Annotated in this window: 54 protein-coding genes and 1 other RNA gene (2 of these 55 cut by a window edge); 33 read left to right on the forward strand and 22 right to left on the reverse strand. The window is 67.6% G+C overall.

The window, feature by feature from the left end; genetic code table 11:
• On the reverse strand, positions 1 to 895 hold the 5' portion of the coding sequence (locus tag OEJ36_RS03260; protein ID WP_263400360.1) for a PQQ-dependent sugar dehydrogenase. It extends 182 nt beyond the left edge of the window; 895 of the gene's 1077 nt are visible here — the first part of the coding sequence; its start codon is at positions 893 to 895; its stop codon lies beyond the left edge, outside the window.
• 105 nt (positions 896 to 1000) lie between these two features.
• On the opposite strand from OEJ36_RS03260, the gene OEJ36_RS03265 reads away from it, so the two are divergent.
• A complete protein-coding gene (locus OEJ36_RS03265) occupies positions 1001 to 1492 on the forward strand; it encodes a disulfide bond formation protein B (RefSeq protein ID WP_021218982.1) in 492 nt (163 codons plus the stop codon).
• 284 nt (positions 1493 to 1776) lie between these two features.
• Positions 1777 to 2241, forward strand: a complete 465-nt coding sequence (gene rsd, locus OEJ36_RS03270) for a sigma D regulator (RefSeq protein WP_263400361.1) — start codon at positions 1777 to 1779, stop codon at positions 2239 to 2241.
• A gap of 1 nt (position 2242) precedes the next feature.
• On the opposite strand, the gene OEJ36_RS03275 is transcribed toward rsd, so the two are convergent.
• The gene (locus OEJ36_RS03275; RefSeq protein WP_263400362.1) at positions 2243 to 2884 is read right to left on the reverse strand and encodes an FKBP-type peptidyl-prolyl cis-trans isomerase; all 642 of its coding nucleotides are present in this window, start codon (positions 2882 to 2884) and stop codon (positions 2243 to 2245) included.
• Between the two features lie 126 nt (positions 2885 to 3010).
• Here OEJ36_RS03275 and OEJ36_RS03280 point away from each other — a divergent pair, with 126 nt between their 5' ends.
• A complete protein-coding gene (locus OEJ36_RS03280) occupies positions 3011 to 4117 on the forward strand; it encodes an AlgP family protein (RefSeq protein WP_263400363.1) in 1107 nt (368 codons plus the stop codon).
• Here OEJ36_RS03280 and OEJ36_RS03285 read toward each other — a convergent pair.
• Positions 4114 to 4572 (reverse strand): TIGR02444 family protein, encoded by a 459-nt coding sequence (locus OEJ36_RS03285; RefSeq protein ID WP_263400364.1) that lies wholly within the window; start codon positions 4570 to 4572, stop codon positions 4114 to 4116. The genes OEJ36_RS03280 and OEJ36_RS03285 overlap by 4 nt on opposite strands.
• Positions 4573 to 4622: 50 nt before the next feature.
• On the opposite strand from OEJ36_RS03285, the gene OEJ36_RS03290 reads away from it, so the two are divergent.
• The 4 genes from OEJ36_RS03290 to OEJ36_RS03305 all read left to right on the forward strand — a co-directional run bounded on the left by OEJ36_RS03290 (position 4623) and on the right by OEJ36_RS03305 (position 8214).
• Positions 4623 to 6536: an ATP-binding cassette domain-containing protein gene (locus OEJ36_RS03290; protein WP_263400439.1), complete on the forward strand. Its 1914-nt coding sequence runs from the start codon at positions 4623 to 4625 to the stop codon at positions 6534 to 6536.
• Positions 6536 to 7075: a mechanosensitive ion channel family protein gene (locus OEJ36_RS03295; protein WP_263400365.1), complete on the forward strand. Its 540-nt coding sequence runs from the start codon at positions 6536 to 6538 to the stop codon at positions 7073 to 7075. Before OEJ36_RS03290 ends, OEJ36_RS03295 begins: the two co-directional genes overlap by 1 nt.
• A 79-nt stretch (positions 7076 to 7154) precedes the next feature.
• Positions 7155 to 7787 carry a homoserine/homoserine lactone efflux protein gene (gene rhtB / locus OEJ36_RS03300; RefSeq protein WP_043244249.1) on the forward strand — a complete coding sequence of 211 codons (633 nt, stop codon included), beginning with the start codon at positions 7155 to 7157 and terminating at the stop codon, positions 7785 to 7787.
• Between the two features lie 88 nt (positions 7788 to 7875).
• On the forward strand, positions 7876 to 8214 hold the full coding sequence (locus tag OEJ36_RS03305) for an enhanced serine sensitivity protein SseB C-terminal domain-containing protein (RefSeq protein ID WP_263400366.1): 339 nt from the start codon (positions 7876 to 7878) through the stop codon (positions 8212 to 8214).
• Between the two features lie 44 nt (positions 8215 to 8258).
• On the opposite strand, the gene OEJ36_RS03310 is transcribed toward OEJ36_RS03305, so the two are convergent.
• From OEJ36_RS03310 to OEJ36_RS03325, 4 genes are read right to left on the reverse strand one after another with little or no spacing between them, the layout of a single operon-like run.
• Positions 8259 to 8996: a penicillin-binding protein activator LpoB gene (locus tag OEJ36_RS03310; protein ID WP_263400367.1), complete on the reverse strand. Its 738-nt coding sequence runs from the start codon at positions 8994 to 8996 to the stop codon at positions 8259 to 8261.
• Position 8997: 1 nt separating this feature from the next.
• Positions 8998 to 9591: a penicillin-binding protein activator LpoB gene (gene lpoB / locus OEJ36_RS03315; RefSeq protein WP_263400368.1), complete on the reverse strand. Its 594-nt coding sequence runs from the start codon at positions 9589 to 9591 to the stop codon at positions 8998 to 9000.
• 22 nt (positions 9592 to 9613) lie between these two features.
• Complete coding sequence (locus OEJ36_RS03320; RefSeq protein ID WP_021218187.1) at positions 9614 to 9973, reverse strand: YcfL family protein; 360 nt, start codon at positions 9971 to 9973, stop codon at positions 9614 to 9616.
• Between the two features lie 9 nt (positions 9974 to 9982).
• On the reverse strand, positions 9983 to 11377 hold the full coding sequence (locus OEJ36_RS03325; RefSeq protein ID WP_263400369.1) for a COG3014 family protein: 1395 nt from the start codon (positions 11375 to 11377) through the stop codon (positions 9983 to 9985).
• 273 nt (positions 11378 to 11650) lie between these two features.
• Here OEJ36_RS03325 and OEJ36_RS03330 point away from each other — a divergent pair, with 273 nt between their 5' ends.
• Positions 11651 to 12103: a YaiI/YqxD family protein gene (locus OEJ36_RS03330; protein WP_263400370.1), complete on the forward strand. Its 453-nt coding sequence runs from the start codon at positions 11651 to 11653 to the stop codon at positions 12101 to 12103.
• Between the two features lie 18 nt (positions 12104 to 12121).
• Here OEJ36_RS03330 and OEJ36_RS03335 read toward each other — a convergent pair whose 3' ends face one another.
• The 3 genes from OEJ36_RS03335 to OEJ36_RS03345 form a co-directional block, all read right to left on the reverse strand.
• Entirely contained in the window at positions 12122 to 12592 is a 471-nt protein-coding gene (locus tag OEJ36_RS03335) for a thioesterase family protein (RefSeq protein ID WP_263400371.1), read from the reverse strand.
• A 136-nt stretch (positions 12593 to 12728) separates the two neighbouring features.
• The gene (elbB, locus tag OEJ36_RS03340) at positions 12729 to 13394 is read right to left on the reverse strand and encodes an isoprenoid biosynthesis glyoxalase ElbB (RefSeq protein WP_263400372.1); all 666 of its coding nucleotides are present in this window, start codon (positions 13392 to 13394) and stop codon (positions 12729 to 12731) included.
• A gap of 13 nt (positions 13395 to 13407) precedes the next feature.
• Positions 13408 to 14241, reverse strand: coding sequence for a dienelactone hydrolase family protein (locus OEJ36_RS03345; protein ID WP_263400373.1), 834 nt, complete (start codon positions 14239 to 14241; stop codon positions 13408 to 13410).
• Between the two features lie 118 nt (positions 14242 to 14359).
• Between OEJ36_RS03345 and OEJ36_RS03350 the strand changes: the two genes are divergently transcribed.
• Positions 14360 to 15595 carry a sterol desaturase family protein gene (locus tag OEJ36_RS03350; RefSeq protein WP_263400374.1) on the forward strand — a complete coding sequence of 412 codons (1236 nt, stop codon included), beginning with the start codon at positions 14360 to 14362 and terminating at the stop codon, positions 15593 to 15595.
• Positions 15596 to 15625: 30 nt separating this feature from the next.
• Here the strand turns inward: OEJ36_RS03350 and OEJ36_RS03355 are convergent, their stop codons facing one another.
• Positions 15626 to 16216 (reverse strand): DedA family protein, encoded by a 591-nt coding sequence (locus OEJ36_RS03355; protein ID WP_162164732.1) that lies wholly within the window; start codon positions 16214 to 16216, stop codon positions 15626 to 15628.
• Positions 16217 to 16451: 235 nt separating this feature from the next.
• Between OEJ36_RS03355 and hemB the strand changes: the two genes are divergently transcribed.
• Positions 16452 to 17465, forward strand: coding sequence for a porphobilinogen synthase (gene hemB / locus OEJ36_RS03360; RefSeq protein ID WP_263400375.1), 1014 nt, complete (start codon positions 16452 to 16454; stop codon positions 17463 to 17465).
• 19 nt (positions 17466 to 17484) lie between these two features.
• Positions 17485 to 19695, forward strand: coding sequence for a polyphosphate kinase 1 (ppk1, locus tag OEJ36_RS03365; RefSeq protein ID WP_263400376.1), 2211 nt, complete (start codon positions 17485 to 17487; stop codon positions 19693 to 19695).
• A 94-nt stretch (positions 19696 to 19789) separates the two neighbouring features.
• On the opposite strand, the gene ppx is transcribed toward ppk1, so the two are convergent.
• Entirely contained in the window at positions 19790 to 21295 is a 1506-nt protein-coding gene (ppx, locus tag OEJ36_RS03370) for an exopolyphosphatase (RefSeq protein WP_263400377.1), read from the reverse strand.
• 363 nt (positions 21296 to 21658) lie between these two features.
• Between ppx and trxA the strand changes: the two genes are divergently transcribed.
• The 5 genes from trxA (at position 21659) to OEJ36_RS03395 (ending at position 29047) form a co-directional block, all read left to right on the forward strand.
• A complete protein-coding gene (gene trxA / locus OEJ36_RS03375) occupies positions 21659 to 21985 on the forward strand; it encodes a thioredoxin TrxA (protein WP_021218198.1) in 327 nt (108 codons plus the stop codon).
• A 259-nt stretch (positions 21986 to 22244) separates the two neighbouring features.
• Positions 22245 to 23504: a transcription termination factor Rho gene (gene rho / locus OEJ36_RS03380; protein ID WP_111261136.1), complete on the forward strand. Its 1260-nt coding sequence runs from the start codon at positions 22245 to 22247 to the stop codon at positions 23502 to 23504.
• 131 nt (positions 23505 to 23635) lie between these two features.
• Positions 23636 to 25102, forward strand: coding sequence for a 4-hydroxy-3-polyprenylbenzoate decarboxylase (gene ubiD / locus OEJ36_RS03385; RefSeq protein ID WP_263400378.1), 1467 nt, complete (start codon positions 23636 to 23638; stop codon positions 25100 to 25102).
• Positions 25102 to 26067, forward strand: a complete 966-nt coding sequence (locus OEJ36_RS03390; protein WP_263400379.1) for a CDP-6-deoxy-delta-3,4-glucoseen reductase — start codon at positions 25102 to 25104, stop codon at positions 26065 to 26067. Before ubiD ends, OEJ36_RS03390 begins: the two co-directional genes overlap by 1 nt.
• A gap of 154 nt (positions 26068 to 26221) precedes the next feature.
• Entirely contained in the window at positions 26222 to 29047 is a 2826-nt protein-coding gene (locus OEJ36_RS03395) for a S8 family serine peptidase (RefSeq protein WP_263400380.1), read from the forward strand.
• A gap of 192 nt (positions 29048 to 29239) precedes the next feature.
• On the opposite strand, the gene OEJ36_RS03400 is transcribed toward OEJ36_RS03395, so the two are convergent.
• Entirely contained in the window at positions 29240 to 30136 is an 897-nt protein-coding gene (locus tag OEJ36_RS03400; RefSeq protein ID WP_263400381.1) for a LysR substrate-binding domain-containing protein, read from the reverse strand.
• 214 nt (positions 30137 to 30350) lie between these two features.
• On the opposite strand from OEJ36_RS03400, the gene OEJ36_RS03405 reads away from it, so the two are divergent.
• The 5 genes from OEJ36_RS03405 to OEJ36_RS03425 all read left to right on the forward strand — a co-directional run bounded on the left by OEJ36_RS03405 (position 30351) and on the right by OEJ36_RS03425 (position 35787).
• Positions 30351 to 31469: an ABC transporter ATP-binding protein gene (locus OEJ36_RS03405; protein WP_263400382.1), complete on the forward strand. Its 1119-nt coding sequence runs from the start codon at positions 30351 to 30353 to the stop codon at positions 31467 to 31469.
• Positions 31470 to 31483: 14 nt separating this feature from the next.
• On the forward strand, positions 31484 to 32410 hold the full coding sequence (locus OEJ36_RS03410) for an ABC transporter permease (protein WP_263400383.1): 927 nt from the start codon (positions 31484 to 31486) through the stop codon (positions 32408 to 32410).
• Positions 32410 to 33210, forward strand: a complete 801-nt coding sequence (locus OEJ36_RS03415) for an ABC transporter permease (RefSeq protein ID WP_263400384.1) — start codon at positions 32410 to 32412, stop codon at positions 33208 to 33210. Before OEJ36_RS03410 ends, OEJ36_RS03415 begins: the two co-directional genes overlap by 1 nt.
• Positions 33211 to 33227: 17 nt before the next feature.
• The gene (locus OEJ36_RS03420; protein WP_263400385.1) at positions 33228 to 34262 is read left to right on the forward strand and encodes an extracellular solute-binding protein; all 1035 of its coding nucleotides are present in this window, start codon (positions 33228 to 33230) and stop codon (positions 34260 to 34262) included.
• Positions 34263 to 34326: 64 nt separating this feature from the next.
• On the forward strand, positions 34327 to 35787 hold the full coding sequence (locus OEJ36_RS03425) for an amidase (protein ID WP_263400386.1): 1461 nt from the start codon (positions 34327 to 34329) through the stop codon (positions 35785 to 35787).
• Between the two features lie 67 nt (positions 35788 to 35854).
• Here the strand turns inward: OEJ36_RS03425 and OEJ36_RS03430 are convergent, their stop codons facing one another.
• The gene (locus OEJ36_RS03430; RefSeq protein WP_263400387.1) at positions 35855 to 36832 is read right to left on the reverse strand and encodes an NADPH:quinone oxidoreductase family protein; all 978 of its coding nucleotides are present in this window, start codon (positions 36830 to 36832) and stop codon (positions 35855 to 35857) included.
• Positions 36833 to 37021: 189 nt separating this feature from the next.
• Between OEJ36_RS03430 and OEJ36_RS03435 the strand changes: the two genes are divergently transcribed.
• Positions 37022 to 37438 (forward strand): flagellar basal body-associated FliL family protein, encoded by a 417-nt coding sequence (locus OEJ36_RS03435; protein ID WP_263400388.1) that lies wholly within the window; start codon positions 37022 to 37024, stop codon positions 37436 to 37438.
• Between the two features lie 17 nt (positions 37439 to 37455).
• On the opposite strand, the gene OEJ36_RS03440 is transcribed toward OEJ36_RS03435, so the two are convergent.
• Entirely contained in the window at positions 37456 to 37905 is a 450-nt protein-coding gene (locus tag OEJ36_RS03440; RefSeq protein WP_263400389.1) for an EVE domain-containing protein, read from the reverse strand.
• Between the two features lie 203 nt (positions 37906 to 38108).
• Between OEJ36_RS03440 and OEJ36_RS03445 the strand changes: the two genes are divergently transcribed.
• Positions 38109 to 38237 (forward strand): hypothetical protein, encoded by a 129-nt coding sequence (locus tag OEJ36_RS03445; RefSeq protein ID WP_021218212.1) that lies wholly within the window; start codon positions 38109 to 38111, stop codon positions 38235 to 38237.
• Positions 38238 to 38271: 34 nt separating this feature from the next.
• Here the strand turns inward: OEJ36_RS03445 and OEJ36_RS03450 are convergent, their stop codons facing one another.
• The 4 genes from OEJ36_RS03450 to OEJ36_RS03465 all read right to left on the reverse strand — a co-directional run bounded on the left by OEJ36_RS03450 (position 38272) and on the right by OEJ36_RS03465 (position 39619).
• Positions 38272 to 38877 carry a 5-formyltetrahydrofolate cyclo-ligase gene (locus OEJ36_RS03450; protein ID WP_043244233.1) on the reverse strand — a complete coding sequence of 202 codons (606 nt, stop codon included), beginning with the start codon at positions 38875 to 38877 and terminating at the stop codon, positions 38272 to 38274.
• An 8-nt stretch (positions 38878 to 38885) separates the two neighbouring features.
• Positions 38886 to 39064: non-coding RNA, 6S RNA (gene ssrS / locus OEJ36_RS03455), on the reverse strand.
• 34 nt (positions 39065 to 39098) lie between these two features.
• Complete coding sequence (locus OEJ36_RS03460) at positions 39099 to 39413, reverse strand: cell division protein ZapA (protein WP_111261123.1); 315 nt, start codon at positions 39411 to 39413, stop codon at positions 39099 to 39101.
• Positions 39410 to 39619, reverse strand: coding sequence for a TIGR02449 family protein (locus tag OEJ36_RS03465; RefSeq protein WP_184488301.1), 210 nt, complete (start codon positions 39617 to 39619; stop codon positions 39410 to 39412). Before OEJ36_RS03465 ends, OEJ36_RS03460 begins: the two co-directional genes overlap by 4 nt.
• A gap of 156 nt (positions 39620 to 39775) precedes the next feature.
• Here OEJ36_RS03465 and OEJ36_RS03470 point away from each other — a divergent pair, with 156 nt between their 5' ends.
• The 10 genes from OEJ36_RS03470 to gcvP all read left to right on the forward strand — a co-directional run bounded on the left by OEJ36_RS03470 (position 39776) and on the right by gcvP (position 52140).
• The gene (locus OEJ36_RS03470) at positions 39776 to 40339 is read left to right on the forward strand and encodes a YecA family protein (protein WP_263400390.1); all 564 of its coding nucleotides are present in this window, start codon (positions 39776 to 39778) and stop codon (positions 40337 to 40339) included.
• Between the two features lie 44 nt (positions 40340 to 40383).
• The gene (gene pepP / locus OEJ36_RS03475) at positions 40384 to 41718 is read left to right on the forward strand and encodes a Xaa-Pro aminopeptidase (protein ID WP_021218217.1); all 1335 of its coding nucleotides are present in this window, start codon (positions 40384 to 40386) and stop codon (positions 41716 to 41718) included.
• Positions 41718 to 42902, forward strand: a complete 1185-nt coding sequence (ubiH, locus tag OEJ36_RS03480; protein ID WP_043244252.1) for a 2-octaprenyl-6-methoxyphenyl hydroxylase — start codon at positions 41718 to 41720, stop codon at positions 42900 to 42902. The genes pepP and ubiH overlap by 1 nt, the downstream gene beginning before the upstream one ends.
• A gap of 8 nt (positions 42903 to 42910) precedes the next feature.
• Entirely contained in the window at positions 42911 to 43393 is a 483-nt protein-coding gene (locus tag OEJ36_RS03485) for a DUF4442 domain-containing protein (RefSeq protein ID WP_263400391.1), read from the forward strand.
• A gap of 9 nt (positions 43394 to 43402) precedes the next feature.
• Positions 43403 to 44620, forward strand: a complete 1218-nt coding sequence (locus OEJ36_RS03490; protein ID WP_043244231.1) for a 2-octaprenyl-3-methyl-6-methoxy-1,4-benzoquinol hydroxylase — start codon at positions 43403 to 43405, stop codon at positions 44618 to 44620.
• Between the two features lie 115 nt (positions 44621 to 44735).
• Complete coding sequence (locus OEJ36_RS03495) at positions 44736 to 45737, forward strand: extracellular solute-binding protein (protein WP_263400392.1); 1002 nt, start codon at positions 44736 to 44738, stop codon at positions 45735 to 45737.
• Positions 45738 to 45805: 68 nt separating this feature from the next.
• Positions 45806 to 47425, forward strand: a complete 1620-nt coding sequence (locus OEJ36_RS03500; protein ID WP_263400393.1) for an ABC transporter permease — start codon at positions 45806 to 45808, stop codon at positions 47423 to 47425.
• A 190-nt stretch (positions 47426 to 47615) separates the two neighbouring features.
• The gene (gcvT, locus tag OEJ36_RS03505) at positions 47616 to 48698 is read left to right on the forward strand and encodes a glycine cleavage system aminomethyltransferase GcvT (RefSeq protein ID WP_263400394.1); all 1083 of its coding nucleotides are present in this window, start codon (positions 47616 to 47618) and stop codon (positions 48696 to 48698) included.
• A gap of 46 nt (positions 48699 to 48744) precedes the next feature.
• A complete protein-coding gene (gcvH, locus tag OEJ36_RS03510) occupies positions 48745 to 49134 on the forward strand; it encodes a glycine cleavage system protein GcvH (protein ID WP_263400395.1) in 390 nt (129 codons plus the stop codon).
• A 129-nt stretch (positions 49135 to 49263) separates the two neighbouring features.
• The gene (gene gcvP, locus OEJ36_RS03515; protein ID WP_263400396.1) at positions 49264 to 52140 is read left to right on the forward strand and encodes an aminomethyl-transferring glycine dehydrogenase; all 2877 of its coding nucleotides are present in this window, start codon (positions 49264 to 49266) and stop codon (positions 52138 to 52140) included.
• Between the two features lie 42 nt (positions 52141 to 52182).
• Here the strand turns inward: gcvP and OEJ36_RS03520 are convergent, their stop codons facing one another.
• From OEJ36_RS03520 to OEJ36_RS03530, 3 genes are all read right to left on the reverse strand, one after another.
• The gene (locus OEJ36_RS03520) at positions 52183 to 52407 is read right to left on the reverse strand and encodes a hypothetical protein (RefSeq protein WP_263400397.1); all 225 of its coding nucleotides are present in this window, start codon (positions 52405 to 52407) and stop codon (positions 52183 to 52185) included.
• Positions 52408 to 52629: 222 nt separating this feature from the next.
• Positions 52630 to 52932 (reverse strand): DUF2388 domain-containing protein, encoded by a 303-nt coding sequence (locus OEJ36_RS03525; RefSeq protein WP_021218227.1) that lies wholly within the window; start codon positions 52930 to 52932, stop codon positions 52630 to 52632.
• A 128-nt stretch (positions 52933 to 53060) separates the two neighbouring features.
• Positions 53061 to 54192: the 3' portion of a multiheme c-type cytochrome gene (locus OEJ36_RS03530; RefSeq protein WP_263400398.1), read on the reverse strand. The gene runs 1193 nt beyond the window's last position; only the last 1132 of its 2325 coding nucleotides appear in the window; the start codon falls outside the window, past its right edge; its stop codon occupies positions 53061 to 53063.

Genomic DNA, 54192 nt, shown 5'->3' on the forward strand with positions numbered 1-54192 from the left:
TGATGCGGTAACCGATCTTCTCGCTGCGGTTCCACGAGCCGTGCTCGGCGATGAACAGGTTGTTGCGGTACTCGGCCGGGAACTGGCTGCCGGTGTAGAAGCGCAGCCCCAGGGGCGCCACATGGGGGCCGAGCTTGGCCACCGGGGCGACGAACTCCTTGCACGGGCGCTTGCCGAACTCCGGGTCGGCGACGCTGCCAGCATGGCAGTACGGGAAGCCGAAATGCGGGTTGGGCCCGGTGATGCGGTTGAGCTCGCAGTCCGGGGTGTCGTCGCCCAGCAGGTCGCGGCCGTTGTCGCTGAACCACAGCTCGCCGGTCTTCGGGTGCCAGTCGAAACCCACGGTGTTGCGGATGCCCCTGGCCACCAGCTCCAGGCCGCTGCCATCGGGGTTCATGCGGTGCAGCGCGGCGTAGGTGTCGGGGTCGCGTTCACAGACGTTGCAGGGCGCGCCCACCGGCACGTAGAGCTTGCCGTCGGGGCCGAAGGCGATGAATTTCCAGCCGTGGTGGGTCTCGGCAGGGAAGGCCGGGCCCACCTGCTCGGGCTGGGGCGGGGTATCCAGCTGCGACTCGATGTCGCGCAGGCGCAGGATGCGGCTGATCGCCGACACGTACAGGTCGCCCTCGTGGAAGGCCACGCCAACCGGCATCTTCAGGCCGCTGGCCAGGGTACGGACCTTGCCGCTGCGGGTGTCCAGGGCATACACCTTGCCGGCGGCATTGCTGCCCACGAACAACGTGCCCTCGGCGCCCCAGGTCATTTCCCGGGCGCTGGGCACCTGGTCGCTGAGCACCTCGATGCGGAACCCCGGGGGCAGGCGGATCTTCTCCAGGGGGGCCTGGGCAAGGGCGATGAGGGGCAGGAACAACAGCAGTGCCAGTAACCGACGCATGGCAGTCTTCTCCGGATGGGTACCCGCAGCAGACTAGCCGGTCGTCTTGAAAGGCCAAGGGGCTTCCTCTACCGTAGCGGCCTCTCATCACTCCTCGGAGCCGCCATGACCCTGGCCAGCCCGCGTTCCCTGTTCTTCGCCGCCTTCCTCGCCTGTGTCGCCGTCATGGGCGGTGCGCTCTACCTGGAGCATGCGATGGGCCTGGAGCCCTGCCCGCTGTGCATCGTGCAGCGGATCTTCATCATCCTCTTCGGCGTGGTCTGCCTGATCGCTGCGCTGCACGCGCCCCAGGCCCGTGGCCGTCGCGTCTACTCCGGGCTGGCGCTGCTGTTTGCCGCCGGTGGTGCCGCGACCGCCGGCCGCCAGGTGTGGTTGCAGGGCGTGCCCGCCGACCAGCTCCCGGCCTGCCTGCCGAGCCTGGAGTACATGATGGATGCGCTGCCCTTCCAGGAAATCATCAAGCTGATGCTGCACGGCACCGCCGATTGCGCAGAAGTCACCTGGACCCTGTTCGGCATGAGCATTCCCGAGTGGAGCCTGCTGGCCTTCGCCGGCTGCATCCTCTTCTCGCTCTACCAGATGCTGCGCCGCAGCTGACGCCTCCCGCGCCGCGCCCGGCTCGTGTCCGGGCGCGCGTCCTTGCCGCACCTCTCCGCCTCTGATGCAGAAGCCACGCCGGCTGCGGCGTGACGATTAAACGCTCGTATGAAATTTTCCCGACCAGGTGCCTTGCTGGCAAACAGTCACGGGCATAATCTGGCCCGCACGTGACGCCGGAAAGCTGCCGTTTCCGCGTCGCCTTCCCCGTTTTTGCACCGATCGACAAAAAACCGTCTCGGAGCAGACGAACAAGGCATTACCGATAGGGAAGCGAGGACATCATGCTCGAGAGTTGCCAGAACGCTCAGGAACGTTGGGGTGGGGTGCACCAGTTGATCGATCGCTGGTTGCTGGAGCGCCAGGAACTGGTCCGGGTCTTCACCAGTGTCAACGACAGGCCACAAGCGCCTGCGGTGGAAGACTTGCAAGGGTTCTGCGAAGTACTGGTCGACTACGTGTCGGCGGGCCACTTCGAGGTCTACGAACAGCTGCTCAACGAGGCCAAGGCCTTTGGTGACCAGCGCGGCCTGGAGCTGGCCAAGCAGATCTACCCCCGCATCGAGGCCATCACCGAGGTCGCGCTGGGCTTCAACGATTGCTGCGATGGCAGCGACAGCCGCGAAGTCTGCCTGGCCACCGAACTCAAACGACTCGGCCCATTGCTGCACGAGCGCTTCGAACTGGAGGACTGCCTCATCGAAGTGCTGCACAACGCCCACCAGAACCAGGGCGCGCAGCTCGCGTGAGTCACCGGACCTCGAGCAATTCGAGGTCGAACACCAAGGGGGCGTAGGGCGGAATCAGATCCCCTGCGCCTTCTTCGCCATAGGCCTGGGATGATGGAATCACCAGGCGCCACTTGGCCCCCACCGGCATCTCCTGCAAGGCGCTTCGCCAACCGGCTATCACGCTGTCGAGGCGAAACCATTGGGGCTTGTCGCTCGCGTCGAAAACGCTGCCGTCTGCCAGCTGCCCACGGTAGTTGACCCGCACCTGCGAATGCGCGCCCGGCTTCGCACCGCTGCCGGCGCGCAGCTCGGTCACCAGCACGCCGTCGGTCAGTTCGCGCACACCGTATTTGCCACGCTCCAGGGCGATGAAGCGTTTCTCTGCGGCGATGGCTTTCTGCGCGGATTGGCCGCTCTGTTCCATGCTCGCTTCATGGGCATCGAGCAGGTGCTCCATGCGCTGTGCATCCAGCTCCAGCTTCTCTCCGCGATAGGCCTGGGTAAGGCCCCGCAGCAATGATTCCAGCTGCAGTTGCGGTGCTTCTTCACGCAGCCGCTCGCCCAGTTTTACGCCCATGCTGTAGGCGAGATCCTTCTCTTCATCAGCGGCTTGGGCGGTGAGCGCAAGCAGGCACAGACACAGTGGAACGACAGCGCGCATCGGACATTCTCCCAGGGTGAAATGCCGGCGAGTATGACAGCCATGCAGTTTGGAATAACGGGGAACTAGCGACGGCTCAAACAGGCGACTAGTATGGGCGCAACCACGTCCGCCAGGAGGCGCACCATGTCGGCCAAGAAGAAGCCCGTAAGCACCCCGCTGCACCTGTTACAGCAACTTTCCCACAGCCTGATCGAACACCTCGAAAACGCTTGCAGCCAAGCGTTGGTCGATGCCGAAAAACTGCTCACCAAACTGGAGAAGCAGCGCGGCAAGGCCCAGGAAAAACTTCATGGTGCACGGACCAAACTGCAGGACGCTGCCAAGGCCGGCAAAGCGAAAGCGCAGAACAAATCCAAGGAAGCCATCGCCGAGCTGGAAGGCTTGCTCGATGCGCTGAAGGCACGTCAGGCCGAAACCCGTGCCTACATCGCCGACCTCAAGCGTGACGCCCAGGAAAGCCTCAAGCTGGCCCAGGGTGTTGGCAAGGTGAAGGAAGCGGCCGCCAAGGCGCTGGTCACCCGTGAAGCCAAGGCCAAGGCCGCTGCTGCCAAACCGGTTGCCAAGCCTGCCGCCAAGCCGGCTGCTAAACCGGCTGCCAAGGCCGCTCCGAAAGCTGCAGCCAAACCGGCTGCCAAGCCTGCTGCGAAAGCACCGGCCAAGGCTGCCGCGAGCAAGCCCGCCGCTGCCGCCAAACCGGCTGCCAAGCCCGCCGCCAAACCTGCTGCAAAGGCTCCGGCCAAAGCCGCCGCCAAGCCAGCCGCTAAACCGGCTGCTGCCAAGGCCGCTCCGAAGGCTGCTGCCAAACCGGCTGCCAAGCCTGCCGCGAAAGCGCCGGCCAAAGCTGCCGCCAGCAAGCCTGCCGCTGCCGCCAAGCCGGCTGCTAAACCGGCCGCCAAGCCCGCTGCCAAGGCTCCGGTGAAAGCCGCTGCAAAACCCGCAGCCGCCAAGCCCGCCGCCGCCGCTAAACCGGCTGCTGCCAAGCCTGCTGCCAAGCCCGTCGCGGCCAAACCGGCTGCTGCGAAGCCGGCTGCCAAACTCGCTGCCAAGCCGGCACCCAAGGCCGCTGCCAAGCCTGCTGCGAAAGCGCCGGTCAAGGCCGCTGCCAAGCCCGCCGCTCCGGTGAGCGCTCCGGCTGCCAAGCCTGCTGCACCGGCTCCGGCCGCCGCGCCTGCTGCTCCGGCGCCGTCGGCCGCCAATGGCGCGGCCGCACCGACCACGCCGTCGGCTTAAGCCTCGATAGCCGCGGCGCGCAGCGATTGCAGCGCGTCGCGGTCATCCCTCGCCGTTCCGGCGAGTACGTCCAGCCAGCTCCAATCCTGCCCATCGGCTTCCGGCCAGGGTGCAGCTATCTCTTCCAGACGCGCCAGCAGGCGTCGCTCTGCGTCCAGCTCCAAGCGCTTCACGCCGTCGCGCAGCTCGCGCAATCCCGTATCCGTCCCCGCTGCTTCACGCCATGCCTGCCTGAGCCTGCGCAAGGGTTCCACCACATCCCGTTGCCAGGGGCCGGCGATGCCTTGCAGCTGCTCCGCGCAAACGGGGTCGTAGCGGACGCCGCGCCTTCCAAGCCAGGCTGCAGCCAGTAACAGGCACACATCGGCACCCTGCTCCTGCAGGCGCAGGCAGGTGTTTTCCACGCCTGGGCGGGCGTAGAGGTCGAGGGCGAAACTCCATAGATCGGGGGGCATGGCGCATACCGGGCGGTGGGGGAATGAAGCTGATAAACTCCGCCGCCATTATGATCCGACTCCAGAACCTCACACTACAGCGTGGTCCTCAGCGCCTGCTCGAAGGCGCCGAATTGACCCTGCACACCGGCCAGAAGGTCGGCCTCATCGGCGCCAACGGTGCCGGTAAATCCAGCCTCTTCGCCCTGCTGCGCGGCGAGCTCGGCCCCGATGCGGGTGACTGCTTCGTGCCGGCCGACTGGCGCATCGCGCACATGCGCCAGGAGGTGGACACCCTCGACCGCCTGGCGGTGGACTACGTCCTCGATGGCGACCTGCACCTGCGTCGCGTGCAGGCCGAGCTGGCCGTGGCCGAGGCGGGCCATGACGGCACCGCCATCGCCCGCCTGCACATCGAACTGGACAGCGCCGACGGCTACACGGCCGATGCCCGCGCGCGCAAGCTGCTGGCCGGCCTCGGCTTCACCAGCGAGCAGATGGACCGCCGCGTCGGCGACTTCTCCGGCGGCTGGCGCATGCGCCTCAACCTGGCCCAGGCGCTGATGTGCCCGTCCGAACTGCTGCTGCTCGACGAGCCCACCAACCACCTCGACCTCGACGCCATCCTCTGGCTCGAAGAGTGGCTCAAGGGCTACCCGGGCACCCTGCTGCTGATTTCCCACGACCGCGAATTCCTCGATGCGGTGGTGGATAACGTCGCCCACCTCGAGCAACAGAAGCTGACCCTTTACCGGGGCGGTTACTCGGCCTTCGAGCGCACCCGCGCCGAGCGCCTGGCGCAGCAACAACAGGCCTATGAGAAACAGCAGGCCCAGCGTGCGCACATGGAGAAGTACATCGCCCGCTTCAAGGCCCAGGCCACCAAGGCCCGCCAGGCCCAGAGCCGGATCAAGGCCCTGGAGCGCCTGGAGGAGCTGGCGCCCGCCCATGTGGATTCGCCCTTCGACTTCGTCTTCCGCGAGGCCGACAAGATCTCCAGCCCGCTGCTGGATGTCGCCGAAGGCCAGCTCGGCTACGGCGACAAGGTGGTGCTGCAACAGGTCAAGCTGCAGCTCGTCCCCGGTGCGCGCATCGGCCTGCTCGGCCCCAACGGCGCGGGCAAGTCGACCCTGATCAAGACCCTTTCCGGTGAGCTGGCGCCTGTCGCCGGGCGCCTGTCCCGGGGCGAGAACCTCGCCATCGGCTACTTCGCCCAGCACCAGCTGGACTCCCTCGATCCTAAGGCCAGCCCGCTGTTGCACCTGCAGCGCATGGCCCCGACCGAGCGCGAGCAGACCCTGCGCGACTTCCTCGGCGGCTTCGACTTCCGCGGTGAGCGCTGCGACGAGCCGGTGCTGAATTTCTCCGGTGGCGAGAAGGCGCGCCTGGCCCTGGCGCTGATCGCCTGGCAGAAGCCCAACCTGCTGCTGCTCGACGAACCGACCAACCACCTGGACCTGGAAATGCGCCTGGCGCTGACCATGGCCCTGCAGGATTTCGCCGGCGCGGTGCTGGTGGTTTCCCACGATCGTCACTTGCTCAAGAGCACCACCGACGAATTCCTCCTGGTGGCGGACGGGCGCATCCAGCCCTTCGATGGCGACCTCGACGACTACGCCCGCTGGCTGGTGGACTACCGCGCCCGTCAGGCGCCGGTGAACAGCCCGGCCGGTGGCAGCGGTGCCGGCACCGACAAGCGTGCCCAGCGGCAGGCTGCTGCGGCGCTGCGCCAGCAACTGGCGCCGCACAAGCGCGAAGCCGAGAAGCTGGAGAAGGAACTGGGCACCCTGCACGAGAAGCTCGCTGCCGTGGAAACCCGTCTGGGCGACGCCGGTGTCTACGAGGCTTCGCGCAAGGACGAGCTGCGCGACCTGCTCGCCGAGCAGGCGAAGCTCAAGACCCGTGAGGCCGAGCTGGAGGAGAAATGGCTGGAAGCCTTGGAGCTTCTGGAAAACCTGCAGAGCCAGCTGGAGGCCAGTGACTGATGGAAGACCTGGTCCTGCTGACGGCCTGGAGCGAGCCGCTGATCCGTGCGGCGCAGGTGCTCCTCGTGCTGTTCCTCGCCTGGCTCGCGCAACGCATCCTCACCCGGGGCATCACCCGCCTCGGCGCACGTTATCCACAGCTGCCCCAGGAGCTGCTGCTGCCCCTGCGCGGCCTGCTGCGCTGGCTGATCCTCGGCAGCGCCTTCATGTTGGTGCTGGAGCGCCTCGGCGTCTCGGCCGAAGTCCTGTGGGCGGCGCTGACCGGCTTCACCGCCGTTGCCGCCGTGGCGTTCTTCGCCATCTGGAGCGTGTTGTCCAACATGTTCTGCGCGGTGCTGATCTTCTCCCTCGGGCCGTTCCGCATGGGCGATGTGGTGGAGGTGGTGGAAAGCGCCGACAAGCCCGGCGTGAAGGGGCGCGTGGTGGCCATCAACCTCTTCTACACCACCCTGCAGGACCTCAGCGAGAACGCCGACGGCGCGTTGGTGCAGGTGCCCAACAGCCTGTTCTTCCAGAAGGCGGTACGCCGCTGGCGCTGAGGCGCCGGCCGGGGCTGTGCAGCGCAAAGCGCAGCGGGTAGTCTGCTGGCCCCCCTTCCGTATTTCCGAGGACCACGCCATGGCCATGCACACCTGGCTCGCATTCCTGGTCGCCTGCTGGGTGATCAGCCTTTCCCCTGGCGCGGGCGCCATCGCTTCCATGTCGTCGGGGCTGCAGTACGGCTTCCTGCGCGGCTACTGGAACGCCATCGGCCTGCAACTGGGCCTGGCCCTGCAGATCGCCATCGTCGCCGCCGGCGTCGGCGCCATCCTCGCCACCTCGGCCCTGGCCTTCAGCGCCATCAAGTGGTTCGGCGTCGTCTACCTGGTGTACCTCGCCGTGCGCCAATGGCGTGCGCTGCCCAGCGACCTGGCCGCCGATTCCGCCGAGCGCCCCCTGGGCCGGCCGCTGACCATGGTGCTGCGCGGCTTCCTGGTGAACGTCAGCAACCCCAAGGCGATCGTCTTCATGCTCGCCGTTCTGCCGCAGTTCATCGACCCGCACGCGCCGCTGGTGCAGCAGTACCTGGTGATGGGCGCGACCATGATCACCGTCGACCTGATCGTCATGGCCGGCTACACCGGGCTGGCCGCCAAGGTCCTGCGGGTGCTGCGCTCGCCGCGCCAGCAGCGTTCCATGAACCGTGGCTTCGCCGTGCTCTTCGTCGGCGCCGCCGCGCTGCTGGCCACGGTGCGCCGCGTCCCGGCGTGACCCAGTCGATGGCCTGAACGTGACCCGGCTCCGCGACAGCGCGGCGCATGGGCAATAGGCTGCCGGTCTTCCCACAAGGAGCATCGGCATGCCGCCATCCAACAGCCGGGACGGGGTCTACGGCGACTCGCCGGACCTCGCCATCGCGCCCCTGCGCCACCCTCCGCTGGAGCAGGCCTTGAGCGCTGCCTGCAGCGAACTCGACATCCACGAAGCCTTTCTCGCCGCCCTGCGCGACCCCGCGCTCGGCCCGCAGCCGCGCCTGCTGCTGGGCGTTTCCGGCACCGATCTCGCCGGGCGCCGGCGCCTGGCCGCGCTGGTCGCCGAACTGCTGCCCGACGACCTCGAACTCGATCTCATCGAGCTGGACGACGACAGCCTGTCCTGCGCCTTGCGCGAGAGCTGCGAGGCGTTCTACCAGCGCTGAGCCCAGGTCGCGGCAAAGAAAAAGCGGCCCGCAGGCCGCTTGGTTCAATGCAGTATCTTCGCCGGCTCATCCGGCGGCAGCGCACCGTAGCGGCCGTTGTCGGTGACCGCTGCCGGGCCGACGCCGAGCTGTTCCTGCAGCTGCCGCGCGACATCTTCGCCGAGGGCCTTCGACACCTCGCGCACCACGCGCCCGCGGTTGGGGGTGACGCGCCTGTCGTTGCCCTTCACCAGTTTCACGTCCTGGGCTTCGCCCATGGCGGTGAACGCCGCCTTCACCTCGTGGGTGCGGGTGTCGATGAGGCTGAAGTCGACCACCAGGGTCAGGCCCAGCACCGTGGAGTAGCTGTCGGTGTTGTCGATGGCGTTGACGTCCTGGCGGAAGTCGGCGTCCGAGACCGAGCCGAACAGCACATAGTCCGCGCCCTTGAACTGGCCCTGGGCGATGCGCCCGATCACGTCGTGCAGGCCTTCGTTGTCGCTGGCGAAGGGGCGGCCCTGGATCAGCTGGAAGGTGCCGGACTTGAGGATCTCGCCCTTGATGTCGCCGGTGAATTTGCGCAGCTCGCCGCGCTCGATGTAACTGTAGGTGCCTTCCTCTTCCGCGTAGCTGCTGGAGGCGCTGCCGGAGAAGCCGCTCACCTGCGAGGCGCTCTGGGCGTTCACCGTGTGGATGTACTCGCGGACGCGTTCCTCGTAGGCGAGGTCGGTCACCGCCACCTTGGGGGCCGCCTGGCTGGCGAATGCCAGGCTGGCGACGAACAGGCCGATCAATGCGCGCATATCAACGCTCCGTGGTCTTGCGGATTTCTTTCTCGTCCATCCACTCGGCCAGGCCGCTTTCGACGTCGACCAGTTGCAGGCTGAATTTGTAGAAGACGTCCTTGTAGTCGCTGCTGCGCTTGACGATGGAGCTGATGGAGCCCTCAAGGCGGTACTTGGCGGCGATCATGTTGCCGGTCTTGGCCACGGTGGAGTTCTTGTACAGCCCGCTCTGGTTCTGCAGCTTCAGCTGGTCGACCTGGCTCTGCATGTCGGTGTTGTCGCTGGCGAAGCGGGCGGTGCCGGTCTTCATCAGCTGGGTCTTGATCGAGGTGGTGATCTCGCGGGTATCGATGTACTCGCTGGTCTTGTTCTTCACGTCGTAGACCTGGACCACCGGGCGACCCTGGAGCACGCCGGACTGGGCCAGGGAGCGGGTCATGGATTCGGCGATCATCTGCAGGTCGGTGGAGCCGAACTCGTTGGTGATCAGTTCGACGGCCTTGCTGTCGCCGTAGCTGATGTTGCCGCCACCGAGCACCGGCGACGGGTTGTTGGAGCAGCCGGCGACGGCCAGGGCCAGGGCGGCGATGCAAGTGGTGCGGACAAGGCGCATGGGAATACTCGCTTTCTCGTGATCAGTCGGGGGTGTTCATTTCCAGGCGGAAGTCGGTCGCCTTGGGCACCGGCGCGATGGCCGGCAGGTAGGTGGTCTGGGTGCCGTAGATGGGCAGGGCCTTCCAGCTTTCCTCGTCGGCGACGGGGAAGCCGTCGCTGTCCAGCCAGGCGAAGCGGTAGTAGAGGGTGCGGTTATGGCTGGAGGTGTTGGTCAGCTTCACCTTGACGGTGAGGAAGCCGTTCTCGCGGGCGACCCGCATGGTGTCCACTTCGATGTCTTCCACATCGCCCATGGGCGCCACCTTGCTGGAGGCGGTTTCGCGGCTGGAGCAGCCGGCGAGCAGGGCCAGGGCGAGCCCGGCGACGAGCAGCTTGCGCATGTGTGTTCCTCAGGGAGTCTGGTTGCTGGCCAAGGTGCGTGGGCCAGGTAGGGTCGGGGTGACGGCGCCCTGGGCGTAGACCTGGCCGGCCACCATCCGCAGCGGGACCACCTGATGGTGCCGATCGATCTTCAGGGTGAATTCGCGCACGCCATAGGCGGTGGGCAGGGCCAGGCGGTGCTCGCCCATGGCCAGGCGCACCCGCGCGACGCTGATGCTGCCGGGCAGGGTGCGCCAGGTGCGTTCGTCGGCGCCTTCGCTGGCCACCGACATGATGCCGACGGCCAGGCTGGCCAGGGGGTTGCCGTTGTCGTTGAGCTGCTTCTGCAGGGCGCCCCGGGTCACCGCGCGGACGGTGGTGCGCAGGATGATGCCGGGCATGTCGTCGCGCAGGGCACGGTGGGACATGGCGCGCACGCTGCTGAGTTCTGTGAGGGCGGCGGGCGCGCCATCCACCTCGATGAAGCCCGGTGTCAGGGTGCTGGTGTCGTCGCGCAGGAGCGGGAAGGACACGGTGCTGATGATCAGCCCGGAATCCAGGGGCACCGGCAGCGGGATGCGCAGCGAGTCGCGGGCCGGCGCCATGCCGCTCTGCAACACCAGCAGCACGTCGCTGCCGGCATCTGCGGCAGGCGTGGCGTCCAGGTCCAGCAGGGCCTGTTCCAGCAGCGGGGTGCCGGGGCGCAGTTCGGCGGCCTGGCGGTAGCCGGGAGCGGCCAGGCCCTTCTCGCCCAGGGCCTCGTAGACGAAGCCGGCGAGGTAGTGGCTGAAGGCGCTCTGGTAGCTGTTCTTCAGGTTTACCACCTCGGGGGCGTCGAGGGAGGCCACCGGGTAGCCGCGCAGGTCTTCGAAGCGGGTGCTGATGCCCTGGCGCTCGGCGTCCTCCTCGCTGTCGAGGTATTGCTGGTCGCGCAGTTCGGCGATCAGCGCTTCGCGTTCGTGGGTCTTGCGGATCTCGGTGCGCGCGGCGTCGAAGTCGTTCAGCGCCAGGTCGTTGAGGGCCATCTGAGTGGTGAGCATCACCTTCTCGTAGTCATAGCCCTGGTAGCGGCGGACCCGGTCGTTGGCGAGGTAGGCGCCGGCTTCGGCCAGGTAGCGGCCGGGATCGGCCTTCATCGCCTCTTCCCACTGGAAGATGATGCCGTCGGCCTGGCGCCAGGCCTTCTGGCTGGCCGCCAGGTCACCCTTCGAGCGCAGCAGTTCGCCCTTCTCGAACCAGTAGAGAAGGTCCTTGTCGGCGCTGTCGTTGTTGGCTTCCAGTACGCCCAGTGCGGCATCGACTTCGCCGCGGGCGAGGTGCTGGCTGGTCTCGGTGAGTTCGTGTTCGTAGCTGCGGAAGACCGAGCAGCCGGCAAGCTGCAGGGCGAAGCAGACCGCCAGGGCGGTAACGGCGCGGGATGCCATGTGTTCCTCGTCGAGTCCTTGATACTGCCAGCCGTTTCCGGCTGATCCAGGCGTGCACTGGCATGTAGCGGCGTCCTGCCAATCCCCCGTGGGGCCTCCCTCGGGACCCGAAGGTGCGGGAAGGGCGGGCGATTATAGGGGAATATCGGCGAAAATAGATGGCGCAATGAGATCATTTTGACCTCGCCCAGCCTGCGGCATGGTGGCGCAGCGAGCGGGCCCCGGTCGCGGCTGGCATACTGCGCGCCCGCCATTTTTCCGGAGCCCAAGCCCATGCGTGTGTGGATCGACGCCGACGCCTGCCCCCGTGCCGCCAAGGACCAGGTCATCAAGTTCGCCCTCAAGCGCAAGTTCGAGGTGGTGCTGGTGGCCGGGCAGAGCCAGGTGAAGCCGGCCTTCGCCTGCGTGCGCCTGGTGGTGGTGCCGAGCGGGCCGGATGCGGCGGACGATCACCTGGTGGAGGAGGCCGAGCCCGGTGACCTGGTGATCTGCAGCGATGTGCCGCTGGCCGATCGCCTGGTGAAGAAGGGTGTCGCCGCGCTCGACCCCCGTGGCCGGGAGTTCGACGAGCGCAACATGGGTGAGCGGCTGGCGGTGCGCAACCTGTTCACCGACCTGCGCGACCAGGGGCAGATGGGCGGCGGCCAGGCGGCCTACAGCGAGAAGGACCGCCAGGCCTTCTCCAATTCGCTGGACCGGTTGCTCACCCGACTCAGTCGTAGCTGAGGCCGCGGCCGGACCCCCTCAGCCGCAGAGGTAGGTGCCGGTGCCGACCGCTACCAGGGTGCCGTCGTCGGCGTGCAGTTCCGAGCGCACCACCGCGACCTTGTTGCCCGAACGCAGCAGCACCGCCGTGGCGGTGAAGGAGCGGCCACGCCCCGGGCGGAGGTAATCGATACGCAGGTCGATGGTGCCCAGCTTGGACAGGCGCTCCATGCGCTCACCCGTGGACAGGCCCTGATGCCGTTCGAAGGCGCCGATCAGCGCCATGGCGCCGCCGGTGACGTCCAGCAGCGAGGAGATCACCCCACCGTGAAGGATGCCGTGGACGAAGTTGCCGATCAGTTCGTCCTTCATCGGCAGGTGCATGGTCACCTGCTGCGGCGACAGCTCGCCCAACTGGATGCCGAGCACCTGGTTGAAGGGGATGCGTTCGAAGAAGCGTCGGACCGCCTGCTGCAGTTCCGGGGTCAGGACGAATTCGTTATCGCTCATGCTGCACCTGCATCTGGGTCGAAAAGGCGACGCTGACGCAGCGCGGGGCGCTTGAACAGGGGCGCGGCCCAAATGGCACGCGGATTGGCGGGAGCGGCTTGCAGAGGCGGGCGACCGGGGCCGCCCGCCTGCGCCGTCAATGGTCGGCGTGGGTCAGTTCCAGCACGCGGTCGACCAGCTTGTAGATGCCCGAGGCGGCTTCGCTGATGGACTGGGCGAGCATGTAGGCGGGGGTGGTGACCAGCTTGCGCGGCTTGTCCTCGACTATCTCGCTGACCACGCATTCGACGTGCTCGGCGCCCATCTTCTGCAGCGCACCGGCGGTGTCGGCGTCGTCGCCGATGGTGCAGATCACGCCCTCGCCGTAGATCTTCGCGGCCATGGCCGGGGCGATGCAGATCAGCCCCACCGGCTTGCCGGCCTCGGCGAAACCCTGGGCGGCGGCCAGCACGTCGGGCTGCACGCTGCAGTCGGTGCCGTTGATGGCGAAGTCGGAGAGGTTCTTCGCCGCGCCGAAACCGCCGGGGATGATCAGCGCATCGAAGTCCTCGGCCTTCAGCTCGCGCACGTCCTTGACCGCGCCCCGGGCGATGCGCGCGGATTCGGTGAGCACGTTGCGGCTTTCCGGCATTTCTTCGCCGGTGAGGTGGTTGATCACGTGGTGCTGGGCGATGTTGGGCGCGAAGCACTGCGCCTGTGCGCCCCGTTGGTCCAGGCGCAGCAGGGTGATCACGCTTTCGTGGATCTCCGCGCCGTCGTACACGCCACAGCCGGAAAGGATCACAGCAACTTTTTTGTTCATAGCGTTCTCCGCTTCACTGGGCCGCCTTCAGGGTCTCCTGGAGGAATGCCTGGGCATGCTGGTGGGCATCCTTGGCCAGCCTGGGTTGGTAGGTATTCAGGTCGCTGCGCTGATCGAAAACATGGTCGGCTCCGCCATATTGCACCAGTTGCAGTTGTTCGAAATCGAGCGCGTCCATAGCTGATAGACACTGAAGGTGGTCAGTGATTCTGTCCTTGCCACCGAGAAACATCAGCACCGGCAGGTCACGTCCCTTGCCCTGGCGCAGGTGCGCGGGGAACCCACAGTAAGGGTAGAAGGCGATGGCGCCGCGCACACCGTCCAGCGCCTGCTGGCCGATGCCGGGGAAACCGTGGCCGGCGGCGCCGTCGTAGGCCAGGGCGTCGAGGATGCTCCAGCCGCCGTGGGAGTAGCCGAGCAGGGCCATGCGCTGGTGGTCCAGCTGCGGCATGGCGCGGGCCAGGTCGAGGGCGGCGTAGACGTCCAGGGCGCGTTCGTTGCCCCACAGCCGCTTGCCGTCGCACACCGGGTGCCAGTCGTCGATGCCCCGGGCGGCCAGGCTGTCGACGAACAGCAGGGCAAAGCCCTGGGGCAGCAGCCAGTCGCTGACGTTACGCACGAAGCCGGGGCTCTGCCCGCTGCAACCGTGGAACACCAGCACGGTGGGGAATGGGCCTTCACCCTCGGGGGTGAACAGGCTGACGTGGGGCGCCAGTCGGGTTTTCGCCGCCGCCAGGTCGTCGGCGGCCGGCAACAGCGCGGCGCGATAGGGATAGAGTCCCAGGAGGGCGGCTGCGGCGATCAGGATCAACAGGATGGAGAGCGTGCGTCTTGTGGTTATGCGCATGTGTCGTCATATGCCGGTTGGGCTGGCATGCGGCGCCAGGGGCTCCGGGGAGGCACGGGCGTAGCATCGAGCCTGGCAATCCTAGTCCCTTGATCGGCATAACGATACGGCTGACATCATGAATTACGTCCTCTACGCGGTCCCTTTCTTCTTCCTGCTGATCGGCATCGAGCTGTTGGCCGATCGCTGGCGCGGGGTGCGTACCTACCGCACTGCCGATGCCATCAACAGCCTCAGCGCCGGCGTGCTGTCCACCACCAGTGGGCTGCTGACCAAGGCGGTCGGGTTGCTCACCTACACCTATGCCTGGCAGCACCTGGCGCTGTTCGAGCTGCGCGCGGACAGCCTCTGGGTCTGGCTGTTCGCCTTCGTCTTCTACGACTTCTGCTACTACTGGAACCACCGCCTGGGCCATGAGCGCAATGTGCTCTGGGCCGCCCATTCGGTGCACCACCAGAGCGAGGAGTACAACCTCTCCACCGCCCTGCGCCAGACCAGCACCGGCTTCCTCTTCGGCTGGATCTTCTACCTGCCGATGGCGGTGGCCGGCGTGCCGCCGCTGGTGTTCCTGACCGTCGCCGCACTGAACCTGCTCTATCAGTTCTGGGTGCACACCCGCCACGTGCCCAAGCTCGGCTGGTTCGAGTGGTTCTTCATCAGCCCGTCGAACCATCGCGTGCACCATGCGCAGAACGCGGTGTACATGGATCGCAACTACGGCGGCGTGTTCATCCTCTGGGACCGTCTGTTCGGCACCTTTCAGGAGGAGCTGGACGAGGAGCCGGTGGTGTTCGGCGTGACCACGCCCCTGGCCAGCTGGAACCCGCTCTGGGCCAACCTGCAGTTCTATTCGGTGCTGTGGCAGGACGCGGTGCGCGCCGAGTCCTGGTGGGATCGCCTGCGCATCTGGTTCATGCGCACCGGCTGGCGCCCCGAGGACGTGGCGCGCAAATACCCCCAGGCGAAGCCGGACCTGAGCCGCTTCGCCAAGTTCGAGGTGCCGCTGTCGGGCGGTCGCACCCTGTATGCGGCATTGCAGTTCGTCGGTTATGTGGTGGGCGGCAGCTACCTGCTGGGCGCCGGTGAAGGCATGTCGCTGGGCGCCGTGCTGCTGGGCTGGGGCTGGGTGGCGTTCGGCCTGTTCGTCATCGGTGCCTGGCTGGAGAACCGCCCCTGGGCACTGCGCCTGGAGCTGGCGCGGCTGGCGCTGAACCTGCCGGTGCTCTGGCTGGCGGACGCCCTCGGCATGCTGCCGGCCAGCCAGTTGGCCTGGCTGGTGCTGGGTGTGCACGGTCTGGTCAGCGTGCTGGCGCTGGTCGCCCTGGGGCGGCGGCAGACGGCGCTGGCGGTCTGAGGCGGGTGTGTTCCCGGGCTGAGGCCCGGGTTACGGCTGCGGCGGTTGCTCGGCGTTCGCCTTGGCTTCGCGGCTGTTGCGCAGGCGGCGACGCAGCCAGAGCAGGCCGCCGATCACCACCAGCGCGCCAAGCACCATCAGCTCGTAGCGCTTGAGGTTGCCCAGCATGCCTTCGAGCACGGCGCCGAAGTGGAAGGCGGCGAAGCCCAGGGCCAGGGCCCAGACGATGGCGCCGATGCCGTTGAGGATCAGGTAGCGCAGCGGCGGGTAGCCCGACAGGCCGATGGCCACCGGCATCACGGTGCGCAGGCCGTAGACGAAGCGGAAGCTCAGCACCCAGATGTCGGGATGGCGGCGGATGTGCTCCAGGGCCTTGTCGCCCATGGCCTGCCAGCGCGGGCGCTTGGCCAGGATCTGGCGGCCCTTCTGGCGGCCGAGGTAGTACCACAGCTGGTCGCCGGCATAGCTGCCGAAGAACGCCGTCATCACCACCAGGTTGATATCCATGTAGCCGCGGAACGCGAGAAAGCCGGCCAGGACCAGGATGGTCTCGCCCTCGAAGAAGGTGCCGAGGAAGAGGGCGAAATAGCCGAAGTCCTGGAGAAATTGTTGCAGCATCAGTTTGGCAGCGCGGCAAAAATGAACGCGAAGCCTAACCGGGTTGAACGCGCGCGAAAAGCTCTAAAGGGTGGCGAACCGCCAGTCGAGGGTCGACTGGTTCACGGCCAGCCCTAGTGGGGCCTCGGAAAATTCAGTGAACGCGACAGAGCGTCGCTGTCACGCATTGTTACCATTCGGTCATAATTGCCGCTTATAAATGTCGCACTGTGTCCTCCTTTGGACCCTGGAGTCTGTCGTGAGCTTTACCCCCGCCAATCGCCTGTTCCCCGCCACCCGCCTGCGCCGTAACCGCCGTGATGATTTCTCCCGCCGCCTGGTGCGTGAAAACACCCTGACCGTCGACGACCTGATCCTGCCGGTGTTCGTGCTGGACGGCGAGAACCGCCGCGAGGCGGTGCCGTCGATGCCGGGCGTCGAGCGCCTGTCCATCGACCTGCTGCTGGAAGCGGCGGCTGGCTGGGTGGCGCTGGGCATCCCCGCGCTGGCGCTGTTCCCGGTGACCCCGCTGGAGAACAAATCCCTCGACGGCGCCGAGGCCTGGAACCCCGAAGGCATCGCCCAGCGCGCCATCCGCGCCCTGCGCGAGCGCTTCCCGGAGCTGGGCGTGATCAGCGACGTGGCCCTGGACCCCTTCACCACCCATGGCCAGGACGGCATCCTCGACGCCGACGGCTATGTGCAGAACGACATCACCGTGGACGCTCTGGTCAAGCAGGCGCTGTCCCACGCCGCCGCCGGTGCCCAGGTCGTGGCGCCCTCGGACATGATGGACGGTCGCATCCAGGCGATCCGCGAGGCCCTGGAACTGGCCGACTTCCCCAACGTGCGGATCATGGCCTACTCGGCCAAGTACGCCAGCGCCTACTACGGTCCCTTCCGCGATGCGGTGGGCTCCGCCGCCAACCTCGGCAAGGCCAACAAGGCCAGCTACCAGATGGACCCGGCCAACGGTGACGAGGCCCTGCACGAAGTGGCCAGCGACCTCGCCGAAGGCGCCGACATGGTCATGGTCAAACCGGGCATGCCCTACCTGGACATCGTCTGGCGCGTGAAGGAAGCCTTCCGCGTGCCGACCTTCGCCTACCAGGTCAGTGGCGAATACGCCATGCACATGGCGGCCATCCAGAACGGCTGGCTGAGCGAGGCGGTCATACTCGAATCACTGACCGCATTCAAACGTGCGGGCGCTGATGGCATCCTTACCTACTTCGCCGTGCGTGCCGCAGAAATGCTCAAAGCGGGAGCCTGACTCCCCAGCAGGAAACCAGATGAACACCGATGGTCTGAACCAAGCGTCGAACCCCGAACAAGAGCCCGTACCGGAGCAACCGGTCGCCGAGGCCCCCGCTCCGGCCCCCGTCGAAACGCCGCCGCCCGCCCCCGTGCCGGCGCCGGTGATTCCGGGCCTGGATGACAGCAGCCTGTACATCCACCGGGAGCTGTCGCAGCTGCAGTTCAACATCCGTGTCCTGGAGCAGGCGCTCGACGAGTCCTACCCGCTGCTCGAGCGCCTGAAGTTCCTGCTGATCTTCTCCAGCAACCTGGACGAGTTCTTCGAGATCCGTGCCGCCGGGCTGAAGAAGCAGATCACCTTCGCCCGCGAGCAGGCCGGTGCCGACGGCCTGTTGCCGCACCAGGCCCTGGCGCGCATCAGCGAGCTGGTGCACGAGCAGGTGGCGCGGCAGTACAGCATCCTCAACGATGTGCTGCTGCCGGAGCTGGCCAAGCACCAGGTCAACTTCATCCGCCGTCGCTACTGGACGCCGAAGCTGAAGACCTGGGTGCGCCGTTACTTCCGCGACGAGATCGCGCCGATCATCAGCCCCATTGGCCTCGACCCGACGCACCCCTTCCCGCTGCTGGTGAACAAGAGCCTCAACTTCATCGTCGAGCTGGAGGGCGTCGATGCCTTCGGCCGTGACTCCGGCCTGGCGATCATCCCGGCGCCGCGCCTGCTGCCGCGGGTGATCCGCGTGCCGGAAGAGATCAGCGGCCCCGGCGACAACTTCGTGTTCCTGTCGTCGATGATCCACGCCCATGCCGACGACCTGTTCCCCGGCATGAAGGTCAAGGGCTGCTACCAGTTCCGCCTGACCCGTAACGCCGACCTCTCGGTGGACACCGAGGACGTCGAAGACCTGGCCCGCGCCCTGCGTGGCGAGCTGTTCTCCCGTCGCTACGGCGATGCGGTGCGCCTGGAGGTGGCCGACACCTGCCCGAAACACCTGTCCGATTACCTGCTCAAGCAGTTCGGCCTGGCGGAGAGCGAGCTGTACCAGGTCAACGGCCCGGTCAACCTGACCCGCCTGTTCAGCATCACCGGCCTCGACAGCCACCCCGAGCTGCAGCACCCCACCTTCACCCCGGTGATCCCCAAGCTGCTGCAGAAGGCCGAGAACCTGTTCAGCGTGGTGGGCAAGCAGGACATCCTGCTGCTGCACCCCTTCGAGTCCTTCACCCCGGTGGTGGACTTCCTGCGCCAGGCCGCCAAGGACCCCAACGTCCTGGCCATCAAGCAGACCCTGTACCGCGCCGGTGCCAACTCCGAGATCGTCGACGCCCTGGTGGAAGCGGCGCGCAACGGCAAGGAGGTCACCGCGGTGATCGAGCTGCGCGCGCGCTTCGACGAGGAATCCAACCTGCAGCTGGCCAGCCGCCTGCAGGCTGCCGGTGCCGTGGTGATCTACGGCGTGGTCGGCTTCAAGACCCACGCCAAGATGATGCTCATCCTGCGGCGCGAGGACGGCGAGCTGCGCCGCTACGCTCACCTGGGCACCGGCAACTACCACGCGGGTAACGCGCGCCTGTACACCGACTACAGCATGCTCACCGCCGATGACGCGCTCTGCGAGGACCTGCACAAGCTGTTCAACCAGCTCATCGGCATGGGCAAGACCCTGCGCATGAAGAAGCTGCTGCACGCGCCCTTCACCCTGAAGAAGTCGCTGCTGGACATGATCGCCAAGGAGGCCCAGCACGCCATCGAAGGCAAGCCGGCGCACATCATGGCCAAGGTCAACTCGCTGACCGATCCGAAGGTCATCCGCGCGCTGTACAAGGCCAGCCAGAGCGGCGTGAAGATCGACCTGGTGGTGCGCGGCATGTGCTGCCTGCGCCCGGGCATCCCCGGTGTTTCGCACAACATCCAGGTGCGCTCGATCATCGGCCGCTTCCTCGAGCACAGCCGCATCTACTACTTCCTCAACGAGGGCGACGAGCTGCTCTACCTCTCCAGCGCCGACTGGATGGAGCGCAACCTCGACATGCGCGTGGAGACCTGCTTCCCGGTGGAGGGCAAGAAGCTCATCACCCGGGTCAAGAAGGAGCTGGAAACCTACCTCGCCGACAACACCCACAGCTGGGCGTTGCAGGCCGACGGCCGCTACCTGCGCAACAGCCCCAGCGGCAACCAGAACCCGCGCAGCGCCCAGGCCATCCTGCTGGACAAGCTGCTCAACCCGCCGGTCAGCGCACGCTGATCGGTCGCGGCGCGGCGCGCTGCCGGCGATACCGCTGCAATGAAAAACGGGGCCCTTGGGGCCCCGTTTTCATGTCCGCTCGCCGCGTTCCGGTTCAGCTCACCTGCAGGCTGAAGTCGATGCGCTTGAGCCATTCGGCTTCCTGCTCGAAGTCGGCCTGGGTCAGCGGGTTGGCCGCCAGCCAGTCGTCGGGGAACTGCACGGCGAGGCTCTGCGGGCCGACCTTCAGCTGCACCGCCGGGGTCTCGTGGCTGGTGCGGATGTGGTGGAAGAGGATGGCGAAGCGCAGCAGCACGCAAAGGCGGATCAGCTTGACGCCTTCGTCGCCGAACTCGGCGAACTTGTCCTTGGGGATGTTGCGGCGGTGGCCGCGCACCAGCAGCGCGAGCATCTGCTGGTCCTGGCGGGAGAAGCCCGGCAGGTCCGAGTGCTCGATCAGGTAGGCGCCGTGCTTGTGGTACTGGTAGTGGGCGATGTCCATGCCGATCTCGTGGACGCGGGCGCCCCAGACCAGCAGGTCGCGGTGCCACTCGTCATCCAGCTGCCAGTCGTCCGCCACCTGCTCCAGCGCCTCCAGGGCCTTGGCCTCGACGCGGGCCGCCTGCTCGGCGTCGGCGTGGCAGCGCTCCATCAGCGCGCTGAGGGTACGTTCGCGCACGTCCTCGTGGTGGTGGCGGCCCAGCAGGTCGTAGAGCACGCCTTCGCGCAGGGCGCCTTCGGAATGGGTCATGTGCTTGAGTTCGAGGGCGTCGAAGATGGCCTCGAGGATCGCCAGCCCGGCCGGGAAGATGGCGCGGCGATCGGGCTTGATGCCGTCGAGGTCGAGTTTCTCCACCTCGCCCAGCTTGAACAGCTTGCGCTTGAGCCAGGCCAGGCCTTCCGGGTTGACCTCGCCGCTGCCCATGCCTGCCGCCTGGATCGCCAGGCCGACGGCGCGGATGGTGCCCGAGGCGCCTACCGCCTGCTGCCAGCCGAGGCGGCGCAGGCTGTATTCGATGCCCATCAGCTCCAGGCGCGCTGCGGTGTAGGCCTGGGCATAGCGGGCGGGGGTGATCTTGCCGTCGCGGAAGTAACGCTGGGTGTAGCTGACGCAGCCCATCTGCAGGCTTTCGCGCAGCTGGGATTCGAAGCGCTGGCCGATGATGAATTCGGTACTGCCACCGCCGATATCGGCCACCAGGCGCTTGCCGGGGGTGTCGGCGATGCTGTGGGACACGCCCAGGTAGATGAGGCGCGCTTCCTCGCGGCCGGAGATCACTTCCACCGGGTGGCCGAGAATGGCCTCGGCGCGGCGGATGAAGTCGGCGCGGTTGCGGGCCTCGCGCAGGGCGTTGGTGCCGACGACGCGCACGGCGCCTTCGGGCAGGCTGTTGGTCATCTGGGCGAAGCGGCGCAGGCAGTCGAGGCCGCGTTGCATGGCCTCTTCGCTGAGCATGCGCTCGTCATCCAGGCCGGCGGCGAGTTGCACCTTGTCGCCGAGGCGCTCGAGGATGCGGATCTCCCCGTGATCGGCCTTGGCCAGGACCATGTGGAAGCTGTTGGAGCCCAGGTCGATGGCTGCGATCAGGGAAGGTGTTTCGGCGCGACGGGTCGAGGGCATGGTCTTGGTGTCTCGTTTCTGAACGGCGCCATCCTGCCACGATCGTCACGTTGCGCCAACGCGAGTCGTGGAACGCTCGTGCAAGGGAAAGGAAGGCGGCTGCGCAGAATGCCACGGTGCAGTTTCCGCTTCATGACGGCCGCCTCCTTACTATAGGCGGCGTGCAGGCATCGGCGGAGTGGCATTCGCGATGGCCGCCAAGCGAGGCGATAAATGGCCGCGGCGGATTGACGCGGAACCGGTTATCCATCAGTTTTCCCGGGTGCATCCATAGAAAGGCTCAATTGCCAGCGGCTTTCGGTCCGGGAAAAGCCGGGCTATGATGGCCGCCAATTTCCGCATCCGAACCCACGGAGAACATCCATGAGCGAACTCATCTCCCACGTTAGCGACGCCAGCTTCGAGCAGGACGTGCTCAAGGCCGAAGGCGCTGTGCTGGTCGATTACTGGGCCGAGTGGTGTGGCCCGTGCAAGATGATCGCCCCCGTCCTCGACGAGATCGCCAAGGACTACCAGGGCAAGCTGAAGATCTGCAAGCTGAACATCGACGAGAACCAGGACACCCCGCCGAAGTACGGCGTACGCGGTATCCCGACCCTGATGCTGTTCAAGAACGGCAACGTCGAAGCGACCAAGGTCGGCGCCCTGTCGAAGTCCCAGCTGGCGGCCTTCCTCGACGCCAACATCTGAGCCTGGCCGGGCCTCCGGCGAGCCTTCGGACTGTTTCGAGAAACCCCGCACTTTGCGGGGTTTTTTGATGAATCGGTACTAGACGCCCCTGGATACCGGTGTTAAATTCGGGGCCGCAACGCTATTCCGTTGCCCTTCGCAAGCCGCCGCCGACGCATTCCAACTCGAATAAGCACAGCGATCCTGTCGCCTCTCCGCGGCGCGGCCTCTAAAGCTCAACGCTTTCCTTCCTCTCATTTTTAATACTTACGTCATTCCTATGAATCTGACCGAACTCAAGCAAAAGCCGATTGCCGAACTGCTGGAAATGGCCGAACAGATGGGCCTCGAGAACATGGCCCGTTCGCGCAAGCAGGACGTGATCTTCGCCCTGCTGAAAAAGCACTCGAAAGGCGGCGAGGAAATCTCCGGTGACGGCGTGCTGGAGATTCTCCAGGACGGTTTTGGCTTCCTGCGCTCCGCAGACTCTTCCTACCTGGCCGGCCCGGACGACATCTACGTCTCGCCCAGCCAGATCCGCCGCTTCAACCTGCGTACCGGCGACACCATCATCGGCAAGATCCGCCCGCCGAAAGAAGGCGAGCGTTACTTCGCCCTGCTCAAGGTGGACTCGATCAACTTCGATCGCCCGGAGAACGCCAAGAACAAGATCCTGTTCGAGAACCTGACGCCCCTGTTCCCGAACGAGCGCCTGAAGATGGAAGCCGGCAACGGCTCCACCGAAGACCTCACCGGCCGCGTGATCGACCTCTGCGCGCCGATCGGCAAGGGCCAGCGCGGCCTGATCGTCGCCCCGCCGAAAGCGGGCAAGACCATCATGCTGCAGAACATCGCGGCCAACATCACCCGTAACAACCCCGAGTGCCACCTGATCGTCCTGCTGATCGACGAACGCCCGGAAGAAGTGACCGAGATGCAGCGCACCGTGCGCGGCGAAGTGGTCGCTTCCACCTTCGACGAACCGCCGACCCGCCACGTGCAGGTCGCCGAGATGGTGATCGAGAAGGCCAAGCGCCTGGTCGAGCACAAGAAGGACGTGGTCATCCTGCTGGACTCCATCACCCGCCTGGCGCGTGCCTACAACACCGTGATCCCGAGCTCCGGCAAGGTGCTCACCGGTGGTGTCGACGCCCATGCCCTGGAGAAGCCCAAGCGCTTCTTCGGTGCCGCCCGTAACATCGAGGAAGGCGGTTCGCTGACCATCATCGCCACCGCGCTGGTCGAGACCGGCTCGAAGATGGACGAGGTGATCTACGAGGAGTTCAAGGGCACCGGCAACATGGAGCTGCCGCTGGACCGCCGCATCGCCGAGAAGCGCGTGTTCCCCGCCATCAACATCAACAAGTCCGGTACCCGCCGCGAAGAGCTGCTGACTGCCGACGACGAGCTGCAGCGCATGTGGATCCTGCGCAAGCTGCTGCACCCGATGGACGAGATCGCTGCCATCGAGTTCCTGCTCGACAAGCTCAAGGACACCAAGACCAACGACGAATTCTTCATGTCCATGAAGCGCAAGTAACGTTTGGTTCGCACCAAAAAGGCCGGGGAAACCCGGCCTTTGCGTTTGCGCGATTCGCGCGGCCTTCTGAATAACCCAGTTCGGCGCTAAACTTTGCGCCCCGACCTGCACGCCCCATGCGAGGCTCAAGCATGCAGTATCGCGATCTGCGCGACTTTATCCGTGGCCTGGAAGAGCGCGGCGAGCTGAAACGCATCGCCGCCCCGGTGTCCCCGGTGCTGGAGATGACCGAAATCTGCGACCGCACCCTGCGCAAGCAAGGCCCGGCGCTGCTCTTCGAGAACCCCACCGGCTACGACATCCCCGTGCTCGGCAACCTGTTCGGCACGCCGCGCCGCGTGGCCCTCGGCATGGGCGCGGACGACGTCTCCGAACTGCGCGAGATCGGCAAGCTGCTGGCCTTCCTCAAGGAGCCCGAGCCGCCCAAGGGCCTCAAGGACGCCTGGTCCAAGCTGCCGATCTTCAAGAAGGTCATCAGCATGGCGCCCAAGGTGCTCAAGGACGCCCCCTGCCACGACGTGATCGAGGAAGGCGACGACGTCGACCTCGGCAAGCTGCCCATCCAGCACTGCTGGCCGGGCGACGTGGCACCGCTGATCACCTGGGGCCTGACCATCACCCGTGGCCCCAACAAGGAGCGGCAGAACCTCGGCATCTACCGCCAGCAGGTGATCGGCCGCAACAAGGTCATCATGCGCTGGCTCAGCCACCGTGGCGGTGCGCTGGACTACCGCGAGTGGTGCGAGAAGCACCCCGGCCAGCCCTACCCGGTCTGCGTCGCCCTCGGTGCCGACCCGGCCACCATCCTCGGCGCGGTCACCCCGGTGCCGGACACCCTCTCCGAATACGCCTTCGCCGGCCTGCTGCGCGGCCACCGCACCGAACTGGTCAAGGCCATCGGCTCCGACCTGCAGGTGCCGGCCAGTGCCGAGATCGTCCTCGAAGGGGTGATCCACCCCGGCGAGATGGCCGACGAAGGCCCCTACGGCGATCACACCGGCTACTACAACGAGGTGGATCGCTTCCCGGTGTTCACCGTCGAGCGCATCACCCGCCGCCGCGACCCGATCTACCACAGCACCTACACCGGCCGCCCGCCGGACGAGCCGGCCATCCTCGGCGTGGCACTGAACGAAGTCTTCGTGCCGATCCTGCAGAAGCAGTTCCCCGAGATCACCGACTTCTACCTGCCGCCCGAAGGCTGCTCCTACCGCATGGCGGTGGTGACCATGAAGAAGCAGTACCCCGGCCACGCCAAGCGCGTGATGCTCGGCGTCTGGTCCTTCCTGCGGCAGTTCATGTACACCAAGTTCGTCATCGTCACCGACGACGACATCAACGCCCGCGACTGGAACGACGTGATCTGGGCCATCACCACGCGCATGGACCCCAAGCGCGACACGGTGATGATCGACAACACGCCCATCGACTACCTCGACTTCGCCTCGCCGGTTTCCGGCCTGGGCTCGAAGATGGGCCTGGACGCCACCCACAAATGGCCGGGCGAGACCACCCGCGAGTGGGGTCGCGTCATCGTCAAGGACGAGGCGGTGACCCGTCGCGTGGACGAGCTCTGGTCCAGCCTGGGTATCGACTGATGCGGGTCACGCTGCAACCATCCGGCGCGGTGCTGGAGATCCAGGCCGGCGAGAACATCCTCGCCGGCGCCCGTCGTCTCGGCTACGAATGCCCGCAGAGCTGCCGCAACGGCAACTGCCACATCTGTGCCGCCCTGCTGGTGGAAGGCCGGGTGCGCCAGGCCGGCGCCGAACTCGACCACGGCGAACTCTTCACCTGCCTGGCCGAGCCCCTGGAGGATTGCGTGCTGCACTGGGATGGCGTGCTCGCCCCGGGCGAGCTGCCGCTGCGCAAGCTCAATTGCCAGGTCAGTGCCTGCATCGACGCCGGTGGCGACGTCTGGCGTGTGCGCCTGCGTGCCCCGGCCGGCAAGCCGCCGCGCTACCACGCCGGGCAATACCTGCTGGTGGAGCGCGAGGATGGCGAGTCCTCGGCCTTCTCCCTGGCCTCGGCGCCCAGCGAAGGGCGCGACATCGAACTGCACATCCTTGCTCGCGAGCCCAGCGCCCTGGCCCTGCTGGAGCAGTTGCAGCGCACCGGTATCGCCCGGGTCCAGCTGCCCTTCGGCGATACCCACCTTGCCGAGCTGCCCGACGGCCCGCTGGTGCTGATCGCCGCCGGCACCGGCATGGCGCAGATGCACAGCCTGATCGAACACTGCCGCGCCACGGGCTTCCCCCACCCGGTTCACCTGTACTGGGGTGCACGGCGGCCGGAGGACTTCTACGAACTGCCGCACTGGGCGGACTGGCAGGGCCTGGCCAACCTCACCCTGCATCAGGTGGTCAGCGACCAGTGCGGCTGGCAAGGCCGTTGCGGGATGCTGCACGAAGCGGTGAGCGAGGACTTCCCCGACCTCAAGCCGCTGCACGTCTATGCCAGCGGCTCGCCCGCCATGGTCTACGGCACCCTCGACGCCCTGGTGGCGGCGGGGATGGACGCCCACCAGATGCGCGCCGACGTCTTCGCCTACGCCCCGCGCTGAGGGGTGTGCGCCAGTTCCGGTACGGCAGTGCATGATCCGCAGTTGAGCCACACCGCCCGCGCCTGCCCCCGATAACGAGAGGCAGCGCACGGCGGTCGGTGGCGTCGTCCCTAGAATCCGCGACTTTTTTCGTGGACTTCATCGGACGAGCCCCATGGCGTTACCCCTTCCTCCCCTGCGTCTTCCCCGCCACCTGCTGGCCGTTGCCCTCGGCGCCTGCATCGGCGCGCCCGCCTGGGCCACGCCCCTGCCGCCGGTGGAGCTGCCCGGCGCCATCCAGAACGAATTCGTGCGCCTCTACCAGCTGCCCGACGACATGCTGCGCCTGCAGCTGGAGCCGGCCCTGGAAATCTTCCCCGAGTACCGCGAGCAGTTGATCCGCTACCTGGGCGAGGAAGCCGGCCCCGAGCGCCAGTCCCTGCTGGGCGATATCGCCCACGCCACGCCCAAGGAGCGCCTGGCCTGGTTCCGCACCACCCCGGCCAAGGTGACCCTGGCCGTCGCTGCGGTGGGTGCCGTCGCCGTGGCCCGTTCCGGTGGGGGCGGCGGTGGTGGTGGCTCCGGCGCCCCGGCCAGTCCGCCTGCCCAGCAGCCGGCCCCGCAGCCGCCGACCCAGCCGGTACAGCCTCCGGCTCAACCGCCGGTCCAACCGCCGGTACAGCCGCCCGTGCAGCCTCCGGTGCAACCGCCGGTACAGCCGCCCGTGCAGCCACCAGTACAACCGCCTGTGCAGCCTCCGGTCCAACCACCGGTTCAACCCCCCGTCCAGCCAGAGCCTCCGGTCCAGCCGCCCGTGCAACCGCCGGTCAACCCGGTGGACCCGGCGCAGTTCCGCACCGCCGAGTTCCGCGCCACCTGGGGCCTGGGCAGCATCAAGGCCGAGCACGCCTATGCCCGGGGCGCCACTGGTGACGGCGTGACCGTGGCCGTGGTGGACACGGGCGTGGATGTGGACCACCCCGAACTGCGTGATCGCATCGTCGCCGGTGGTGATGTGGTGCGTGCCGGCGGCCCGCGCATGACCGACGGCAATGGCCATGGCACCCACGTTGCAGGCACCATCGCGGCCGCCCGGGATGGCCAGGGCATGCATGGCGTGGCGCCGGACGCCCGCATCCTGCCGGTGAAGTTCCTCGACGACGGTGTGCAGGGCAACGAGACCCTGGGCACCCGCGACGCCTTGCGCCGGCAGGTGGACCTCGGCGCCCGCGTCTCCAACAACAGCTGGGGCGAGCGGACCAACGTCGCCAGCGGTGGCTACCGTTCGCGCACCCTGGCCGACCTCGACGAGAGCCAGCGCACCTACTACCGCGACACCCTCGCGCCGCTCTACCGCGAGGCACAGCGCGCCGGCCTGGTGTTCGTCTTCGCCGCCGGCAACAACGCCACCGGCGACACCGGCCTGGCCGCGCAGCCGAGCCTCTATGCCGCACTGCCGATCCTTGCGCCGGATCTCCAGGGCCAGTGGCTGGCGGTGGTCAACATCCAGGACAACGGCAGCATCTCCGACGGCTCCCACCGCTGTGGTGACGCCCGTGCCTGGTGCCTGGCAGCGCCGGGCAGCTGGGTCTATTCCAGCGTGCCGGGGGGCGGCTACGGCCACATGAGCGGTACCTCCATGGCCGCACCGCACGTGTCCGGCGCTTTGGCGCTGCTGATGGACCTGTTCCCCACCCTCAGTTCCGCCCAGGTCACCCAGCGTGTGCTGGTGTCGGCGGACAAGACCGGCCGATACGCCGATCAGAACGTCTACGGCCAGGGCCTGCTCGACCTCGACGCGGCCAGCAGCCCCATCGGCGGCTTGATGATCAACACCGCCAGCGGCGAGGTGATCGCCCTCGATCGCGCCGGCCTGGCGGAAAGCCCGGCCCTGGGCAATGCCCTGCGCCAGTCCCTGGCCAAGGTCGACCTGGTGCTCAAGGACAGTCTCGACGCGCCCTTCCTCGCCAGCGGCGCCCTGCTCGGCGAACAAGGCGGCAACCGCCAGGCGCGCCTGGACACCGACGCCTATCGCCAACGCCTGGAGGATGAATACCGCATGACCGAGGTCAGCGATGGTCGCGGCCTCAACCTGCGTTTCAGCGAAGGCACCGAGGGCAGCGGCATGCAGTCCCTCGGCCAGGTGCAGGCCTGGCAGCAGCTGGACGACCTGGCCATCAGCGCCAGCCTCAACACCGACCCGTCCTGGAGCCAGGGCCTGACCCGCCTGGACCGGCACCTGGGCCAGGACGGCACCACCCGTGCCTTCGCCAACCCCTACCTGAGCCTGGAGCAACAGGCCAGCGGCGCCGGCCTGCACTGGCAGGCGTCCTCCAGCTGGAGCGGCGGCGTGCAGGTGCAGATGGCCGAGGCCGAGCAGCGCTTCGTCGACCGCTCCGACCATGCCCGCCAGCACAGTGTGCTGGGCGAATGGCGCTATCAGGGCGAGCAGGGCCTGGGCCTCAGCCTGCAGGGCGGCGTGCTGAACGAGCAGCAGCGCCTGCTCGGCAGCCAGGGCGAGCAGTGGCTGGGCAAGGGCAGTACCCGCACCTGGTTCAACGGCCTCAACCTGAGCCTGGCGCTGAACGAGCAGTGGCAGCTGTTCGGCCGCTACAACACCGGCCTCAGCCAGGTCTCCGGCGGGCGTTGGCTGGAATCGGCCAACCTGCGCAGCGACAGCTTCAGCCTCGGCCTGGTGGGCCGGCCGGATAGCCAGTGGCAAGTGGGCGCGCTGGTCTACCAGCCCTTGCGCGTGCGTGGCGGCGACGCCTCCATGCAGCTGCCCACCGGCCTCAATGCCGACAACAGCGTGGCCTGGCGCTCCACCAGCCTGGCGCTGGACGCCGAAGGGCGGCACATGGAATACGAGATGTTCTTCCGCTACGAACTGCCGCGCTGGCCGATGACCTTCAAGGGCAGCCTGCTGCACGTGCGCGATTACCAGAACCAGCCGGGCAACAACGACTCCATGGTGCTGATCAACACCAACCTGCGGTACTGACTCGCAGCTCGCTATGTAGCCCGTAGGATGGGTAGAGCTGTGCGAAACCCATCAAACGACCTTCCCGGCGGGCACCGTGTTTGGGTTGTCCGCATGGGTTTCGCTGCGCTCTACCCATCCTACGGTGCAGTTTTCGGGGGCACGCCAGCTCGCGGAGCGCCGCCCGGCCCATCCACGGGCTGCAGGTCGGGATCACGCCAGCTCGGGGAATTCCGCGCGCAATTCGGCCGCGAGCCAGTCGAGGAACCACTGGATATCGGCGCTGGCCTGCTCGGTGGGCAGCAGCGCCTGGTAGCTCTCCAGTGGCGCCTGCCGCTGCACGGGGCGTACGAGGAGGCCGGCGGCCAGCTCCTGGCTCACCAGCACCTCGTTGGCCAGGGCGATGCCGTGGCCCTTCTCGGCCATGCTCAGGGCGTGGTCGTTGCTTACGTAGAGCACGTCGGAACTGACCCGCATCGTGCAGCCCACCGCCGCGAACCAGGCGTTCCACCACTCGCCGTCGTCCACGTGGATCAGCTTGTGCCGCGCCAGTTCGTCCGGGCCGGCGATGGGGCCGTGGGCGGCGAGGTAGTCCGGCGAGCACACCGGGAACACATTGGGCTGCAGCAGGGTGGCCTGGCACTGCGGATACTGCCCGGGCATACCGTAGACGATGCCCAGGTCGGCGCCCTGGCCGTCCACGGCGGTGAAGGTGGGGTTGGGTTCGATGGCGATCTTCAGCCCCGGCCGCAGCTGGCGCAGCGACTCCATGCGCGGCATCAGCCAGCGCTTGGCGAAGGCCGGCACGGCGAGGATGCGCAACCAGCGGGGTGCGTCGCTGGCCGCCACCTCGGCGCCGGCCTCGGCGATCTGCCGCAGCGCCCGCGACACCTTGGCGTGGTAGCGCCGCCCGGCCTCGGTGAGCACCACGCCACGCGGCGTGCGCTCCAGCAGCTGCACGCCCAGCCAGTCCTCCAGCAAGCGCACATGGCGGCCGATGGCCGGCTGGGTGACATGCAGCGCCCGTGACGCGGCAACGTAGCTGCCGAGGCGTGCGGCCGCTTCGAAGGCGCGCAGGGCGTTGAGCGGCGGCAGGCGTGGTTCGGCCATCACGGGGCTCCTGGCTGTTAATTTTCTTAACAGCCAATGTAAGGAAATTGAAGTTTCCTGTCGCGGGTATTTGGCCGAGTATCCGGCCCAGGCAGCGCCATAACGACAACCAGCGCGCCCGCTCCACCCGCTCGCCACGAGCCCTCAGTCCTGCCCAGAACAACTAGAAGTCCCGCCAGCGGACAACACGCGGCGAGGACACGGAGGTAAGGCCATGAACGCCCTGCATGCAGTGCAGACCGCAGCGGTATCCATCCGCTCGGTACGCAAGGTCTACGGCGATCCGCAATCCGGGCCCGTCGCCCTCAAGCACGTCGACCTGGAAATCCGCGACAACGAGTTCTTCACCCTTCTCGGCCCATCCGGCTGCGGCAAGACCACCCTGCTGCGGATGATCGCCGGCTTCGAATACCCCAGCGCCGGCAGCATCCACCTCTACGGCGAAGACATCGCCGACCTGCCGCCCTACGAGCGCCCGGTCAACACGGTGTTCCAGCACTACGCGCTGTTCCCTCACATGACCATCGCCGAGAACCTCGCCTTCGGCCTCGAATCCCGGCCGCTGGGCAAGAGCATGAGCCGCGCGCAGGTCGCCGAGCGCGTGGCCGAGATGCTCGCCCTGGTGCAGATGGAGCGCTTCGCCGACCGTCGCCCGACGCAGCTTTCCGGCGGCCAGCAGCAACGTGTGGCCCTGGCCCGCGCCCTGGCGCCGCATCCCCGCGTCCTGCTGCTGGACGAGCCGCTCTCGGCCCTCGACCTCAAGCTGCGCCAGGCGATGCGTGAGGAGCTGAAGGCGATCCAGACCAAGACCGGCATCACCTTCATCTTCGTCACCCACGACCAGGAAGAGGCCCTGACCCTGTCCGACCGCATCGCGGTGTTCTCGGAGGGCCAGGTGCAGCAGGTGGGCACCCCGCGGGAAATCTACGAGCGCCCACGCAACCGTTTCGTCGCCGACTTCATCGGCGAAACCAACTTCCTCGATGCCCAGGTGCTCAGCCTCGATGGCACCCAGGCGCTGTGCCAGGGGCCGGGCGGGCAACCGTTCCAGGCCGAATCCGTCGACGGCGTGCTGCCGGGCAGCCGGGTCAGCCTGTCGATCCGCCCCGAGCGCGTGCACCTGGGCGGCGTCGACACCGCCGGCGCGCTGCCCTGCCGGGTGGAGGCGCAGGTGTACCTGGGCACCGACCTGCAGTACCGGGTGAGCCTCGACGACGGCACCCGGCTGACCGTGCGCATGCCCAACAGCCTGGAGCGCCACCAGCGCTTCGGCGTCGGCGAGCGGGCCGCGCTGCAGTTCGAGAACGGCAGCGCCAGCGTCCTGCTGGACTGAGCCCGGAGGCCGACATGCATCGATCGACACTCTCCGGCGCCGCCCTGCACGAGCGCCGGCAATCCCTGCGCAACCTGCTCGGCGTCAGCCCGGCACTCCTGGCCATCGGCCTGTTCCTGATCGTCCCCATCCTGCTGGTGGTCGGTTATTCGCTGATGGAGGCCAACCCCTACGGCGGGGTCGAGCCGGTGTTCAGCACCGAGTCCTACCTGTCGCTGCTGTTCGAGCGGCAACTGGACGACAGCCTGGCCTTCGTCGACTCCTACCTGCTGATCGCCCTGCGCTCCATCGGCATCGCCGCGGCGACCACGCTGGTCACCCTGCTGATCGGCTTCCCGGTGGCGGTGTGGCTGGCCATGCAGCCGCCGCACAAGCGCGGCCTGCTGATCTTCCTCATCACCGTGCCGTTCTGGGCCAACCTGCTGATCCGCACCTACGCCTGGATCCTGCTGCTGCGCGAGACCGGCGTGGTCAACGGCACGCTGATGGGCCTGGGGCTGGTGGACCAGCCGCTGCAGCTGCTCTACACCGACGGCGCGGTGCTGCTGGGGCTGGTGTACACCTATGCGCCCTTCGTGGTGCTGCCCATCTACGCGACCCTGGAGAAGATGGACATGCGCCTGCTGGAGGCGGCCCAGGACCTCTACGCCGGCCGCTGGCGCACCCTGCGCAAGGTGGTGCTGCCCATCGCCCGGCCGGGCATCCTCGCCGGCGCCATCCTCACCTTCGTGCCCTGCCTCGGCGCCATGGTGGCCCCGGAGCTGCTCGGCGGCGGCACGCGGATGATGCTCGGCAACCTGATCTTCCGGCAGTTCAGCGACGCCCGTAACTGGCCCTTCGGCTCTGCCCTGGCGCTGGTGCTGATGGCCGCGGTGATGCTGGTGCTGACCCTCTACGCACTGCGCGCCGAGCGCGTGCGCATCGCCCGGGGAGGTGTGTGATGAACCTGTTCAAGCGCCGCCTCGGCGCCCACCACTTCCCCGGTTTCGGCGGCTTCAGCCTGCTGTTCTATCTCTACCTCTACGCGCCGATCCTGGTGCTGGTGGTGCTGTCGTTCAACGCCAACCAGTCGGCCACGGTCTGGAGCGGCTTCAGCCTCGACTGGTACCGCGCCGCCTTCGCCAACCAGGCGCTGCGCCAGGCCGCCGGCAACAGCCTGCTGATCGCCCTGTGCGCCAGCCTGATCGCCACCGTGATCGCCACCCTGGCGGCTCTGGCCACCTCGCGCGGCGCACGCTTCAAGGGCCTGCGCCTGTCGATGGGGACCATCATGCTGCCGCTGGTGCTGCCCGAGATCGTGGTCGGCGTCGCCACCCTGGCGCTGTTCTCTACCCTCGGCCTGTCCCTGGGCTACGGCAACCTGATCATCGCCCACACGGTGTTCTGCATCCCCTTCGCCTACCTGCCGATCCGCGCGCGCCTCAACGACATGGACCTGTCCCTGGAGCAGGCTGCTGCGGACCTCTACGCCGGGCCCTGGCGCACCCTGCGCAAGGTCACCCTGCCGCTGCTGATGCCGGGGATCTTCTCCGGGCTGATGCTGGCCTTCATCGTCTCGCTGGATAACTTCGTGATCTCGATGATGGTCTCCCAGGCCGGCACCACCACGCTGCCGATCTTCATCTTCGGCCTGCTGCGCATGGGCGTGACGCCCGACGTGAACGCCGTATCGACGCTGATCCTCGGCGTCTCCGTGCTCTTCGTGACCCTGTCCTACCTGCTTGGCAGGCAAAGAACCTGACCCTGGAGAATTGACGCATGAAAAAGCTGATCGCTGTTCTGGGTACCTCGCTGGGCCTCGCCCTGGCGGCCAACGTGCAGGCCGCCGGCACGCTCAACGTCATCAGTTGGAGCGGCTACTTCTCGCCGCAGATCCTGGAGAAGTTCGAGAAGGAAAGCGGCATCAAGGTCACGGTGGACTCCTACGATTCCAACGAGACGCTGCTGGCCAAGCTCAAGCAGGGCGGCGCCGGCTACGACGTCGCCATCCCCTCCCACCAGTTCGTGCCGATCCTCATCCAGGAGCAGCTGCTGGAGCGCTTCGAGCCCGGCAAGGAGGCCTACTACCAGGGCTTCACCGCCAACCTGCAGAAGCCCGCCTGGGACCCGCAGGGCGCCTACGCCGCGCCCTTCATCTGGGGCACCACCAGCGTGGTGGTCAACCGCGAGCGCTACAAGGGCGAGGCGGACAGCTACGCGCTGCTGTTCAAGCCGCCGGCGGAGCTGCAGGGGCGCATCAACATGTTCGACTCGGTCAGCGAGGTGATCGACACCGCCAGCCTCTACCTGGGCATTCCGCTGTGCAGCGAGGACCCCAAGCAGATGCAGCAGGTACTGGCGCTGCTCAAGGAGCAGAAGCCCCACGTGCGCACCTACAGCTCCAAGGCCGGGGCCATCCGCGAGAGCCTGGCGGCCGGCGAGCTGGACATGTCGATGTTCTGGGGCGGTTCCTCGCTGCGCGCACGGGAGATGAAGCCGAGCCTCGAATACCTGTACCCGAAGGAGGGCGTGATGGCCTGGGTGGACAACCTGGTGATCCCCAAGGGCGCGCGCAACCTCGATAACGCCAAGGCCTTCATCGCCTTCCTCAGCCAGCCGGAGAACGCCGCGCTGACGCAGAACTTCCTCAAGCACCAGAGCCCGGTGCAGGGCGTCGAGCCCTACCTCGAGCCGGGCCTCAAGGACGCGCCGGAGCTGCACATCCCCGAGGGCACCAAGGTGGTGTTCAGCCAGACCTGCGGCGCCGGCGCCATCCGCCTGGCCGACCGCCTGTGGACCAACCTGATGCGTTGATGAACACCGCCCCCGCCGGCGCGGGGGCGCATAACCAGAACGAGACGGAACGAGATCACTGCCCATGAGTCATGCAACCCCGATCAGCGAACTGGTGCGGCTGCCGGCCGCCGAGCTGGCCGAGCGCATCCGAACGCGCGATGTGTCCTGCCGCGAGGTGATGCTGGATTACCTGGCCCATATCGAGCGCCTCAACCCGGCGGTCAATGCGCTGGTCAGCCTGCAGCCGGCGGACGCGCTGCTGGCCCAGGCCGACGAGCGCGACGCCGAGCTGGCGCGTGGCACCCACAGGGGCTGGATGCACGGGCTGCCCCATGCGGTGAAGGACCTGTCGGCGGTCAGGGGCATCACCACCACCTACGGCTCGCCGCTGTTCCGCGACCATGTGCCGGCACGTGACGGCATCATGGCCGAGCGCCTGCGCGCCGCCGGGGCGATCTTCATCGGCAAGAGCAACACGCCGGAATTCGGCCTCGGCTCGCAGAGCTACAACCCGCTGTTCGGCGCCACCGGCTGCGCCTTCGACCCGAGCCGCACGGCCGGTGGCAGCAGCGGCGGCGCGGCGGCGGCCCTGGCGCTGCACCTGGTGCCGGTGGCCGATGGCAGCGACATGATGGGCTCGCTGCGCAACCCGGCGGCCTTCAACAACATCATCGGCTTCCGCCCGTCCCAGGGCCGCGTGCCCTTCGACGACAGCGCCGACCTGTTCTTCGACCAGCTCGGCTACGAGGGCCCGATGGGCCGCAGCGTGCGCGACGTGGCCCTGCTGCTCTCGGTGCAGGCCGGCGGCGATGCCCGCGCGCCGCTGTCCATCCCCGGCGATGGCGCGGCCTTCGCCGGCTCGTTGCAGCGCGACTTCAAGGGTGCGCGCCTCGGCTGGCTGGGCGACCTCGACGGCCAGCTGCCGATGCAGCGTGGTGTGCTGGAGCTGTGCCGCACCGCCCTGAAGGATTTCGAGGCGCTGGGCTGCGTGGTGGAGGAGACGAGCCTGGGCTTCCCCCGCGAGCGGCTCTGGGACACCTGGCTGACCCTGCGCCACTGGCTGGTGGCCGGGGGCCTGGGGGCGGCCTATGACGACCCGGCGACCCGCGCGCAGCTCAAGCCGGAAGCCTGTTGGGAAGTGGAGAACGGCCAGCGCCTGACCGGCCAGCAGGTCTACCGCGCCTCGGCCGCCCGCAGCGACTGGTACCGCGCCATCAGCCGGCTGTTCGAGCGCTTCGACTACCTGCTGCTGCCCAGCGCCCAGGTGTTCCCCTTCGACAAGACGCTGCACTGGCCGCAGGCGATCGAAGGCGTGGCGATGGACACCTACCACCGCTGGATGGAAGTGGTGATCCCCGGAACCCTGTCGGGCTGCCCGGTGGCCAACGTGCAGGCGGGGTTCAACGATGACGGCCTGCCCATGGGGCTGCAGATCATCGGCCCGCACCAGAAGGACATGGCGGTGCTGCAACTGGCCCACGCCTACGAGCAGGCCAGCGACTGGTTCCGTCGTCGTCCGGCACCGCTGCTGGCGGCCGGGTAAGGCACCCGGAAAGAAAAGGGCCCGCCCCCGTTTCGTGGCGGGGGCGGGCCCAGTACTGCTCGTCGAACTAGCGGACCTTCACGACGACCTTGCCGACAGCCTTGCGCTGGCCGAGGGCGTTGATGGCGTCGGCGGATTTCTCCAGGGGGAACACCTGGGAGACCAGCGGCTTGAGCTTGCCTTCGGCGTGCCAGGCGAACAGCTGCTGGAAGTTGGCCAGGTTGTCCTGGGGCTGGCGCTGGGCGAAGGAGCCCCAGAACACACCCACCACCGCAGCACCCTTGAGCAGGGTGAGGTTCACCGGCAGCTCGGGGATGCGGCCGCTGGCGAAGCCGACCACCAGCAGGCGGCCGTTCCAGGCGATGGAGCGGATGGCCTCGTCGAACAGGTCGCCGCCCACCGGGTCGTAGATCACGTCCGCGCCCTGGCCACCGGTGAGTTCCTTGACCTTCTCCTTGAGGCTCGACTCGCTGTAGTTGATCAGCTCGTCGGCACCGGCGGCCTTGGCCACCTCCAGCTTCTCGGCGCTGCTGGCCGCGGCGATCACCTTGGCACCCATGGCCTTGCCGATCTCCACCGCCGCCAGGCCGACGCCACCGGAGGCGCCCAGCACCAGCAGGGTTTCACCCGGCTGCAGGTTGGCGCGCTGCTTGAGGGCGTGCATGGAGGTGCCGTAGGTCATGCCGAAGGCGGCGGCGGAATTGAAGTCGATGCCCTTGGGGATCGGCATCACGTTGTAGCCGGGCACGGCCACCTGCTCGGCGAAGCTGCCCCAGCCGGTCAGCGCCATGACCCGGTCGCCGGGCTTGAGGTGGGTGATCTTCTCGCCCACTGCGGCGACGGTGCCGGCGGCCTCGCCACCCGGGGAGAAGGGGAAGGGCGGCTTGAACTGGTATTTGCCCTCGATGATCAGCGTATCGGGGAAGTTGACCCCGGCGGCATGCACGTCGATCAGCACTTCGTTCTTCTTCGGCTCGGGGCTGGCAACCTCTTCGAGCACCAGGGTTTCGGCTGGGCCGAAGGCTTTGCACAGGACGGCTTTCATGGACGCTTCCTCAACGTGGATGCCGGCGCGAAGGGCGCGGCAGGTTGGCCTGATGGCTTGGCAGTGTAGGTAGCCCGCCCGGTGGGTCAACGAGCATGGCCTGGCCTGATAGCCGTGCATAAGCGTCGGGCTTGGGCCGGCGAGCAGGTCTGGCTATGCTAGTCGCACGCTTATCCAGGAATCACACCCGTGAAAACCACCCTCGCACTGCTGCTGGCCCTGCTCATCCCCTTTGCCGCCCTGGCCAACGAGGAGAAGGAAGAACCCAAGGAGGGCGAAGCCCCGAAGATCGCCTACGTCGGCCTGACGCCGGCGCTGGTGGGCAACTACGGGGCGGGCCCCAAGCTGAAGTACTACAAGGCCGACATTGCCCTGCAGGTGGCGGGTGCGGACGCGGCCAAGTCGGTGGAATACCACGAGCCGCTGATCCGCAATCAGCTGGTGATGCTCTTCTCCCAGCAGACCGACGACAGCCTGGCCACGCCGGACAGCAAGGAGAAGCTGCGCCAGGAAGCGCTCAAGCAGGTGCAGCAGGTGCTGCAGCAGGAAGAGGGCAAGCCCCTGGTGGACGACCTGCTGTTCAACAACCTGATCATCCAGCCCTGAGCTGACTGGGCTCGCGCTCAGCGCAGCGCGAGCACCGTCTGCCATTCCTCGTCGCGCACCGGCATCACCGAGAGGCGCGACCCCTTCTGCACCAGCGGCATCGCTTCCAGTGCCGCTTGCGCCTTCAGCGTCGCCAGCGGGATGACCCTGGGGAACGCCTCGACGAACTCGACGTCCAGGGCGCTCCAGGGGTTCTTCTCGTGGCTGGCCTTGGCGTCGAAGTAGTGGCTTTTCGGGTCCAGGGCCGTCGGGTCCGGGTAGGTGGCGCCGACGATGCGGGCGATCCCGGCGATGCCCGGTTCCGGGCAGCTGGAGTGGTAGAAGAAGAACAATTCGCCCTCCTGCATGGCACGCATGAAGTTGCGCGCCTGGTAATTGCGCACCCCGTCCCAGCGTGCGCGACCCAGTCGCTGCAGGTCATGGATCGACAGTTCGTCGGGTTCCGATTTCATCAACCAATAAGGCATGAACTTTGCTCCTGCCGTCCGGTCCTTGTCGCGGACGAAAAATCACCAACGGGCCGACGGTCGGCTGGCGTCATAAATTGCGTGTTCTCCATCGTTGCCGGAGAATGCCGCACTTTAAGCCGGATGCCGCCAGGCAGCCCATAATTAAAAGCACCCGCCGCAAGTCATCGCGGCACGTTTGCCTTGAAGGGGGAGGCAATCCGATGAAACGCAAACCCGATCTTCTCTGGGTACTGGTCATACTCTTCGGCCTGGGCGTGGTTACCACGGGTTACACCCAAAGCCTGTGGGAACAGCGCCAAGGCGCGCCGGTCAGCATCCAGCAGCCCTGATTTCCGAGGGCGCCGCAAGGAACGCGGCGCCGCTTCAGTTTCCGCGATACCAATCCCCGTCCGTCACCGTCGCCTGCAGGCGCACATCCCAGCTGGCCAACGGCAAGCGATCCACCTTCTGGCATTCATGGGCCAGCCCCAGCAGCGTCGGCTTCTGCCAATTTTTGCGCCGCGCGCGGTACGCCAGGCTGCGGTCATAGAAACCGCCCCCCATTCCCAGGCGCCCGCCTTCCTCGTCGAAACCCACCAGCGGCAGCAGCACCAGGTCGAGTGTCCAGACCGGCCGTTGCTGCGACTGATTGGCGCGGGGTTCGAGGATGCGGAAGCGATTGCGCACCAGGCGCTCGCCCGGGCGCAGGCGCTGGAACACCATGCGCGTTGGCGGCCAGGCCTTGAGCACCGGCAGGTAGGTGGCCTTGCCGCGCTTCTGGGCCTCGCGCAGCAACGGGCGCGGGTCGATCTCGCCGTCGGCCGGCAGGTACAGCGCCACATGGCGCGCACGGCGGAACAGCGGATGCTGGGCCAGTTGGCGGTAGAGGTCGCGGGCGGCGCGTTGCTGTTCGAGGGGGGAAAGCGTGCGGCGTGTCTGCCTGAGTAGGCGCCGCAGGGCCGGGCGGGAGAGAGTGCCGGCGCTGATCATGAAGGGTACGACTCCCCGGTTATGCCGCTGTCGGTTTAGCCCTTGAACCCGAAAGTTCAAGGTGGAGGTTGCAGGAGGCGTTAAGGCTTTCCGTCAGGCGGACATGCACACCGGCCCCACTTACAACCCCCGTGGTTGTGCGTATCGGCTCAGGGACATCACCGACTGGCAAACACACCAGGGAGCTGCCGGCGAGTATACCCCAACAGAAGGCTCTGGCGTCAGGCTTCGTGTCCATCCGGATCAGCGGCGAGCGCATGATCGACACGCTCCAGCAGGTCACGCACCCGCTCGCGGGTCGAGGTCGCTTCCTGGTCGAGGCGTTCCTGCTTGTGCAGCAGTTCGTGGGTGATGTTGAGAGCCGCCATCACGGCGACGCGGTCGGCGCCGATGACCTTGCCGCTGGTGCGGATCTCGCGCATCTTGCCGTCCAGGTAGCGGGCTGCGCTCTCCAGGTTGGCGCGCTCGTCCGAAGGACAGGCGATGCAATATTCCTTGTCGAGGATATGGACAGTGACGGTGTTCGGCTGGGTCATGAATCCTGCTCCAGGGCTTTCAGGCGCGAAATCATCGCTTCGACCTTCTGCCGGGCCATTTCGTTCTTTTCGATCAGATGGGCGCGTTCTTCTTTCCAGGCCTTTTCAGCCGCTAGCAGTTGCCGGTTTTGCGACTTGAGCTGCCCCACGCGCTGGATCAGGAGCTCCAGCTTGGCGGTGAGGGCTTGCAGTTCCGCGTCTTCCATGGGCTCTCTACTTCGCGATGAAGGATCGGACTATATAGGAACGGCCCGATCCAGGGTCAAACCCGTCGGCGGCGGTCGATGGTCTTGGCGCGCATGCCGATGCTAGGATACGAGGCCGTCATTCTAGTGATTGCGCCCTCTGGCGCCTAGCCACCCATGCCCAGTTCCAATTCCCCGTATTCCGCTTTCGCCGCCCTGATCGCCACCAGCGGTCAGCCCGTCTCCCCTGCCGAGCTCCATGGCCTTCTGCTGGGGCGCAGCTGCGCCGGCGCCGGCTTCGATCCCGAGCCCTGGCTGGAGGATGCCGCCGAGCTGCTCGGCGCTGAGCCACAGGACAACCTGCGCCAGGCCCTGATCGGCCTGCAGGAGATGGTCAAGGGTGAACTCACCGGCACCGAGATGGCCGTCGTGCTGCTGCTGCCCGATGACGAAACGCCGCTGGGCGAGCGTGCCGCCGCCCTTGGCCAATGGTGCCAGGGCTTCCTCGGCGGCTTCGGCCTGACCGCTCGCGAAGGCGCGCTGTCCGGCGAGGCGGTCGAAGTGCTTCAGGACCTCGCCTCCATCGCCCAGGTGCAAAGCGCCCTGGAAGATTCTGAGGACGGCGAGACCGACTACATGGAAGTGATGGAGTACCTGCGTGTGGCGCCCCTGCTGCTGTTCAGCGAGTGTGCCCGCAAGCCCGCGCCGGTGGCTCCAGCGCCGAAAACCTCTCTGCATTGAACCCGCGTCACGGGCGCATGGGCGCCCCTTGGTAAGGAGCGCGCATGACCCGTATCCCGAAGTCCGAATTCGCCCGTCGCCGCAAGGCGCTGATGGCGCAGATGGTGCCCAACAGCATTGCCATCCTGCCCGCGGCGCCGGTTCACATCCGCAACCGTGACGTCGAGCACGTGTACCGCCAGGACAGCGACTTCCAGTACCTCAGCGGCTTCCCCGAGCCCGAGGCGGTGCTGGTGCTGATCCCCGGCCGCGAGCATGGCGAGTACGTGCTCTTCTGTCGTGAGCGTGATCCCGAGCGCGAGCTGTGGGACGGCCTGCGTGCCGGCCAGGACGGCGCCATCGGCGAGTACGGTGCCGACGACGCCTTCCCCATCGGCGATATCGACGACATCCTCCCCGGCCTCATCGAAGGCCGCGAGCGCGTCTACTACTCCATCGGCACCAACCCCGAGTTCGACCAGCACCTGATGGAGTGGGTCAACGTGATCCGCTCCAAGGCGCGCCAGGGTGCGCAGCCGCCGAACGAGTTCGTCGCCCTCGACCACCTGCTGCACGACATGCGCCTGTACAAGTCGGCCGCCGAGGTCAAGGTCATGCGCGAGGCCGGCGAGGTCTCCGCCCGTGCCCATGTGCGTGCCATGCAGGCCGCCCGTGCCGGCCTCTACGAATACAGCCTGGAAGCCGAGCTGGAATACGAGTTCCGCAAGGGCGGCGCGAAGATGCCGGCCTACGGCTCCATCGTCGCGGCGGGCCGCAATGCCTGCATCCTCCACTACCGCGAGAACGACGCGCAGCTGAAGGACGGCGACCTGGTGCTGATCGACGCCGCCTGCGAGCTGGACTGCTACGCCAGCGACATCACCCGCACCTTCCCCGTCAGCGGCCGCTTCAGCCCCGAGCAGAAGGCCATCTACGAGCTGGTGCTGGCCTCCCAGGAAGCCGCCTTCCTCGAGATCGCCCCCGGCAAGCACTGGAACGAAGCCCATGAAGCCACCGTGCGGGTGATCACCGCCGGGCTGGTGGAACTCGGCCTGCTCCAGGGCGATGTCGCCGAGCTGATCGCCAGCGAAGCCTACAAACCCTTCTACATGCACCGTGCCGGCCACTGGCTGGGCATGGATGTGCACGACGTCGGCGAATACAAGGTCGGCGGCGAGTGGCGCGTGTTGGAGCCCGGCATGGCCATGACCGTCGAGCCCGGCATCTACATCGCCGTGGACAACCAGAACGTGGCGAAGAAGTGGCGCGGCATCGGCGTGCGCATCGAGGACGACGTGGTAGTGACCAAGAAAGGCTGCGAGATCCTCACCGGTGGCGTACCCAAGACGGTCGCCGAAATCGAGGCCCTGATGGCCGCCGCACGTACCGAGGCCGCATGATGCAACGCACCCAACTGGCAATCATCGGCGGCGGCCTCGTAGGCGCCAGCCTGGCCCTGGCCCTGCAGGAAGGCGCCAAGGCGCGGGGCTGGAAGATCACCCTGATCGAACCCTTCGCCCCGGGCGACAGCTACCAGCCGAGCTATGACGCACGCTCCTCCGCGTTGTCCTTCGGCACCCGGCAGATCTACGAGCGCCTCGGCCTCTGGCAGGCCATCGCCCGCCGCGCCGAGCCGATCCTGCAGATCCACGTGTCCGACCGTGGCCGCTTCGGCGCCGCGCGCCTGGCGGCCATCGAGGAGGGCGTCCCGGCGCTCGGCTACGTGGTGGAGAACGCCTGGCTCGGCCAGTGCCTGTGGCAGGCGCTGGATGCCGATGTGGTCACCTGGCAATGCCCCGCCGAGGTGGTGCGCATGGAGCCCCTGGCGGACGGCTATCGCCTCAGCCTCAACGATGACACCCAGCTCGATTGCGACCTGGCGGTTCTGGCCGATGGCGGCCGCTCCGGCCTGCGCGAGCAGCTGGGCATCGGCGTCAAGCGCAACCCCTATGGGCAGACCGCGCTGATCGCCAACGTCAGCCCCATGGAAGCCCATCGCGGCCAGGCCTTCGAGCGCTTCACCGACGAAGGCCCGATGGCCATGCTGCCGGTGGCGGACAACCGCTGCGCGCTGGTCTGGACCCGCCCGGGCAAGGACGCCGAGCGCCTGTCGCGCCTCGACGACCGTGCCTTCCTCGCCGAGCTGCAGGAAGCCTTCGGCTACCGCCTGGGCGCCTTCAACCAGGTGGGTGCGCGGCACCTCTACCCGCTGACCCTGGTGGAAGCCGAGGAGCAGGTGCGCGCCAACCTGGTGGTGCTGGGCAACGCCGCCCACAGCCTGCACCCCATCGCCGGGCAGGGCTACAACCTGTCCCTGCGTGACACCGTGGCCCTGGCCGAGACGCTGCTGGCCAGCGAGGCGCCCCTGGGCGACTTCGCCACCCTGCAGCGCTACCTCGACAGCCAGCGCCTGGACCAGGACCTCACCGTCGGCTTCTCCGACCAGGTGACCCGCCTGTTCTCCAACAAGGAACCGCTGCTGGCCAGTGGGCGCAACCTGGGGCTGCTGGGGCTCGACCTGCTGCCACCCGCCAAGCGCTGGTTCGCCCGCCAGGCCATGGGCCTGGGCACCCGCCCCATCTGAGCCGCGTCATGCAGGACCGTTCAATGGCGCGCAAGGCGCGCTTCCTGCGCTGGGCGCTGAACATCTACCCGCCCTACCTCGGGGCGGGTGTTCGCGTGCGGCAGATCAGCGCAGACTTCCGTCTGGTACGAGTCAAACTGGCGCTGGGCTGGTACAACCGCAACTACGTCGGCACCCAGTTCGGCGGTTCGCTCTACAGCATGACCGACCCCTTCTTCATGTTGATGCTGATGAACCTGCTCGGGCGCGATTACATCGTCTGGGACAAGGCCGCCAGCATCGACTTCGTCTCCCCCGGAAAAGGCCCGGTCTATGCCGAGTTCCGGGTCGACGACGGGTTGCTGGAACGCATCCGCCAGCACACCGCTGACGGTGACAAATACCTGCCCGAGCTGCACGTCGACGTGCACGACGGCGAAGGTACCCTGGTCGCCAGGGTGCACAAGACACTCTATGTGCGGCTCAAGCCGCGCGCGCGGCAAGCCGCCTAAGGAATGCACATGCAAGCGGATCTGATCATCGTCGGTGCCGGCATGGTGGGCAGTGCCCTCGGCCTGGCGCTCAAGGACAGCGGCCTGGAGATCATCCTGATCGACGGCAGCCCCCTGAGCATCAAGCCCTTCGACGCCGAGGCCGCCTTCGAGCCCCGGGTCAGCGCCCTGTCCGTCGCCAGCCAGCGCATCCTCCAGCGCCTCGGCGCCTGGGACGGCGTCGCCGCGCGCCGCGCCAGCCCCTATGGCGAGATGCAGGTCTGGGACGGTTCCGGCACCGGCAACATCCACTTCTCCGCCGCCAGCGTGCATGCCGAGGTGCTCGGCCACATCGTCGAGAACCGGGTGATCCAGGAGGCCCTGCTGGAACCCCTGCACGACAGCGGCGTCGGCCTGCTGCCCAATGCCCGCCTGGAAAACCTGCGCCGCTCCGGCGACGACTGGCTGCTGACCCTGGTGGACGGCCGCGAACTGCGCGCCCCGCTGGTGATCGCCGCCGACGGCGCCAACTCCGCCGTGCGCCGCCTGGCCGGCTGCGCCACCCGCGAGTGGGATTACCTGCACCACGCCATCGTCACCAGCGTGCGTTGCGAGCAACCGCACCGCCGCACCGCCTGGCAGCGCTTCACCGACGACGGCCCGCTGGCCTTCCTGCCCCTGGACCGCCAGGGCGACGAGCACTGGTGCTCCATCGTCTGGTCCACCACGCCTGAGCAGGCCACGCGCCTCATGGCGCTGGACGACGAAGCCTTCCGCGTCGAACTGGGCAAGGCCTTCGAGCATCGCCTCGGCCGCATCGAGGCCGCCGACCCGCGCCTGTGCATCCCGCTGCGCCAGCGCCACGCCAAGCGCTACGTGGAGCCGGGCCTGGCACTGGTCGGCGACGCCGCCCACACCATCCACCCGTTGGCCGGGCAGGGCGTCAACCTCGGCTTCCTCGACGCCGCGGTGCTGGCCGAGGTGCTGCTGCACGCCCATGGCCGTGGCGAGCGCCTGGCCGATGAGCGCGTGCTCAGCCGTTTCGAGCGCCGGCGCATGCCGCACAACCTGGGAATGATGGCGGCGATGGAAGGCTTCCAGCGCCTGTTCCAGGCCGACCCGCTGCCCCTGCGCTGGCTGCGCAACGCCGGGCTGGGCCTGGTGGACGGCCTGCCCGAGGCCAAGGCGCTGTTCGTGCGCCAGGCCCTGGGCCTGTCCGGCGACCTGCCGGAGCTCGCCCGCGTCTGATCCCGGGCCGCGCTCGCGGCCCGTGCGAAACACCTCGTCATACAAAGCGGAGCCGGATGCCAACTGAGGTTGATTATCATCTGGCTCCTTTTTGGCTACCGCGAGGCATTCGCAAATGAAGGCGCGCAACTCCCTGCTCACGCTCCTGGCCATCGGCCTGGGTGCCACCTCCGTCCAGGCGGCCGATGAAGTGGTGGTCTACTCGTCACGCATCGACGAGCTGATCAAGCCGGTGTTCGACGCCTACACCGCGAAGACCGGCGTCCCCATCAAGTTCATCACCGACAAGGAAGCCCCGCTGATGCAGCGCATCAAGGCCGAGGGCGAGAACGGCGTGGCCGACCTGCTGCTCACCGTGGACGGCGGCAACCTCTGGCAGGCCGAACAGATGGGCATCCTGCAGCCCTTCAGCTCCCCCGCCATCAAGGCCAACATCCCCGCGCAATACCGCTCCGGCAGCGACAGCTGGACCGGCCTCTCGCTGCGCGCGCGCACCATCGTCTACTCCACCGACCGGGTGAAACCGGAAGAGCTCTCCACCTACGAGGCCCTGGCCGACGCCAACTGGGAAGGCCGCCTGTGCCTGCGCTCCTCGAAGAAGGTCTACAACCAGTCGCTGACCGCCACCCTGATCGAGGCGCGTGGTGCCGCCGAGGCGGAGAAGGTGCTCAAGGGCTGGGTCAACAACCTGGCCACCGACCCCTTCGCCGACGACAACGCGGTGATCCAGGCGGTGGACGCCGGCCAGTGCGACGTCGGCATCGTCAACACCTACTACTACGGGCGTCTGCACCAGCAGAACCCGCAGCTGCGCGCCAAGCTGTTCTGGCCCAACCAGGCCGACCGTGGCGTGCACGTCAACCTCTCCGGCATCGGCCTGACCCGCCACGCGCCCCATCCCGAAGCGGCCAAGGCGCTGGTGGAGTGGATGACCACCCCCGAGGCGCAGAGCCTGTTCGCCGGGGTCAACCAGGAATTCCCCGCCAACCCGGCGGTGAAGCCTTCGGCCGAAGTGGCCGCCTGGGGGGCGTTCAAGGCTGATGACGTACCGGTGGAAGTCACCGGCAAGCGCCAGGCCGAAGCCATCCGCATGATGGACCGGGTCGGCTGGCACTGACCCCTCCACGGGGCGCTCACCCGGGCGCCCCGTGTCATCCCCCTTCCCGCTCTGCCCGAGAGTTCCGCTTGAAGCGTCCCGCCCAGCGCCGCTGGTACCCCGCCACTTTCGCCATCGCCGCCCTGGTGCTGTTGCCGCTCTGCGTGCTGGTGCTGTCCTGGCACGAAGTGGACCGCGAGATCTGGGCGCACCTGTGGGACACCCAGCTGCCACGCCTGCTGGGCAACAGCCTGGTGCTGGTGTTCGGCGTCGGCCTCGGGGTGACGCTGCTGGGCGTCAGCCTGGCCTGGCTCACCAGCCTCTGCGAGTTCCCCGGTCGGCGCTGGCTGGACTGGGCGTTGATGCTGCCCTTCGCCATCCCCGCCTACGTGCTGGCCTTCGTCTTCATCGGCCTGTTCGACTTCGCCGGGCCGGTGCAGAGCCTGCTGCGCGAGTGGTTCGGCAGCGGCGTGCGCCTGCCCCGGGTGCGCTCCACCGGCGGCGTGATCACGGTACTGGTGTTGGTGTTCTACCCCTACGTCTACCTGCTGGCGCGCAGCGCCTTCCTGGCCCAGGGGCGCGGGCTGATGGAAGCGGCACGCACCCTCGGGCTCAGCCCCTGGCAGGCGTTCTGGCGCGTGGCCCTGCCCATGGCGCGGCCGGCCATCGGTGCCGGTCTGGCCCTGGCAATCATGGAGACCCTGGCCGATTTCGGTGCCGTCTCGGTGTTCAACTTCGACACCTTCACCACCGCCATCTACAAGACCTGGTACGGCTTCTTCAGCCTTGGTACCGCGGCCCAGCTGGCCAGCCTGCTGCTGCTCGGCGTGTGCCTGGTGCTCTATGGCGAACGCCGCGCCCGGGGCGTGACGCGGCCGGCCAGCGAACGGCCCCGTGGCGCCGCCCTGTATCACCTGCGCGGCGTCCGCGCCTGGGCGGCCAGCGCCTGGTGCGGCCTGGTGTTCGCCTGTGCCTTCGTCATCCCCCTGCTGCAGCTGCTCGCCTGGTGCTGGCAGCGCGGCCGTTTCGACCTCGACGAGCGCTACCTGGGGCTGGTCCTGCACAGCCTCTACCTGGGGGCCATGGCCGCGCTGATCACGGTCTCGGTGGCGTTGCTGCTGGTGTTCGCCCGGCGCCTAGAGCCGACCCGGCCGATCCGCGCCGCCGTGGGCCTGGCCAACCTGGGCTATGCGCTGCCGGGCTCGGTGCTGGCGGTGGCCATCATGCTCGCCTTCAGCTGGCTCGACCGCGAGCTGGTGGTGCCGCTTTCCGGCTGGCTCGGTGGCGCCGGCAAGCCGCTGCTGCTGGGCAGCCTGACGGCGCTGCTGCTGGCCTACCTGGTGCGCTTCATGGCGGTGGCCCACGGGCCGCTGGAAGGCGCCCTGGCGCGCATCCGCCCGTCGCTGCCGGAGGCCTCGCGCAGCCTCGGCGTGGGCGGGCCGCGCCTGTTCCTGCGGGTCTACCTGCCGCTGCTGGTGCCCGGCGCCCTGAGTGCGGCGCTGCTGGTGTTCGTCGACGTGCTCAAGGAAATGCCCGCCACCCTGCTGATGCGCCCCTTCGGCTGGGACACGCTGGCGGTGCGCATCTTCGAGATGACCAGCGAAGGCGAATGGGCCCGCGCCTCGCTGCCGGCCCTTAGCCTGGTGCTGGTCGGGCTGCTGCCGGTCATCGGCCTGATCCGCCGTTCCGCCCGGGGCTTCGGGCGCTGAAACATGACGTGACCGCTGGGTCAGCCGTCGGGTGTCCAGTCTTCCGCCTTGCGGCTACAATGCGCGCCATTCGTTGCGGCGCGTCTGCCTGAAAGGGCGTCACGACCTGCCGTCGAGGCCACGGAAAGCCAGGCCCGACAAGGGTTCCAGCGCCCGTCCGCATCTTCGCCAAGCCCGGAAGGAGAAACCCATGGGACAGCGTACCCCCCTCTACGATCTGCACCTGGCGTTGGGGGCCAAGATGGTCGATTTCGGCGGCTGGGACATGCCGCTGCACTACGGCTCGCAAGTCGATGAGCACCATCAGGTGCGGACCGATTGCGGCGTCTTCGATGTGTCCCACATGACGGTGGTGGACGTAGCCGGCAGCCAGGCCCTGGCCTATCTCCAGCGCCTGCTGAGCAACGACGTCGAGCGCCTCAAGACCCCCGGCAAAGCCCTCTACAGCGCGATGCTCAACGAGCGTGGCGGCGTGGTCGACGACCTCATCGTCTACCTCACCACCAGCGGTTACCGCCTGGTGGTCAACGCCGCTACCCGCGACAAGGACCTGGCCTGGATGCACAAGCAGGCCGACGGCTTCGACGTGCGCCTCGACGAGCGCAGCGAACTGGCCATGCTCGCCATCCAGGGCCCCGCCGCCCGCCACCGCACCGCCGAGCTGGTGAGCAGCGCCCGCGCCTCCCTGATCCACGAACTCAAGCCCTTCCAGGGCCTGCCCGAAGGCGACTGGTTCATCGCCCGCACCGGTTACACCGGCGAGGATGGCCTGGAAATCATGCTGCCCCGTGACCAGGCGGCCGGCTTCCTAAACGAGCTGGTGGGCGCCGGTATCGCGCCCATCGGTCTCGGCGCCCGCGACACCCTGCGCCTGGAAGCGGGCCTGAACCTCTACGGCCAGGACATGGACGAAGACAATTCGCCCCTGGCCTCGAACCTGGCCTGGACCATCGCCTGGGAGCCTGCCGGCCGCGATTTCATCGGCCGTGACGTGCTGGAGGCCCAGCGCGCCGGCGGTGCCCAGCCCAAGCTGGTGGGCCTGGTGCTGGAGGAGCGCGGCGTGCTGCGCGCCCACCAGGTGGTGCGGGTGGAAGGCGTGGGCGACGGTGAAATCACCAGTGGCAGCTTCTCGCCCACCCTGGGCAAATCCATCGCCCTGGCCCGCCTGCCGGCGGGGACCTGCGAGCGCGCCGAAGTGGAAATTCGCGGTAAGTGGTACCCGGTTCGCGTCGTCCAGCCGAACTTTGTACGCAATGGCAAAGCCTTGATCTAAATTTTCCTGGCGGGCCGACCGCCGCCGTCCTTGAGGAGCCTGAACAATGAGCAATATTCCCGCCGATCTGCGTTACGCCCCCAGCCACGAGTGGGCCCGCCTGGAAGCCGATGGCAGCGTTACCGTGGGCATTTCCGACCATGCCCAGGAAGCCCTGGGCGATGTGGTCTTCGTCGAGCTGCCGGACGTCGGCAAGACCCTGGCCGCGGGCCAGGAAGCCGGCGTCGTCGAGTCGGTGAAAGCCGCTTCCGACATCTACTCGCCGGTTTCCGGTGAGGTGATCGCCGTCAACCAGCTGCTGACCGACTCCCCCGAGAACGTCAACAGCGACCCCTACGGCGCCTGGTTCTTCAAGCTCAAGCCGGCCAACACCGCCGAGCTGGACAAGCTGCTGGACGCCGCCGCCTACAAGGCATCCGCCGACTCCGACGCCTGACGCTACAGCGGCTCGCCGCCCCGCCCGGGGTGGCGGCCGATGCTCGCCCGGCCGGTCCTCCGACCAGCCGGCCGGCCATCCTGGAAATGCTTGCCTAAGCTTATTGGGCCATTTCCAGAGGCCGATCCCATGTCGCACATCCCCCCGTTGTCCCAGCTGCAACAGCCTGACGCCTTCCTCCGCCGCCACCTGGGCCCGGACCAGGCCGAACAGCAGGCCATGCTCGAAGCCCTCGGCCTCGCCGACCGCGATGAGCTCATCGTGCAGACGGTGCCACCGGCGATCCGCCTCAACCGCCCCCTGGAACTGCCGGCCGCCCTGGACGAAGAGGCTGCCCTGGCGAAACTGCGTGCCCATGCCCAGCGCAACGAGGTGTGGACCAGCCTGATTGGCATGGGCTACCACGGCACCCTGACCCCGGCCGTGATCCTCCGCAACGTGCTGGAGAACCCCGGCTGGTACACCGCCTACACGCCCTACCAGCCGGAGATCGCCCAGGGCCGCCTGGAGGCGCTGCTGAATTTCCAGCAGATGACCATCGACCTCACCGGCCTGGAGCTGGCCAGCGCCTCCCTGCTGGATGAAGCCACCGCCGCCGCCGAGGCCATGGCCCTGGCCAAGCGCGTGGCCAAGGCCAGGAGCAACCTGTTCTTCGCCGATCAGAACTGCCACCCGCAGACCCTTTCCGTGGTGCGCACCCGCGCCGAGGCCTTCGGTTTCGAGCTGGTGGTGGACGCGGTGGAGAACCTGCCTTCGCACCAGGTGTTCGGTGCCTTGCTGCAATACCCGGACACCCACGGCGAGATCCGCGACCTGCGCCCGCTGATCGAGCACCTGCACAGCCAGCAGGCGCTGGCCTGCGTGGCTGCCGACCTGCTCGGCCTGCTGCTGCTGACGCCCCCCGGCGAGCTGGGCGCCGACGTGGTGTTCGGCTCGGCCCAGCGCTTCGGCGTGCCCATGGGCTACGGCGGCCCCCATGCGGCCTTCTTCGCCACCCGTGATGAATTCAAGCGCGCCATGCCCGGGCGCATCATCGGCGTCTCCAAGGACGCCCGTGGCAATCTCGCCCTGCGCATGGCACTGCAGACCCGCGAGCAGCACATCCGCCGCGAGAAGGCCAACTCCAACATCTGCACGGCCCAGGTGCTGCTGGCCAACATCGCCGGCTTCTACGCCGTCTATCACGGGCCGGAAGGGCTCAAGCGCATCGCCCAGCGCGTGCACCGGCTCACCGCCATCCTCGCCGAGGGGCTGGCACGCAAGGGCGTGCAGCGGCTCAACCAGCACTACTTCGACACCCTCACCCTGGAGGTGGGCGGCAGCCAGACGGCGATCATCGAGTCGGCCCAGGCGGCGCGCATCAACCTGCGCATCCTCGGCCGCGGCCGGCTCGGGCTGAGCCTCGACGAGACCAGCAACGCCGCCACTGTCGAGCAGCTGTGGAGCATCTTCCTCGGTGCCGACCACGGCCTGTCGGTGGACGAGCTGGACGCCGGGGTGCTGGTGCCGGGCATTCCGGCGGAGCTGGCGCGCAGCTCGGCCGTGCTGCAGCACCCGGTGTTCAACACCCACCACAGCGAGACCGAGATGCTGCGCTACCTCAAGCAGCTGGAGAACAAGGACCTGGCGCTCAACCAGTCGATGATCCCCCTCGGCTCCTGCACCATGAAGCTCAACGCCACCAGCGAGATGATCCCCATCACCTGGCCGGAGTTCGCCGCCATCCACCCCTTCGCGCCGCTGGAGCAGACCCAGGGCTACCAGGCGATGATCGCCGAGCTGGAGGAATGGCTACGGGCGATCACCGGCTTCGACGCCATCTGCATGCAGCCCAATTCCGGCGCCCAGGGCGAATACGCGGGGCTGCTGGCGATCCGCAAGTACCACGAGAGCCGGGGCGAGGCGCACCGCAATATCTGCCTGATCCCCGCCTCGGCCCACGGCACCAACCCGGCCTCGGCGCAGATGGCGAGCATGCGCGTGGTGATAGTCGAGTGCGACAAGGCCGGCAACGTCGACCTCGACGACCTCAAGGCGCGGGCGGCGGAGGCGGGCGCGCAGCTGTCCTGCCTGATGGCCACCTACCCCTCGACCCACGGCGTGTACGAGGAGGGCATCCGCGAGATCTGCGAGGTGATCCACGCCCAGGGCGGGCAGGTCTACATGGACGGCGCCAACCTCAATGCCCAGGTCGGCCTGGCGCGCCCGGCGGACATCGGCGCCGACGTCTCGCACATGAACCTGCACAAGACCTTCTGCATCCCCCACGGCGGTGGCGGCCCGGGCATGGGGCCGATCGGCGTGCGCGCGCACCTGGCGCCCTTCGTCGCCAACCACCCGGTGATCGAGCTCAAGGGGCCGAACCCGGAGAATGGCGCGGTCAGCGCGGCGCCCTGGGGCAGCGCCAGCATCCTGCCCATCAGCTGGATGTACATCGCCATGATGGGCCCGCAGCTGGCGGATGCCACCGAGCTGGCCATCCTCAACGCCAACTACCTGGCCAAGCGCCTGGGTAGCGCCTACCCGGTGCTCTACACCGGGCGCAACGAGCGGGTCGCCCACGAATGCATCCTCGACCTGCGCCCGCTCAAGGCGGAAACCGGCATCAGCGAGGAGGACGTGGCCAAGCGCCTGATGGACTACGGCTTCCATGCACCGACCATGTCCTTCCCGGTGCCGGGCACCCTGATGGTCGAGCCCACCGAGAGCGAGTCCAAGCACGAGCTGGACCGCTTCATCGAAGCCATGCTCGGCATCCGCGCGGAAATCGCCAAGGTGCAGGCCGGCGAGTGGCCGGCCGAGGACAACCCGCTCAAGCGCGCGCCGCACACCCTGGCCGACGTGGTGGGCCTCTGGGAGCGGCCCTATAGCATCGAGCAGGCAGTGACGCCCACCGCCCACACCCGGGCGCACAAGTACTGGCCCACGGTGAACCGCGTCGACAACGTCTACGGCGACCGCAACCTGTTCTGCGCCTGTGTGCCCCTGGAGGACTACCGCGAGTAGGGCATCTCTTTTAGAGGCCCAGCAGTCGCTCCCGGGCGCCGGTTATTCGGCCTTGAGCTGCAGGCGCCCGAGCAGCCCGATCAGCAGCCCGTTGAAGACGATCAGCAGCAGGCTGCTGGCCAGGCCGACGACGCTGATCAGCTTGGACGGGAGGAAATCGAAAAAGCTGAAGTCGAGCAGGGAGAGCACGCGCTCGCCGAACCAGAACAGGTCGATGACGATCATCAGGATCAGCACGATCTTCAGCGTGGGGATGGGGTTACCCATGGGGGACGTCCTTGTAGGTGAGAAGAAGAGGGCCGGTAAAGGTGACGCCGGCAGGAAGGTTGTGCCCGAGCGCCGGACTTCCCGCAAGCCCGGCGTGCCCTGGATGCGGCCTGGGTAGCGCTTTCAATCGGTGGATAAGAAAGGGCCCCCAACCTGGCCGGGCTGGGGGCCCTCGATGCATTCCATGCCGCGCTGCAAGCGCCCGCGCCTGCGGGTTTCCCTTTATTCGTTGGCGAGGATGGCGGTAGCCAGTTCCTCGTCGCTGGCCTGGATGCCGGGGTTGTCGGCACGTACCTGCTTCAGCGCCGCTTCTAGGAAGGGGCCACGGATGGCGCCGTCGCTGGCGACGAAGCTGCTGGCGTCTTCGCGGGCGGCGACGATCAGCTTGTGGTCCTTGAAGGTCACGTAGGTGGAGGCGGTGGTGGCGCCGGAGGACAGCACGTTGCGCCAGAAGGTATCCGCCATGGCCGAGCCAGCAGGGATGGCGGCCAGGGCGATGACAGCGGCAGCTACTGTGGTACGCATGGGATGACTCCAGGTTGTTGTGAGGGACCTGCAACTGAGATTCCGGGCGGCACCGGGGAGTTCCGTATACAGGCCAAGTGGCCGCCGACCGGTCATGGCAGCTGGCCAGTGGTTCGGCCCGGCGGCCGCTATTCCCGTTTCAGCGCCGGGTCGTCGGGGTTGAGCTGCTCCAGCTCGGCGAGCAGGGCCTGCACCTTCTGGATCTGCCCCGCTTCGCGCCAATAGCCGATCAGCGCCAGGCGTGCCTCGCGGTTGACGGGGTTGCTCTCCAGTACCAGCTCCAGGCGGCGGCAGGCCTCCTCCAGCTTGCCGTCGTCGTGCAACGCGGCCGCCAGGGCGTGGCCGTAGCGGGCGTTGCCGGGCTCCAGGCGCACCGCTTCGCGGAATGCGGCGATGGCGGCCTGGCGCTCACCCTTGCGCAGGGCCGCCAGCCCCTGGGCGTGATGCAGCAGGGCCGCCTCGGGGTGCTCGCGCAGCGCCTCGGCCAGCAGCTTCTGGCCCTCTTCCCAGCGGTAGTTGGCGTCGAGCCATTGCACCAGGGCGACCCGCGCGGGAAGGAAGTCGGGGTCGCGTTGGATGGCGGTGCGCAGGCGCCCTTCCACCTGGTCGGCGCGGCCGTTGCCCTGGTAGAGGGACGCCAGGTTGAGGTTGGCTTCGGCGCGCTCGGCCAGGCTCAGCTGCACCGCCTCGTATTCGGCGATGGCCTTGTCCCAGGCCTTCTCGTAGTTGCCCAGGCCGGTGCTGCCCATGCCCAGCAGGCCGCGGGCGGCGATGATGCGCACGGCCCGCACCGGGTCGGTGAGCAAGGGCGCCAGCAGATCGCGGCGCTGCTCGGGCGGCAGCAGGGCATTGACCGCGCGCACCGCCGCTTCGCGTACCTGGGGCGCGGCGTGGTTGAGGTCGTTGGCGGCGAGGTTCAGCGCGCGCTCGCTGGGGTAGCCGGGCAGCTCGGCGAGCAGGGTGGCGCGGCGGATGGCCGGCAGGTCGCCACGCTCCAGCTGCTGGAACAGGGCCCGTGAGGCGCCGGGGCGGCCGTTGCGGATCAGCGCCAGGCTTTCGTCGTAGCGGGGCGCCGGGTCCTTGCCCTGGGCGTACCAGTGTTCGAACTGCTCGGCCACGGCCTGGCCGGCGACGTCCTTGTGGCAGCCCAGGCAGGCATCAGGGGTGCCCAGCTTCAGCGCGCGGCCCGGGTTGGGCAGGCTGAAGCTGTGGTCGTGGCGGTAGTCGTTGCCTTGCAGCGTCTTGCCCGGCATGTGGCAG

The sequence above is a fragment of the Pseudomonas sp. PDM13 genome (assembly GCF_025685765.1).
Lineage (GTDB): Bacteria > Pseudomonadota > Gammaproteobacteria > Pseudomonadales > Pseudomonadaceae > Metapseudomonas > Metapseudomonas solani.

Bases quoted from the DNA above. Each gene is read 5' to 3' on its own strand.
- OEJ36_RS03265 (WP_021218982.1), top strand. From the start codon at position 1,001: ATGACCCTGGCCAGCCCGCGTTCCCTGTTCTTCGCCGCCTTCCTCGCC.
- rsd (WP_263400361.1), top strand. From the start codon at position 1,777: ATGCTCGAGAGTTGCCAGAACGCTCAGGAACGTTGGGGTGGGGTGCAC.
- OEJ36_RS03275 (WP_263400362.1), bottom strand. From the start codon at position 2,884: ATGCGCGCTGTCGTTCCACTGTGTCTGTGCCTGCTTGCGCTCACCGCC.
- OEJ36_RS03280 (WP_263400363.1), top strand. From the start codon at position 3,011: ATGTCGGCCAAGAAGAAGCCCGTAAGCACCCCGCTGCACCTGTTACAG.
- OEJ36_RS03285 (WP_263400364.1), bottom strand. From the start codon at position 4,572: ATGCCCCCCGATCTATGGAGTTTCGCCCTCGACCTCTACGCCCGCCCA.
- OEJ36_RS03290 (WP_263400439.1), top strand. From the start codon at position 4,623: ATGATCCGACTCCAGAACCTCACACTACAGCGTGGTCCTCAGCGCCTG.
- OEJ36_RS03295 (WP_263400365.1), top strand. From the start codon at position 6,536: ATGGAAGACCTGGTCCTGCTGACGGCCTGGAGCGAGCCGCTGATCCGT.
- rhtB (WP_043244249.1), top strand. From the start codon at position 7,155: ATGGCCATGCACACCTGGCTCGCATTCCTGGTCGCCTGCTGGGTGATC.
- OEJ36_RS03305 (WP_263400366.1), top strand. From the start codon at position 7,876: ATGCCGCCATCCAACAGCCGGGACGGGGTCTACGGCGACTCGCCGGAC.
- OEJ36_RS03310 (WP_263400367.1), bottom strand. From the start codon at position 8,996: ATGCGCGCATTGATCGGCCTGTTCGTCGCCAGCCTGGCATTCGCCAGC.
- lpoB (WP_263400368.1), bottom strand. From the start codon at position 9,591: ATGCGCCTTGTCCGCACCACTTGCATCGCCGCCCTGGCCCTGGCCGTC.
- OEJ36_RS03320 (WP_021218187.1), bottom strand. From the start codon at position 9,973: ATGCGCAAGCTGCTCGTCGCCGGGCTCGCCCTGGCCCTGCTCGCCGGC.
- OEJ36_RS03325 (WP_263400369.1), bottom strand. From the start codon at position 11,377: ATGGCATCCCGCGCCGTTACCGCCCTGGCGGTCTGCTTCGCCCTGCAG.
- OEJ36_RS03330 (WP_263400370.1), top strand. From the start codon at position 11,651: ATGCGTGTGTGGATCGACGCCGACGCCTGCCCCCGTGCCGCCAAGGAC.
- OEJ36_RS03335 (WP_263400371.1), bottom strand. From the start codon at position 12,592: ATGAGCGATAACGAATTCGTCCTGACCCCGGAACTGCAGCAGGCGGTC.
- elbB (WP_263400372.1), bottom strand. From the start codon at position 13,394: ATGAACAAAAAAGTTGCTGTGATCCTTTCCGGCTGTGGCGTGTACGAC.
- OEJ36_RS03345 (WP_263400373.1), bottom strand. From the start codon at position 14,241: ATGCGCATAACCACAAGACGCACGCTCTCCATCCTGTTGATCCTGATC.
- OEJ36_RS03350 (WP_263400374.1), top strand. From the start codon at position 14,360: ATGAATTACGTCCTCTACGCGGTCCCTTTCTTCTTCCTGCTGATCGGC.
- ppk1 (WP_263400376.1), top strand. From the start codon at position 17,485: ATGAACACCGATGGTCTGAACCAAGCGTCGAACCCCGAACAAGAGCCC.
- ppx (WP_263400377.1), bottom strand. From the start codon at position 21,295: ATGCCCTCGACCCGTCGCGCCGAAACACCTTCCCTGATCGCAGCCATC.
- trxA (WP_021218198.1), top strand. From the start codon at position 21,659: ATGAGCGAACTCATCTCCCACGTTAGCGACGCCAGCTTCGAGCAGGAC.
- rho (WP_111261136.1), top strand. From the start codon at position 22,245: ATGAATCTGACCGAACTCAAGCAAAAGCCGATTGCCGAACTGCTGGAA.
- ubiD (WP_263400378.1), top strand. From the start codon at position 23,636: ATGCAGTATCGCGATCTGCGCGACTTTATCCGTGGCCTGGAAGAGCGC.
- OEJ36_RS03390 (WP_263400379.1), top strand. From the start codon at position 25,102: ATGCGGGTCACGCTGCAACCATCCGGCGCGGTGCTGGAGATCCAGGCC.
- OEJ36_RS03395 (WP_263400380.1), top strand. From the start codon at position 26,222: ATGGCGTTACCCCTTCCTCCCCTGCGTCTTCCCCGCCACCTGCTGGCC.
- OEJ36_RS03400 (WP_263400381.1), bottom strand. From the start codon at position 30,136: ATGGCCGAACCACGCCTGCCGCCGCTCAACGCCCTGCGCGCCTTCGAA.
- OEJ36_RS03405 (WP_263400382.1), top strand. From the start codon at position 30,351: ATGAACGCCCTGCATGCAGTGCAGACCGCAGCGGTATCCATCCGCTCG.
- OEJ36_RS03410 (WP_263400383.1), top strand. From the start codon at position 31,484: ATGCATCGATCGACACTCTCCGGCGCCGCCCTGCACGAGCGCCGGCAA.
- OEJ36_RS03415 (WP_263400384.1), top strand. From the start codon at position 32,410: ATGAACCTGTTCAAGCGCCGCCTCGGCGCCCACCACTTCCCCGGTTTC.
- OEJ36_RS03420 (WP_263400385.1), top strand. From the start codon at position 33,228: ATGAAAAAGCTGATCGCTGTTCTGGGTACCTCGCTGGGCCTCGCCCTG.
- OEJ36_RS03425 (WP_263400386.1), top strand. From the start codon at position 34,327: ATGAGTCATGCAACCCCGATCAGCGAACTGGTGCGGCTGCCGGCCGCC.
- OEJ36_RS03430 (WP_263400387.1), bottom strand. From the start codon at position 36,832: ATGAAAGCCGTCCTGTGCAAAGCCTTCGGCCCAGCCGAAACCCTGGTG.
- OEJ36_RS03440 (WP_263400389.1), bottom strand. From the start codon at position 37,905: ATGCCTTATTGGTTGATGAAATCGGAACCCGACGAACTGTCGATCCAT.
- OEJ36_RS03445 (WP_021218212.1), top strand. From the start codon at position 38,109: ATGAAACGCAAACCCGATCTTCTCTGGGTACTGGTCATACTCTTCGGC.
- OEJ36_RS03450 (WP_043244233.1), bottom strand. From the start codon at position 38,877: ATGATCAGCGCCGGCACTCTCTCCCGCCCGGCCCTGCGGCGCCTACTC.
- OEJ36_RS03460 (WP_111261123.1), bottom strand. From the start codon at position 39,413: ATGACCCAGCCGAACACCGTCACTGTCCATATCCTCGACAAGGAATAT.
- OEJ36_RS03465 (WP_184488301.1), bottom strand. From the start codon at position 39,619: ATGGAAGACGCGGAACTGCAAGCCCTCACCGCCAAGCTGGAGCTCCTG.
- OEJ36_RS03470 (WP_263400390.1), top strand. From the start codon at position 39,776: ATGCCCAGTTCCAATTCCCCGTATTCCGCTTTCGCCGCCCTGATCGCC.
- pepP (WP_021218217.1), top strand. From the start codon at position 40,384: ATGACCCGTATCCCGAAGTCCGAATTCGCCCGTCGCCGCAAGGCGCTG.
- ubiH (WP_043244252.1), top strand. From the start codon at position 41,718: ATGCAACGCACCCAACTGGCAATCATCGGCGGCGGCCTCGTAGGCGCC.
- OEJ36_RS03485 (WP_263400391.1), top strand. From the start codon at position 42,911: ATGCAGGACCGTTCAATGGCGCGCAAGGCGCGCTTCCTGCGCTGGGCG.
- OEJ36_RS03490 (WP_043244231.1), top strand. From the start codon at position 43,403: ATGCAAGCGGATCTGATCATCGTCGGTGCCGGCATGGTGGGCAGTGCC.
- OEJ36_RS03495 (WP_263400392.1), top strand. From the start codon at position 44,736: ATGAAGGCGCGCAACTCCCTGCTCACGCTCCTGGCCATCGGCCTGGGT.
- gcvT (WP_263400394.1), top strand. From the start codon at position 47,616: ATGGGACAGCGTACCCCCCTCTACGATCTGCACCTGGCGTTGGGGGCC.
- gcvH (WP_263400395.1), top strand. From the start codon at position 48,745: ATGAGCAATATTCCCGCCGATCTGCGTTACGCCCCCAGCCACGAGTGG.
- gcvP (WP_263400396.1), top strand. From the start codon at position 49,264: ATGTCGCACATCCCCCCGTTGTCCCAGCTGCAACAGCCTGACGCCTTC.
- OEJ36_RS03520 (WP_263400397.1), bottom strand. From the start codon at position 52,407: ATGGGTAACCCCATCCCCACGCTGAAGATCGTGCTGATCCTGATGATC.
- OEJ36_RS03525 (WP_021218227.1), bottom strand. From the start codon at position 52,932: ATGCGTACCACAGTAGCTGCCGCTGTCATCGCCCTGGCCGCCATCCCT.